The organism is Flavobacterium sp., assembly GCF_049318325.1.
Lineage (GTDB): Bacteria > Bacteroidota > Bacteroidia > Flavobacteriales > Flavobacteriaceae > Flavobacterium.
Genome location: NZ_JBMOGQ010000001.1, coordinates 57,672 through 115,342 on the forward strand (window position 1 = coordinate 57,672; position 57,671 = coordinate 115,342).

59 protein-coding genes (2 of these 59 cut by a window edge) are annotated in these 57,671 nt (G+C 32.7%); 15 read left to right on the forward strand and 44 right to left on the reverse strand.

All coding sequences use genetic code 11. The annotated features are described in order from the left end of the window. Positions 1–854, forward strand: the 3' portion of a protein-coding gene (trpS, locus tag ACOYLP_RS00265; RefSeq protein WP_422854159.1) for a tryptophan--tRNA ligase. The gene continues 124 nt to the left of window position 1, outside the view; only the last 854 of its 978 coding nucleotides appear in the window; the start codon falls outside the window, past its left edge; it ends in the stop codon at positions 852–854. Positions 855–856: 2 nt separating this feature from the next. Here trpS and dprA read toward each other — a convergent pair whose 3' ends face one another. Next, positions 857–1,999, reverse strand: coding sequence for a DNA-processing protein DprA (dprA, locus tag ACOYLP_RS00270; protein WP_422854160.1), 1,143 nt, complete (start codon positions 1,997–1,999; stop codon positions 857–859). 101 nt (positions 2,000–2,100) lie between these two features. Here dprA and ACOYLP_RS00275 point away from each other — a divergent pair, with 101 nt between their 5' ends. Next, a complete protein-coding gene (locus tag ACOYLP_RS00275) occupies positions 2,101–3,039 on the forward strand; it encodes an SPOR domain-containing protein (RefSeq protein WP_422854161.1) in 939 nt (312 codons plus the stop codon). Between the two features lie 57 nt (positions 3,040–3,096). Continuing rightward, complete coding sequence (locus ACOYLP_RS00280) at positions 3,097–3,606, forward strand: acyl-CoA thioesterase (RefSeq protein ID WP_422854162.1); 510 nt, start codon at positions 3,097–3,099, stop codon at positions 3,604–3,606. A 70-nt stretch (positions 3,607–3,676) separates the two neighbouring features. On the opposite strand, the gene ACOYLP_RS00285 is transcribed toward ACOYLP_RS00280, so the two are convergent. The 18 genes from ACOYLP_RS00285 to ACOYLP_RS00370 all read right to left on the reverse strand — a co-directional run bounded on the left by ACOYLP_RS00285 (position 3,677) and on the right by ACOYLP_RS00370 (position 21,662). Next, positions 3,677–4,939: a murein hydrolase activator EnvC family protein gene (locus ACOYLP_RS00285; protein ID WP_422854163.1), complete on the reverse strand. Its 1,263-nt coding sequence runs from the start codon at positions 4,937–4,939 to the stop codon at positions 3,677–3,679. Between the two features lie 18 nt (positions 4,940–4,957). Further along, complete coding sequence (locus tag ACOYLP_RS00290) at positions 4,958–5,743, reverse strand: DUF4292 domain-containing protein (RefSeq protein WP_422854164.1); 786 nt, start codon at positions 5,741–5,743, stop codon at positions 4,958–4,960. Then, the gene (locus tag ACOYLP_RS00295; protein ID WP_422854165.1) at positions 5,743–7,095 is read right to left on the reverse strand and encodes a tetratricopeptide repeat protein; all 1,353 of its coding nucleotides are present in this window, start codon (positions 7,093–7,095) and stop codon (positions 5,743–5,745) included. The genes ACOYLP_RS00290 and ACOYLP_RS00295 overlap by 1 nt, the downstream gene beginning before the upstream one ends. 4 nt (positions 7,096–7,099) lie before the next feature. Then, positions 7,100–8,110 carry a sugar phosphate nucleotidyltransferase gene (locus tag ACOYLP_RS00300; RefSeq protein WP_422854166.1) on the reverse strand — a complete coding sequence of 337 codons (1,011 nt, stop codon included), beginning with the start codon at positions 8,108–8,110 and terminating at the stop codon, positions 7,100–7,102. Positions 8,111–8,187: 77 nt separating this feature from the next. Next, entirely contained in the window at positions 8,188–8,622 is a 435-nt protein-coding gene (gene dut / locus ACOYLP_RS00305) for a dUTP diphosphatase (RefSeq protein ID WP_422854167.1), read from the reverse strand. Position 8,623: 1 nt separating this feature from the next. Next, on the reverse strand, positions 8,624–10,090 hold the full coding sequence (locus tag ACOYLP_RS00310) for a polysaccharide biosynthesis C-terminal domain-containing protein (RefSeq protein ID WP_422854168.1): 1,467 nt from the start codon (positions 10,088–10,090) through the stop codon (positions 8,624–8,626). Positions 10,091–10,190: 100 nt separating this feature from the next. Then, on the reverse strand, positions 10,191–11,051 hold the full coding sequence (gene atpG, locus ACOYLP_RS00315) for an ATP synthase F1 subunit gamma (protein WP_422854169.1): 861 nt from the start codon (positions 11,049–11,051) through the stop codon (positions 10,191–10,193). Between the two features lie 80 nt (positions 11,052–11,131). After that, positions 11,132–12,706: a F0F1 ATP synthase subunit alpha gene (atpA, locus tag ACOYLP_RS00320; RefSeq protein ID WP_422854170.1), complete on the reverse strand. Its 1,575-nt coding sequence runs from the start codon at positions 12,704–12,706 to the stop codon at positions 11,132–11,134. 23 nt (positions 12,707–12,729) lie between these two features. Next, on the reverse strand, positions 12,730–13,263 hold the full coding sequence (gene atpH / locus ACOYLP_RS00325; RefSeq protein WP_422854237.1) for an ATP synthase F1 subunit delta: 534 nt from the start codon (positions 13,261–13,263) through the stop codon (positions 12,730–12,732). Beyond that, positions 13,263–13,763, reverse strand: coding sequence for a F0F1 ATP synthase subunit B (locus tag ACOYLP_RS00330; RefSeq protein WP_422854171.1), 501 nt, complete (start codon positions 13,761–13,763; stop codon positions 13,263–13,265). Before ACOYLP_RS00330 ends, atpH begins: the two co-directional genes overlap by 1 nt. 78 nt (positions 13,764–13,841) lie before the next feature. Further along, a complete protein-coding gene (atpE, locus tag ACOYLP_RS00335) occupies positions 13,842–14,042 on the reverse strand; it encodes an ATP synthase F0 subunit C (protein WP_422854172.1) in 201 nt (66 codons plus the stop codon). A gap of 84 nt (positions 14,043–14,126) precedes the next feature. Continuing rightward, positions 14,127–15,281, reverse strand: coding sequence for a F0F1 ATP synthase subunit A (gene atpB, locus ACOYLP_RS00340; protein WP_422854173.1), 1,155 nt, complete (start codon positions 15,279–15,281; stop codon positions 14,127–14,129). Between the two features lie 115 nt (positions 15,282–15,396). Beyond that, the gene (locus ACOYLP_RS00345; RefSeq protein ID WP_422854174.1) at positions 15,397–15,786 is read right to left on the reverse strand and encodes a hypothetical protein; all 390 of its coding nucleotides are present in this window, start codon (positions 15,784–15,786) and stop codon (positions 15,397–15,399) included. After that, on the reverse strand, positions 15,783–16,019 hold the full coding sequence (locus tag ACOYLP_RS00350; RefSeq protein ID WP_422854175.1) for an AtpZ/AtpI family protein: 237 nt from the start codon (positions 16,017–16,019) through the stop codon (positions 15,783–15,785). The genes ACOYLP_RS00345 and ACOYLP_RS00350 overlap by 4 nt, the downstream gene beginning before the upstream one ends. Then, positions 15,988–16,392: a bactofilin family protein gene (locus ACOYLP_RS00355; RefSeq protein WP_422854176.1), complete on the reverse strand. Its 405-nt coding sequence runs from the start codon at positions 16,390–16,392 to the stop codon at positions 15,988–15,990. The genes ACOYLP_RS00350 and ACOYLP_RS00355 overlap by 32 nt, the downstream gene beginning before the upstream one ends. A gap of 5 nt (positions 16,393–16,397) precedes the next feature. Continuing rightward, on the reverse strand, positions 16,398–19,250 hold the full coding sequence (locus tag ACOYLP_RS00360) for a tetratricopeptide repeat protein (RefSeq protein WP_422854177.1): 2,853 nt from the start codon (positions 19,248–19,250) through the stop codon (positions 16,398–16,400). A 151-nt stretch (positions 19,251–19,401) separates the two neighbouring features. Next, the gene (locus ACOYLP_RS00365; protein ID WP_422854178.1) at positions 19,402–20,100 is read right to left on the reverse strand and encodes an ABC transporter ATP-binding protein; all 699 of its coding nucleotides are present in this window, start codon (positions 20,098–20,100) and stop codon (positions 19,402–19,404) included. 92 nt (positions 20,101–20,192) lie between these two features. Beyond that, positions 20,193–21,662 carry a DUF5687 family protein gene (locus ACOYLP_RS00370; RefSeq protein WP_422854179.1) on the reverse strand — a complete coding sequence of 490 codons (1,470 nt, stop codon included), beginning with the start codon at positions 21,660–21,662 and terminating at the stop codon, positions 20,193–20,195. Positions 21,663–21,775: 113 nt separating this feature from the next. On the opposite strand from ACOYLP_RS00370, the gene ACOYLP_RS00375 reads away from it, so the two are divergent. After that, positions 21,776–22,831, forward strand: a complete 1,056-nt coding sequence (locus tag ACOYLP_RS00375; protein ID WP_422854180.1) for a 2Fe-2S iron-sulfur cluster-binding protein — start codon at positions 21,776–21,778, stop codon at positions 22,829–22,831. Positions 22,832–22,851: 20 nt separating this feature from the next. Here the strand turns inward: ACOYLP_RS00375 and ACOYLP_RS00380 are convergent, their stop codons facing one another. Both ACOYLP_RS00380 and ACOYLP_RS00385 read right to left on the reverse strand, forming a co-directional pair. Then, the gene (locus ACOYLP_RS00380; RefSeq protein ID WP_422854181.1) at positions 22,852–23,907 is read right to left on the reverse strand and encodes a glycosyltransferase family 9 protein; all 1,056 of its coding nucleotides are present in this window, start codon (positions 23,905–23,907) and stop codon (positions 22,852–22,854) included. 65 nt (positions 23,908–23,972) lie between these two features. Further along, positions 23,973–24,578: a DUF4254 domain-containing protein gene (locus tag ACOYLP_RS00385; RefSeq protein ID WP_422854182.1), complete on the reverse strand. Its 606-nt coding sequence runs from the start codon at positions 24,576–24,578 to the stop codon at positions 23,973–23,975. A gap of 99 nt (positions 24,579–24,677) precedes the next feature. Between ACOYLP_RS00385 and upp the strand changes: the two genes are divergently transcribed. Further along, positions 24,678–25,331, forward strand: coding sequence for a uracil phosphoribosyltransferase (upp, locus tag ACOYLP_RS00390; RefSeq protein WP_422854183.1), 654 nt, complete (start codon positions 24,678–24,680; stop codon positions 25,329–25,331). Here the strand turns inward: upp and ACOYLP_RS00395 are convergent. Continuing rightward, the gene (locus tag ACOYLP_RS00395) at positions 25,326–26,255 is read right to left on the reverse strand and encodes a DUF6427 family protein (protein WP_422854184.1); all 930 of its coding nucleotides are present in this window, start codon (positions 26,253–26,255) and stop codon (positions 25,326–25,328) included. The genes upp and ACOYLP_RS00395 overlap by 6 nt on opposite strands. A gap of 45 nt (positions 26,256–26,300) precedes the next feature. Here ACOYLP_RS00395 and ACOYLP_RS00400 point away from each other — a divergent pair, with 45 nt between their 5' ends. Further along, complete coding sequence (locus ACOYLP_RS00400; protein WP_422854185.1) at positions 26,301–26,531, forward strand: DUF6341 family protein; 231 nt, start codon at positions 26,301–26,303, stop codon at positions 26,529–26,531. 34 nt (positions 26,532–26,565) lie between these two features. On the opposite strand, the gene purD is transcribed toward ACOYLP_RS00400, so the two are convergent. Then, positions 26,566–27,840 carry a phosphoribosylamine--glycine ligase gene (purD, locus tag ACOYLP_RS00405; RefSeq protein ID WP_422854186.1) on the reverse strand — a complete coding sequence of 425 codons (1,275 nt, stop codon included), beginning with the start codon at positions 27,838–27,840 and terminating at the stop codon, positions 26,566–26,568. A gap of 118 nt (positions 27,841–27,958) precedes the next feature. Here purD and ACOYLP_RS00410 point away from each other — a divergent pair, with 118 nt between their 5' ends. From ACOYLP_RS00410 to ACOYLP_RS00425, 4 genes are all read left to right on the forward strand, one after another. Next, positions 27,959–29,326 carry a T9SS type A sorting domain-containing protein gene (locus ACOYLP_RS00410; protein WP_422854187.1) on the forward strand — a complete coding sequence of 456 codons (1,368 nt, stop codon included), beginning with the start codon at positions 27,959–27,961 and terminating at the stop codon, positions 29,324–29,326. A gap of 60 nt (positions 29,327–29,386) precedes the next feature. Beyond that, positions 29,387–30,700: a phenylacetate--CoA ligase family protein gene (locus ACOYLP_RS00415; protein ID WP_422854188.1), complete on the forward strand. Its 1,314-nt coding sequence runs from the start codon at positions 29,387–29,389 to the stop codon at positions 30,698–30,700. A 4-nt stretch (positions 30,701–30,704) separates the two neighbouring features. Continuing rightward, positions 30,705–31,790, forward strand: a complete 1,086-nt coding sequence (gene wecB, locus ACOYLP_RS00420) for a non-hydrolyzing UDP-N-acetylglucosamine 2-epimerase (protein ID WP_422854189.1) — start codon at positions 30,705–30,707, stop codon at positions 31,788–31,790. A gap of 102 nt (positions 31,791–31,892) precedes the next feature. After that, entirely contained in the window at positions 31,893–33,077 is a 1,185-nt protein-coding gene (locus ACOYLP_RS00425) for a glycosyltransferase family 4 protein (protein WP_422854190.1), read from the forward strand. On the opposite strand, the gene ACOYLP_RS00430 is transcribed toward ACOYLP_RS00425, so the two are convergent. Genes ACOYLP_RS00430 through ACOYLP_RS00445 form a run of 4 tightly spaced genes read right to left on the reverse strand, consistent with a single transcriptional unit; the run spans position 33,074 to position 37,856 of the window. After that, positions 33,074–34,441 (reverse strand): undecaprenyl-phosphate glucose phosphotransferase, encoded by a 1,368-nt coding sequence (locus ACOYLP_RS00430; RefSeq protein WP_422854191.1) that lies wholly within the window; start codon positions 34,439–34,441, stop codon positions 33,074–33,076. The genes ACOYLP_RS00425 and ACOYLP_RS00430 overlap by 4 nt on opposite strands. 6 nt (positions 34,442–34,447) lie before the next feature. Further along, on the reverse strand, positions 34,448–35,431 hold the full coding sequence (locus ACOYLP_RS00435; protein ID WP_422854192.1) for a UDP-glucuronic acid decarboxylase family protein: 984 nt from the start codon (positions 35,429–35,431) through the stop codon (positions 34,448–34,450). Positions 35,432–35,437: 6 nt separating this feature from the next. Continuing rightward, positions 35,438–36,808 (reverse strand): O-antigen ligase family protein, encoded by a 1,371-nt coding sequence (locus tag ACOYLP_RS00440; protein WP_422854193.1) that lies wholly within the window; start codon positions 36,806–36,808, stop codon positions 35,438–35,440. Then, positions 36,750–37,856, reverse strand: a complete 1,107-nt coding sequence (locus tag ACOYLP_RS00445) for a DUF1972 domain-containing protein (RefSeq protein WP_422854194.1) — start codon at positions 37,854–37,856, stop codon at positions 36,750–36,752. The genes ACOYLP_RS00440 and ACOYLP_RS00445 overlap by 59 nt, the downstream gene beginning before the upstream one ends. Positions 37,857–38,037: 181 nt before the next feature. Between ACOYLP_RS00445 and ACOYLP_RS00450 the strand changes: the two genes are divergently transcribed. Then, the gene (locus ACOYLP_RS00450) at positions 38,038–38,814 is read left to right on the forward strand and encodes a 2OG-Fe(II) oxygenase (RefSeq protein ID WP_422854195.1); all 777 of its coding nucleotides are present in this window, start codon (positions 38,038–38,040) and stop codon (positions 38,812–38,814) included. Positions 38,815–38,821: 7 nt separating this feature from the next. On the opposite strand, the gene ACOYLP_RS00455 is transcribed toward ACOYLP_RS00450, so the two are convergent. Beyond that, positions 38,822–39,922 (reverse strand): glycosyltransferase family 4 protein, encoded by a 1,101-nt coding sequence (locus ACOYLP_RS00455; protein WP_422854196.1) that lies wholly within the window; start codon positions 39,920–39,922, stop codon positions 38,822–38,824. 75 nt (positions 39,923–39,997) lie between these two features. Here ACOYLP_RS00455 and wecB (ACOYLP_RS00460) point away from each other — a divergent pair, with 75 nt between their 5' ends. Beyond that, positions 39,998–41,113 (forward strand): non-hydrolyzing UDP-N-acetylglucosamine 2-epimerase, encoded by a 1,116-nt coding sequence (gene wecB, locus ACOYLP_RS00460; protein ID WP_422854197.1) that lies wholly within the window; start codon positions 39,998–40,000, stop codon positions 41,111–41,113. Here wecB (ACOYLP_RS00460) and ACOYLP_RS00465 read toward each other — a convergent pair. From ACOYLP_RS00465 to ACOYLP_RS00490, 6 genes are all read right to left on the reverse strand, one after another. Further along, positions 41,088–42,239, reverse strand: a complete 1,152-nt coding sequence (locus tag ACOYLP_RS00465; protein ID WP_422854198.1) for an O-antigen ligase family protein — start codon at positions 42,237–42,239, stop codon at positions 41,088–41,090. The genes wecB (ACOYLP_RS00460) and ACOYLP_RS00465 overlap by 26 nt on opposite strands. A gap of 146 nt (positions 42,240–42,385) precedes the next feature. Beyond that, positions 42,386–43,198, reverse strand: a complete 813-nt coding sequence (locus ACOYLP_RS00470) for a glycosyltransferase family 2 protein (RefSeq protein ID WP_422854199.1) — start codon at positions 43,196–43,198, stop codon at positions 42,386–42,388. Position 43,199: 1 nt separating this feature from the next. Next, on the reverse strand, positions 43,200–44,474 hold the full coding sequence (locus ACOYLP_RS00475; protein ID WP_422854200.1) for a flippase: 1,275 nt from the start codon (positions 44,472–44,474) through the stop codon (positions 43,200–43,202). Positions 44,475–44,503: 29 nt separating this feature from the next. Then, positions 44,504–45,163, reverse strand: a complete 660-nt coding sequence (locus tag ACOYLP_RS00480) for a class I SAM-dependent methyltransferase (protein WP_422854201.1) — start codon at positions 45,161–45,163, stop codon at positions 44,504–44,506. 72 nt (positions 45,164–45,235) lie between these two features. Continuing rightward, positions 45,236–45,772, reverse strand: coding sequence for a hypothetical protein (locus ACOYLP_RS00485; protein WP_422854202.1), 537 nt, complete (start codon positions 45,770–45,772; stop codon positions 45,236–45,238). A 64-nt stretch (positions 45,773–45,836) separates the two neighbouring features. Next, positions 45,837–45,926, reverse strand: a complete 90-nt coding sequence (locus tag ACOYLP_RS00490; protein WP_422854238.1) for a T9SS type A sorting domain-containing protein — start codon at positions 45,924–45,926, stop codon at positions 45,837–45,839. A gap of 37 nt (positions 45,927–45,963) precedes the next feature. Here ACOYLP_RS00490 and ACOYLP_RS00495 point away from each other — a divergent pair, with 37 nt between their 5' ends. Further along, a complete protein-coding gene (locus tag ACOYLP_RS00495; RefSeq protein ID WP_422854203.1) occupies positions 45,964–47,538 on the forward strand; it encodes a T9SS type A sorting domain-containing protein in 1,575 nt (524 codons plus the stop codon). Here ACOYLP_RS00495 and rfbD read toward each other — a convergent pair. Genes rfbD through ACOYLP_RS00545 form a run of 10 tightly spaced genes read right to left on the reverse strand, consistent with a single transcriptional unit; the run spans position 47,535 to position 57,077 of the window. Next, complete coding sequence (gene rfbD, locus ACOYLP_RS00500; protein ID WP_422854204.1) at positions 47,535–48,434, reverse strand: dTDP-4-dehydrorhamnose reductase; 900 nt, start codon at positions 48,432–48,434, stop codon at positions 47,535–47,537. The two genes, ACOYLP_RS00495 and rfbD, sit on opposite strands and share 4 nt — an antisense overlap. Next, positions 48,428–48,979 carry a dTDP-4-dehydrorhamnose 3,5-epimerase gene (gene rfbC / locus ACOYLP_RS00505; RefSeq protein ID WP_422854205.1) on the reverse strand — a complete coding sequence of 184 codons (552 nt, stop codon included), beginning with the start codon at positions 48,977–48,979 and terminating at the stop codon, positions 48,428–48,430. The genes rfbD and rfbC overlap by 7 nt, the downstream gene beginning before the upstream one ends. Continuing rightward, positions 48,980–49,837, reverse strand: coding sequence for a glucose-1-phosphate thymidylyltransferase RfbA (gene rfbA, locus ACOYLP_RS00510; RefSeq protein ID WP_422854206.1), 858 nt, complete (start codon positions 49,835–49,837; stop codon positions 48,980–48,982). It abuts the gene before it with no gap. A gap of 2 nt (positions 49,838–49,839) precedes the next feature. Beyond that, a complete protein-coding gene (locus tag ACOYLP_RS00515; RefSeq protein WP_422854207.1) occupies positions 49,840–50,817 on the reverse strand; it encodes a hypothetical protein in 978 nt (325 codons plus the stop codon). A 7-nt stretch (positions 50,818–50,824) separates the two neighbouring features. Then, the gene (locus ACOYLP_RS00520; RefSeq protein WP_422854208.1) at positions 50,825–52,519 is read right to left on the reverse strand and encodes a DUF6909 family protein; all 1,695 of its coding nucleotides are present in this window, start codon (positions 52,517–52,519) and stop codon (positions 50,825–50,827) included. A gap of 41 nt (positions 52,520–52,560) precedes the next feature. Then, positions 52,561–53,430 (reverse strand): carboxypeptidase-like regulatory domain-containing protein, encoded by an 870-nt coding sequence (locus ACOYLP_RS00525; protein ID WP_422854209.1) that lies wholly within the window; start codon positions 53,428–53,430, stop codon positions 52,561–52,563. A 4-nt stretch (positions 53,431–53,434) separates the two neighbouring features. Then, positions 53,435–54,310, reverse strand: a complete 876-nt coding sequence (locus tag ACOYLP_RS00530; protein ID WP_422854210.1) for a carboxypeptidase-like regulatory domain-containing protein — start codon at positions 54,308–54,310, stop codon at positions 53,435–53,437. A 7-nt stretch (positions 54,311–54,317) separates the two neighbouring features. Further along, positions 54,318–55,835 (reverse strand): GH3 auxin-responsive promoter family protein, encoded by a 1,518-nt coding sequence (locus tag ACOYLP_RS00535; RefSeq protein ID WP_422854211.1) that lies wholly within the window; start codon positions 55,833–55,835, stop codon positions 54,318–54,320. A gap of 1 nt (position 55,836) precedes the next feature. Next, the gene (locus ACOYLP_RS00540) at positions 55,837–56,205 is read right to left on the reverse strand and encodes an SdpI family protein (RefSeq protein WP_422854212.1); all 369 of its coding nucleotides are present in this window, start codon (positions 56,203–56,205) and stop codon (positions 55,837–55,839) included. A gap of 2 nt (positions 56,206–56,207) precedes the next feature. Then, a complete protein-coding gene (locus tag ACOYLP_RS00545) occupies positions 56,208–57,077 on the reverse strand; it encodes a M23 family metallopeptidase (RefSeq protein WP_422854213.1) in 870 nt (289 codons plus the stop codon). 165 nt (positions 57,078–57,242) lie between these two features. Between ACOYLP_RS00545 and tatA the strand changes: the two genes are divergently transcribed. Together tatA and ACOYLP_RS00555 are read left to right on the forward strand one after the other, a co-directional pair. Next, positions 57,243–57,425 carry a twin-arginine translocase TatA/TatE family subunit gene (tatA, locus tag ACOYLP_RS00550; RefSeq protein ID WP_422854214.1) on the forward strand — a complete coding sequence of 61 codons (183 nt, stop codon included), beginning with the start codon at positions 57,243–57,245 and terminating at the stop codon, positions 57,423–57,425. An 84-nt stretch (positions 57,426–57,509) separates the two neighbouring features. Continuing rightward, positions 57,510–57,671, forward strand: partial view of an alpha/beta hydrolase family protein gene (locus ACOYLP_RS00555; protein ID WP_422854215.1) — the 5' end (the start) only. The gene runs 1,218 nt beyond the window's last position; 162 of the gene's 1,380 nt are visible here — the first part of the coding sequence; the start codon lies at positions 57,510–57,512; the stop codon falls past the right edge of the window.

The window sequence follows — 57,671 nt, forward strand, 5'->3', positions numbered from 1 at the left end:
CAGATTTGCATTCGATTACCCAAATAAAAAACGGAGATGAGCTTCGTCAAAATACGTATAGTACCGCTTCAGTTTGGTTAGCTTGTGGATTGGATGTCAGTAAAGTGATTTTTTATCGTCAGAGCGATGTGGCTCAAACCGCTGAATTGTCATGGTATTTGAGTTGCTTTTTCCCTTTTCAACGTCTGACTTTAGCGCATTCATTCAAAGACAAAGCTGATAGACTTGAAGATGTAAACGCTGGTTTGTTTTCGTATCCAATGCTAATGGCGGCTGATATTTTATTGTATGACGCCAATTTTGTTCCCGTTGGGAAAGACCAATTACAACATATTGAAATTACGCGTGATGTTGCTTCTCGTTTTAATCATCAAATGGGAGAAACATTTGTAATTCCGGAAGCAAAAATAGAAAAAGAAACCATGTATGTTCCCGGAACTGATGGTCAAAAAATGAGTAAATCGCGTGGCAATATCATCAATATATTCTTGGATGATAAAGCGTTGCGCAAACAAATTATGAGCATTGAAACCGATAGCACACCATTAGAAGAACCAAAAAATCCTGATGCCTGTAAAATATTTGGACTTTATAAATTATTGGCAAATGGAGAACAAATTGCACAAATGAAAACCAAATATGCTAATGCTAACAGAGATTTTGGTTACGGTCATGCCAAACAGGAATTGTTTGAGTTAATTGTTGCAAACTTCAAAAACGAAAGAGAAAAATACAATTACTACATGAACAATTGGCCGGAAGTTGATGCTTTGCTAAAACAAGGTGCAGCAAAAGCGGGAATAATTGCAGATGCTGTTTTGAAAAAAGTCAGAGTGAAATTAGGGTTTGAATAAACTTAAATTGCTTCAAACAGTTTCCCTGGTAAAGGTCGAATAACGCCTTTCAATTCCATATTTAATAGTAAAGACGAAATTCGGAAAATCGGAAAATCACATTCGAGAGCAATACTATCTAACAATTGTTTTCCGTTTTGCTGAAGATAATCGTATAATTTTTGTTCGTCGTTATCTAAAGAAACAAACAGTTGTTTTTGAATTACCTTATTGTCATTAGCTCCGCACAGTTCGGCTTTACTTAGGGTCTTAGCTTGCGAATGAATCTCCCAATTCAGAATATAAACCAAATCGGCTGCAGAAGTCATCAAATTAGCACGTTGTGTTTTAATTAAATTATTACATCCTTGACTATATTTATCAGAAGTTCTACCGGGTACCGCAAAGACATCCCGATTGTAATCATTTGCCATAATTGCTGTTATTAGTGAACCTCCTTTTTCAGCACTTTCTATAACAACTGTAGCCTCGCTCATTCCCGCAACGATTCGATTGCGTCGTACAAAGTTCTCTTTATCCGGATTTGAATTGCTCCAAAACTCAGTTAAAAACCCGCCGTTTTCTTCCATTTTGGCAACATATTTCTTGTGTACTTTTGGATAAACTTGATTTAAACCATGCGCCAAAACCCCGATAGTTTGCAACTTATTTTCCATAGCTGCTTGGTGCGCTACAATATCAACTCCATAGGCAAATCCGCTAACGATTATTGGATTAAAAATGGCTAAATCTTCGATAAGTTTTTTACAAAAATCTACTCCATGTGAAGTAACTTCTCGAGTGCCAACGATGCTGATTATTTTTCTATTTTCGAAATTTAAATTCCCCGAGCCAAAAAGCAAAACCGGCCCGTCTATGCAATGTTTTAACTTGTTAGGATAATCGTCATTTTGGTAATACAAAATGGTTATTTTCTGTTTTTCAATAAATCGCAATTCCTGTTCGGCTTTTTCAAAAATGGTTTTATCCTTGAGGTTTTTAATTAAAACCCCGCCAATTCCGTCAATTGATTTTAATGATTGTGATTTGGAATTAAAAACATTTTCGGCTGAACCGCAATGATTTATAAGTTTTTTGGCAACAATATCTCCAACGCCTTCTACTTTCAATAGTGCCAAAATATTAAAAAGTTCTGTTGGATTCATGTGCTTATTTTACTACAAAAATAATTATTTTTTATTGGGATTGTTAATAAATTTTGTGAATAATTTTTTTATAGTTCTATTGTTTATCTAAATTTGTCCATATGAAGATTGAACAATACATTTCCCAATTATTATATCGTTATCAGTGTGTTACCGTACCAGGATTTGGTGCGTTTCTGACTGAATTTCAGACGGCACAATTGGACGAAAACTCCCATTCGTTTTATCCTCCAAAAAAGATGGTGTCTTTTAATCCGTTTATCAAAAATAATGATGGATTATTGGCAAACCATTTAGCACAAGCAGAAAAAATATCCTATGAAATTGCGGTAAATATTATTCAGAATGAAGTATCGCATTGGAAAACTAAAATCCACGAATTCGGCAGTTTCTCTGTAAAAAATGTTGGTGATTTTTCATTGAATTCGGAGAATAATATAGTCTTTGTACCTATTGATCAAATCAATTATCTTACAGCATCTTTCGGGCTGAGTTCCTTTGTTTCTCCAGCTGTAAAAAGAGAAGTTTATAAAGAAGAAGTTGAGCAACTCGAAGAAAAAGCGCCAGTTATTTTCACACCAGAGAAAAGAAGGAATTATAGTGTTTTAAAATATGCTGCTGTTTTCTTGTTATCAGCCGGAATTACAGGAACTGTTGGTTACAAATATTACGAAAACAAAATTGCGCAAGAAACACTTATTGTAGAAACCAATGTTCAGAAAAAGGTAAATCAAAAAATTCAGGAAGCAACTTTTTATATTTCAAATCCGTTGCCAGCTGTTACGTTAACGGTTCCTGAAGAAAAACTACCTTACTCTGTTGTTGCGGGTGCTTTTAGAATAGAAAGCAACGCTGAAGAACAATATCAAAGACTGCTTGAATTAGGCTTTAAAAAAGCTAAAAGATTAGCCCCTAACAAGCATGGATTATTTCCTGTAGTTTACGGAAGTTATTCTACCTACTCAGAAGCTCATAAAGCTATGAAGAATATTCAAAAGTTAGACAATAAAGCAGCTTGGCTTTTGGTTGATGAATTATAAAAAAATCTCAATTTCTCGATATTTTTTGTTTTCAGTAAGTACCTTTGCAAAAAAAGTATGAATCCAAAACATCCTTCTGAATCGTTAACCATTTTAACCGATGTGGTTTTACCAGGCGAAACCAATCCTTTAAATAATCTTTTTGGTGGCGAATTGTTAGCCCGGATGGATAGAGCTGCCAGTATTGCTGCCAGAAGACATTCGCGGAGAATTACCGTTACTGCTTCTGTTAATCATGTAGCTTTTAATCGTGCCATTCCTTTAGGTAGTGTAGTGACTATTGAAGCTAAAGTTTCCCGTGCTTTTACATCGTCAATGGAAATCTTTTTGGATGTTTGGATAGAGGATAGAGAATCTGGAATCAAAACCAAAGCGAATGAAGCTATTTATACTTTTGTAGCCGTAAATGAAACTGGAAATCCTGTAAGTGTTCCGCCTATAATCCCTGAAACAGAACTTGAGAAAGAACGTTATGATGCTGCTTTGCGCAGAAAGCAATTGAGTTTAGTCTTAGCCGGAAAAATGAATCCAAACGATGCGACCGAATTGAAAGCATTGTTTATGTAATAATAACCAACTATTTTCTGTACATTATCAATAAAAAAATAGCCTCAAGTGGCTATTTTTATGTTTAGTTTTACATATTATACAACCAACTGGCCGGATTATTATAAGTCGTATTTTGAAGAATTAAGAATTTCAAAATCGTTTTTCCTGTATCGCCATTGGTTCTGATTTTACCTATACTTTGCTTGGTAGAAACTTTGTCGCCAACGCTTACATTAACACTAATTAAGTTTTGGTATACCGTGAAATAATCTCCATGCTGAATAAAGACAGCAATATTCAAAGGCGATAATTTAATTACTTTGGTGACTTCTCCTCCAAAAACTGCTCTTGCTGAAGCTCCGTTTTCTGTAGTAATTTCAACGCCACTATTGTGAACTGTAAGTGTTCTATATACCGGATGTGGTTGGTCACCATAGGGTAAAGAAACAGCTCCTTTTTCAACAGGCCAAGGTAATTTGCCTTTATTAGCTCTGAAATTATTCGCAACCAATTGCCCTTCGGATGTCAATACAATTTTTGCTGAAGATTCAACGGCTTTTGTTGATTCAGTCGTGGTTGTTTTTGGATTGGCTTTTGCTTTAGCCGCAGCTGTTTTCTTATTGGCTGCAGCAATTGTTTCGCGAATTAATTTTTGAATTTGCGCATCAATTTTTTTGGTTTCCTGTTGTTTCTTTTTAATCTCAGCGATGATTTTGCCTTTTTGCTTTTGTATCTGACTTGCTATTTTTTCTTGCTCCTTTTTCTCTTTAACTAATTCTTTTTTTTCATTCTCGTTTTCAGCAATTAGTTTTTCCTTTTCCGTTTTTTGAACTACAATTTTATTGGTATATCCAACCAATTGCTTAGTTTTTCCTTCTATTTCCTGGCCTTGCATTTTTCTATAGCTTGCATATTGCTTCATATACTGTGCTCTTTTGTAGGCCTGCAAAAAGTTTTCAGAAGATAATAAAAACATAGCCCTACTTTGTTCAGACCGACTTTTATATGACTTTAAAATCATCGCGGTGTAATCTTTTCTCAGTTGTTCTAGTTCCTTATTAAGTTGGTTAATTTTAATTTGATTAATATATATATCATTACCCAATAACTTGGTTTGTTTTTCGGTTGTTTTTATCAATTTTTCTTTTAATCCTATTTTTTCTTTTTGAATCTGAAGTTGTGTAACCACAGATTTCTCTTTGCTTTTTACCGATTGTAATAATTGTTCTTTCTCCTGAATCTCTAATTGAATTTTAGCTTTACGCTCTTCGAGTTCTTCCTGCGTTGGCGGTTGGCTATACATTTGAATAGTGCAACAGAAGAATAATAAAGTGATAATTAATTTTTGCATCGTTTGAATTTTGCTAATCTATTTAATAAATATTCTATCATATCCATCAGGAACATTGTACGGAAAAGATAAATCTTCGTTGAATGTTTTAGAATTATAATCTATTATGATTGTTGTTTTTTCTTTCTTTTGAAATGCATTTATCGTTAAACTTGTCGGGAAAATACCAGAAACAAAATCTTGAAAATTGGGATAACTCACTTCAAAGCTTCTCTCTTTATCCGGTTGAATAATCTCTTGTTTTTTTAGCAAAAATTTTTCTGCTTCAAAGGAAAAAGATTTTTCGGTTTTGTCTTCTAGAGCATTCAATTTATATAATCTATCTGTTTCTGTAAATGAATAATTTCCACTTGTCAAATCGTCAATTGGTTGTCCAATCAGCATATTTTGTATTTTATTAAAATCTAAATCGGTTCCCAACCATTGACTCAACCCTTCATAATTCCCTTTAAAATAAGTCCCGTTTATTTTTTCATAATAGTTTACTTCATTAGGTGTTATTAATGCTTTTGCCATTGTTATGCCCAATACACGAATGCTAACTAAAATCTTCTCATCCTTCTTTATTTTGACTTCTGCCGAAACACTTTGTGAATCATCTTCGTGTTTGTATTTGGCACTTGCTCTGATATATAATGTTGAAAATTCATTTTTATTACTGTAATGATTTTGAATAATTTTTTCAGAAGTTAAAATATTCTCTTTATTTACAGCCGTTGTTGGTGTTTTTGTATCAACAAATACCGCTTTTGATTTGCATGAACTTAAAAAAATAACGGCGAGAATAAACAATCCTTTTTTCATTATTTTTTTTGTTTTTTTATAAGTTCGTCCGCTTTGGAAAAGTATTTGTCTTTCTTATGTATATCTCCCAAACCTGTATATGCTTCTCCCAATTGAATATTGAAATTAATTTCCAAAGCGTCATCGTCAATTACAAAATCTAAACCCGTTTCTAAAATTGTTGCTGCTTTTTTAAAACTTTTCAGCTGATTGTTTGCTAAACCTCCATAATAATAAAACTGTGGTTGTGTTGGGAAAAGCTCTTTCAAATCATCTGTTTTTTTAGCCAAATCGGCAAATTGCAGATTTTCAGTATACGCTTGTAGTAATAAAAGTTGCGTTTCAATATCTTCTTCAGCATTTTTTAAATGCATATTTAAATACTTAACCGCTTTTTCCCAATTGGATTTTGAAAAATAAAATTTTCCTATTTCTTTAGCTACTTTTACTTCTTTATCATTGTCAAAATAAGAAATGGCTTTGTCTAAATCAGTTTCATATTTTGGATTATTTTTAGTGAAAATTAGAAACTCATTGAGCATTCGGTGCTTAATTTTTGAGTCGATTTTTTTGCTTGGGAACACAATATTCATAGCTTTTGTCGCATTATCTCCATCATTATTATTTAAATAAAACTTAAATAAACTTACTTGCGCCCAATCGGAAGTTGGAATTTCCTTTTCTAGTTTTTGAGCAATTTCTAATGCTTTTTCTTCTTGATTACTTTGCGAATACATGTAAATCAAAGAAATATAATTGGATTCTTCTTTTGGAAATTTTTTAATCTGATCTAATAAATTGAACTTTTCAGCCGATTGGTATTTAGCATCTTTTAAAATATCCGCTTTGTATAATTCGCGTTTATCTGATTTCCCATACTTTGCATTTAATTCGTTTATGAGTTCTAACGCTTTGTCAAATTGCTGGGTGTTCATGTACAATGAAGTCAAATCTTCTTTGTAATCTTCTTTAAATTCTATCAGTTTTTCAACGATTATAATCGCTTGATTATAATCGCGCGTATCATAACAAACGTCATACATTCCAACCCAGGCCCAACGGTTTTTTGGATCCATTTTAGCTGCTTTCTCAAAATTATCATACGCCTCTTTATACTTTTTTTGAGCCAGATAATTTTTGCCTAATTCGAAATAAACTATAGGATTTTCAGGCTCAATTGCTTTCCCTTTTTCTAAAGCTTCAATCGCCTTATCGTAGTTTTCGATGCTTTTTTGTTTAATTGCTTCGTAGAAAAAATCTTCAAATCCATCATCTATCGTAACCACATCGTTTGGTTCATTTTGAGCCAATACAATATTGGGAACTAAAAAAGTCCCGAAAAGTAACAGACAATAAATTGTGATTTTTTTCATTTTTTTATTCTAAAACCGAGTAATCTCCGACACTAATACTTGTGAAATTCCCATCAAAACTAACATGATTCCCAATCATCGCATTATCTAAATGAGCATTTTTTATATGAGAATGATTTTGAACCAAACTGTTTTTTATCTCCGAATTTTGAACGTGACAACCATCTCCCAAAGAAACATTTGGCCCAACATTAGTGTTAATTAAAACTACATTTTTACCAATATAACATGGCGGAATGATGCTTGAATTTTCTAATTTCACATTGTAATCTACTAAATGTTCTCCGTCATTGTGCAAAAATCCGAGCATTCTTGAATTGGTCTCTACCGTAACGTCTTTGTTACCGCAATCCATCCATTCATCTACCTTGCCCGGGACAAATTTCATCCCTTTTGCCATCATTTGTTTAATTCCATCATTAATTTGGTATTCGCCACCGTGAATGATATTGTTATCCAAAACATACTGAAGCTCATCTCTTAAAACGGAAATATTCTTAAAATAGTATATCCCTATAACAGCTAAATCAGAAACAAATGCTGTCGGCTTTTCTACTAATTCTACAATTTCATTGTTTTCATTCAAATTGATTACCCCAAAAGCTTCCGGATGATCCACTTGTTTTACCCAAATAACGCTATCGGCAGTTTTGTCTAAATCAAAATCAGCGCGAATTAATGTATCGGCATACGCAATTACGGCTGGCCCACTCAAAGAATCTTTAGCACACATAATTGCATGACCCGTTCCAAGCGCTTCATTTTGATAGTAAATGGTTCCTTTCGCCCCTAATTTTTGAGCAATAGCAATCAAATCTTCTTCTACTTTTTTTCCAAAACTTTCATGAATGATAAAAGCCACTTCGTCAATTTGCTGATTCAAAACACTGGCAATATCTTCTACTAATCGGTGAACAATTGGTTTCCCGGCAATTGGAATTAATGGTTTTGGGATGGTTAATGTATGTGGTCTTAATCTGGAACCACGACCGGCCATTGGGACTATTATTTTCATTATTTATTGTATTAAGTATAAGACTAAAACACTACTATATTTTTATTTAACTGTTTACTGTGAATGAATAATGAGCGCTATTTCACTCCGGTACTCCCAAATCCGCCTTCTCCACGTGAAGTTTCAGAAAGTTCTTGAACTGAAATCCATTCGGCTCTTTCGTGTTTGGTGATGATTAATTGGGCTATTCTTTCGCCGTTTTCTACGACAAAATTTTCATTGGATAAATTTACTAAAATCACACCAATTTCACCTCGATAATCAGCATCTACTGTTCCGGGTGAATTAAGAACAGTTATTCCTTTTTTTGCCGCCAATCCGCTTCTTGGACGAACTTGCGCTTCATAGCCAATTGGCAATTCAATAAAAAGTCCAGTTTTTACAATAGTTCTTTCTAAAGGTTTTAACTCTATTGGTTCAGTCAAATTTGCTCTTAAATCCATTCCTGCTGAAGCGATGGTTTCATAATTTGGCAAATCGTGTTGTGATTTATTGATGATTCTTATGGTCATTTTATTTTGCTTTTCTTTTTGTGATTCGACGTAATGTTTCCTTTTCACTATAATAAATGAAGTATAAAAACAGGGTTAACAAACCTATTTTTAGAAGATAATTCTCTCTCAGATAAGGAATATAGAATGAGATTGCTGAGAACAAAATAGTCAATCCCAAATAGCTGAAAATTCTATTGAAATCATACGGAATCGGATAGTGATTTTGTCCCCATTTGTAAGAGATAATCATCATACTTCCATAAGCTGCAATAGTGGCAATTGCTGAGCCATAATAACTCATTGACGGAATTAAAAGCCAATTCAAAATCAGTGTTATGGCAGCGCCAATTAATGAAATATAAGCGCCAATTCTGGTCTTATCTATGAGTTTGTACCAAACTGATAGGTTCGAATAAATTCCAAGGAAGAAATTTGCTAAAACAATTAATGGCACCACTTTCATCGCATCCCAATAGTTATCATTAGGTACTAAAACTTGTTTTAATAAATCGGCAAACACTATTACAAATAGACAAATAAACGAACCAAAAATCACAAAATATTTGGTAATGGTGGCATAAGTTTGCTGTGCGTTTTCATTACTTGCATGACTAAAGAAAAACGGTTCGATTCCCAAAGTATAGGCTGTTCTGAAAAGCACCATAAACATTCCTATTTTATAACAGGCTGAATACGCTCCTATTTCAGACATGGGAACGTGCATCCAGTCTAAAAGAATTTTATCAAAATGTTCGTTGATGGCAAAAGCTATTCCTGCAAATAAGATTGGAAGTCCATAAGTCATCATTTTTTTCCAAAGTGCTTTATCAAAGTTCCACGCAATTTTGGTATAATTTGGAATCAATACTAGAAATGTAGTCAAGCTTGACACAATGAAAGAAATAAAAATATACCCAATCTGATAATTTCTGAAATAAATCATACTAAAAATGCCATCGGGATTGTTGGCTACCAATTCGGGTAAAATTGCCAGAAAAAATAAAGTCAATAGTAAACTTATAGAAACATTTCCAATTTTTATTGCAGCATACATTATGGGTTTTCGCTCTGCGCGGAGTTTTGAAAAAGGGATTATTGCCAGAGCATCAAGTGTTAAAATCCAGATGGTATAGGTGATATATTCAACCTTAATATCGGACCAACTGGCTAAGGTATTTCGGAACAGTAATCCTAACACCAAGAATCCTAAGGACGACCAAAAAAGTGAAATTGTCGAGGTGGAAATTACATTCTTCTTATTGTCTTCCGAATTGTAAAACCTGAAAAAAGCTGTTTCCATTCCGTAGGACAAGACCACATTAAAAAAAACCAAGTAGGCAAAAATCACAGAAACTTCTCCCATTTTGCTTTTATCCGGCAAATAAAGCACATAAATCGGATTCAGCACAAAACTGATTAACCTCGGAATAACGGTTGCTAATCCGTAAATTAGGGTTTGTTTAAAGAGATTTTTATAAAGGCTCAATGAGAGTTTGTTTAAGGTATTGAACAAAAATAACTATTAAATTCATTCCAAAAAAAAAGAGCGAACAAATGTTCACTCTTTCTTATCATTTTATTTTTTATTATCCTTTCAATGCTTCGGCTCCACCAACAATCTCTAAGATTTCGTTTGTAATAGCCGCTTGACGCGCTTTGTTATAGGTTAATTTCAATTGGTTTCTCAATTCGGTTGCGTTGTCAGTTGCTTTGTGCATTGCCGTCATACGCGCTCCGTGTTCTGAAGCAAATGAATCTCTGATTGCTTTGTATAATTGAGTTTTCAAAGATTTTGGAATCAATGTTAATACAATTTCTTCTTTTGAAGGTTCAAAAATATAATCTCCTGTTGAAGCTGGAACATCTGATTTAATTGGTGCTAACGGCAAAAATTGTTCGATTTGAACGATTTGTGTTGCGGCATTTTTAAATTGGTTATATACCAATTCAATTTTGTCATACTCACCTGTAACAAATTTTTCAGTTAATGCTTCAGCTATTTCAGCAACTCTTTCAAAAGTGAGTTCGTCAAATATTTCGCTTTTGTTATCAATAACGGTATTTGTTTTTCTTAAGATGTCATTTCCTTTTTTACCAATCGCATAAATATCAACCTGCTTTCCAACATAACTATCCGCAACTTCTTTGGCTTGCTTAATAACGTTGGTGTTAAATGCGCCTGCCAAACCTCTATTAGAGGTTATAACAACAATTAAAACTTTGTTTATTTCGCGTTGCGATGTAAACTCTCCGCCTGCATCTCCCTCTAAAGTAGCGCTTACATTTTGCAAAAGTTCGGTTAATTTTTCGGCATAAGGTCGCATCGCTGTAATAGCATCTTGAGCTTTTTTCAGCTTTGCAGCAGAAACCATTTTCATCGCCGATGTAATTTGCATCGTAGATGAAACTGAACTAATCCGATTACGTATTTCCTTTAAGTTAGCCATAGTAAATTTGAAAATTTAGCTAATTTGAAAATTTGAAAATTAGTAACATCTTCAAATTCTCAAATCTTCAAATTGGTTAATTAGTATTTCGCTGAAAGTTCTTTAGCTACTATTTCTAAAACGTCGGTAATAGTATCATCTAATTTACCGGCTTTTAAAGCATCTAAAATATCTCTATGCTTGTTATTTAAGTAATCAATGTAACTTCTTTCGAATTCTTTCACTTTGTTAACAGGAACATTTCGCAACAAGTTTTTTGAACCTGCATAGATAATAGCAACCTGATCTTCTACAGTATACGGATCGTTAACTGCTTGTTTCAGAATTTCAACGTTTCTTTTTCCTTTTTCGATTACGTTTAAAGTAACCGCATCCAAATCAGAACCAAATTTTGCAAACGCTTCCAATTCACGGAATTGTGCTTGGTCTAATTTTAATGTTCCAGCTACTTTTTTCATTGATTTAATTTGAGCGTTACCTCCAACACGAGATACCGAAATACCTACGTTAATTGCCGGACGAACTCCAGAGTTGAACAAATCTCCATCCAAGAAAATTTGTCCATCAGTAATCGAAATTACGTTAGTTGGAATATATGCAGATACGTCGCCTGCTTGCGTTTCAATAATTGGCAAAGCAGTTAATGAACCTCCACCTTTTACGATACCTTTTAAAGTATCTGGCAAATCGTTCATGTTTTTTGCGATATCGTCGTCGGCGATTACTTTACAAGCTCTTTCTAACAAACGAGAGTGTAAGTAGAAAACGTCTCCAGGATATGCCTCACGACCCGGTGGTCTTCTTAATAAAAGAGATACCTCACGATAAGCTACCGCTTGTTTTGATAAATCATCATAGATAATCAAAGCAGGACGACCTGAATCTCTGAAATATTCTCCGATCGCAGCTCCGGCCATTGGCGCATAAACTTGCATTGGCGCTGGATCAGAAGCATTAGCAGCTACAATAGTTGTATAAGCCATAGCGCCTTTTTCTTCTAATGTTTTAGCAATATTAGCTACTGTTGAAGCTTTTTGTCCTATCGCCACATAGATACAAAATACTGGTTTTCCAGCATCGTAAAATTCTTTTTGGTTCAAAATGGTATCGATACAAACTGTAGTTTTACCTGTTTGACGGTCACCGATAACAAGCTCACGTTGACCTCTTCCAACCGGAATCATCGCATCGATAGATTTGATACCTGTTTGTAAAGGTTCTGTTACTGGTTGACGGAAAATAACTCCAGGAGCTTTTCTTTCCAATGGCATTTCGTATAATTCGCCACTAATTGGGCCTTTACCGTCGATTGGCTCACCAAGTGTATTAACTACACGTCCTACGATTTGTTCACCAACTTTTAGAGATGCTATACGTTGTGTTCTTTTTACTATAGATCCTTCTCTAATTCCAGTAGATGGTCCTAAAAGTACAACTCCCACATTGTCTTCTTCTAAGTTCAAAACAATAGCTTCCAATCCGTTTTCGAATTGTACTAACTCACCGTATTGCGCGTTTGATAGCCCGTAAACACGCGCGATACCATCACCTACTTGAAGAACAGTTCCTACTTCTTCTAATGTTGCACCTGATTCAAAACCAGATAATTGTTTCTTTAATATTGCTGTAATTTCAGCTGGATTAATTTCTGCCATTTTGATATATCTTTAATGGTAATCTAATTACTAAACTCTCTTTTTAATTCTTGTAATCTGTTTGATACAGAAGCATTATATTGTTTGTCGCCTATTCTCAATATAAATCCACCAATGATTGATGGGTCAATTGTGTTTTTGATAGTTATTTTTTTAGTTGACATGGATGTTGCTTTTGCCAATATTTTAGCTTCTAAATCAGCCGTAATAGGAAAAGCCGTCGTCACATTTGCAACTTCAACACCATTCATATCATCAAATTGTACGTTGAATTGGGCGGCAATAGCCTCTAGTATTTCAAATCTTTTATTTTCCTGTAGCAATCTGAAAAGCGATTTGGTATCTTCTTCAACAGATCCAAATACTTCTGACAACACGTTCATCTTAACTTCTGAAGTAATGATTGGGCTTGCCAAAAAATCTTTTAAATCAGCACTAGAATTAACCGCAGTAATGATGGATTTCATATCATCATTAACTTGGTTTGCTTTTCCTGTTGAAACCGCAGTTTCTAATATTGCTTTAGCGTATCTAATCGCAGCTCTTGACATAACGATTAATTTAATTTAACATCACCCAACATTTTCTCAACCAATTTGGTTTGAGATTCTTTGTTAGACAATTCTTCTTTTAATAATTTTTCGGCTATTTCTAAAGATAATGTTGAAACTTGTATTTTCAATTCATTCATTGCCGCATTTTTTTCGCTTTCAATAGCTGCCTTAGCTTGTTCTATCATTTTTTGACCAGCTACTTGAGCTTCAGCTTTCGCATCACTAATCATTTTTTCTTTGATTTCTCGTGCTTCTTTCATCATAGCTTCTCTATCCGATCTAGCTTCAGCTAATAATTTCTCATTATCTGATCTTAAGTTTTGCATGTCTCTTTTTGCAATTTCGGCTGAAAGCAATGCATTTTTGATTCCTTCTTCTCTTTCGTTAATGATATCCAAAATTGGTTTCCATGCGAATTTTTTCAATAATAAAATCAATCCTACGAAAATGACGAATTGCCAAAAGAACAATCCTAACGAAAAATCACTAATTAACTTATCCATAGTACAATATAATTATAGTCTTTTATTTTAATTTTTTAAACATAAGCCACAACCAACCGTTGTGGCTTATTGTTTTTTTTAGTTTTCAGAAACTGCAAATAATGCAGCAAATCCGATACCTTCAATAAGAGCTGCTGCGATCAACATCGCTGTCTGGATTTTTCCAGAAGCATCTGGTTGACGAGAGATAGCATCCATTGCTGAACCACCAATTCTTCCGATACCAATACCTGCTCCGATTACTACTAATCCTGCTCCGATAATTCTAGGAATTGTCATAAAAATATGTATTAAAAATTAAACATTCAATTTATTTTGCCAACGCACTGTTTGGCACTTCGCTTAAAATGTCCAATGAACATTTTAATGATGCGCTTCTTCATGATGATGCTCTTCTACAGCAGAACCAAAATAAAGCGCTGACAACATTGTAAATATATAAGCTTGCAATAATGCAACTAATATTTCAATCATAGAAATTGCGAAAGAAAGTACAAATGATAAGCTACTTCCTAACCAGCTTTTAAAAATAAACATCAATCCAATCAAACTCATTAATACGATGTGACCTGCAACTATATTTGCATAAAGACGAATCATCAAAGCGAATGGCTTAATGAAAACACCTAACAATTCTATAGGAGCTAAAACTATTTTCATTAACACAGGAACTCCTGGCATCCAGAAAATGTGACCCCAATAGTCTTTTTTTGCTGTAAATGTGGTAATTAAAAAAGTAAGCAAAGCCAAACAAGCTGTTACTGCAATATTGCCGGTAACATTGATTCCGAATGGTGTTAAACCGAAAATATTTAAAAACCAAACAAAAAAGAAAATGGTTAATAAATAGCTCATGTATTTTTTATAATGCCTTTCTCCAATATTAGGTATTGCAATTTCGTCTCTAACGTATATAACGATTGGCTCAAATATACGTCCAACACCTGATGCTATATTTCCGTTTTTAGCATATGATTTTGCCAAGCTTCTGAATAATAAAAACATCAATAAAGCTACTACAAATATCATAAATACATTTTTCGTAATAGAAAAATCGAGTGGTTTTGTATTGGTTGGTTCGTGCTTTTCGTTTAAAGTCAAAGAAGCTTCTTTACTATCAACTTTATAAATTTTACTATGATGTAATTGATAGAAATTACCATTTACTTCAGCCGTTTCTTCTCCATGATGAAATTTAGATGAAGAGAAAACTTGTACACCGTTATCATAAATAATAACAGGAAGAGGAAACCCTACATGCACTTGTTCTCCAGCCTCATTCTTGTAACCAAAAATATTGAAATCGTATGAGTCTTTTAAGTGATGGTCTATAAACTCCTTGATCTCTGTTTTGATATCTTTAGGTTCTGCTTCTTTTTCATGATGTGCAGTTCCAGCTACATGTGCTTGTGTCGAAGCAACAACTGAATCATTAACAGGATTAGCATAATTTATCAAAGACATACACACCATTAAAGCGCATATAAAAAATTGCAGTGGTTTTCTTGAAATCACCATATCTAATAATTAACTTATATAAACGTTTTCAAATTTGGCGCAAAAGTACAATTAAAATTAGTATTAAAAAGCAATGCTATTAATATTTTTAATGAATTATCGATTATAAAACATATTACTGCTTATTATTTAATATTCTGATAGTTAAAATTGTTTCTGTTGCTAAAAAATAAATAAAAATTATAAAAAAATTTATTTTTTCTAATTGTGTTTGATGTAAAGAAGCTTTTAAAATAGGGTGAATTAAAAGATAAGCAACTACTAATTTTATTGACGTGAGCAATAGAAATGTATACCCAACATTATCAATATTTCGCTCTTTTACTTTAATCAATACGCCTACAATTAGTAAAGAAAAAATAGAAAATAGACCATATAGCAACGGAATAGAATAAATAAAATTATCTTCAATCGTTTTAACAACTAATAAGAAGAAAATTAATTTGTGAATAATTAATCCAATTACTGCTATGAGTATAATTTTAAATAATGGTTTTGTCTTCATTTGTTTTCGTCCATTTTATTTATTTCTTTTAATTGACGAATTATATTGTAAAAAGCAACTCCAACACCAACGATTGTTGTGATTTTAATAAAAATGTTATGATTATTAAGAAATTTTTGGTCGAGCCATTGCCCTAATTGAGAAAATAAAAAAACAATAAGTCCCATTTGAATTGGAATATTGATAAGCGACAGCCATTTGTTACGCTGTTTTTTCTTCTGAGGATTTTCCATCACTTATCATGTTTTTTACATGTGGTTTCATTATACATGATGCGCTAAATTCTGCGCCAGGTTCAACTGATAATTTACCGCATACTACTTCACCTATAATATGTGCTTTTGATTTTATATTAAGGATTTCCTGAACTTGTATTTTTCCTTCAAATTTACCCTCGATATCGGCATTTTTGCAAATGATATCCCCTTTTACACTTCCTGCAGGGCCAATTACAATTTTGCCTTTGGATTGAAAATTACCAACTAAGTGACCATCCAAACGAAAATCAGCGGGCGAAATAATATCGCCTTGAATGGTTGTCCCTTCAACAATTCGGTTGGTTTTACCTAAAAGATCGGTGTATGATTTTGGACTTTTCTCAAACATGATTTCTATCCTTTTTTACCTAATTTTTGTCCTCCTGGTGATGGCGGCGGACCGAATTCTTGGTCGTCCCCATTTAGATCACCTTGTTTTTGTTGGACTCCTTTTTGATCTTTCCCTTTTATATTCTGATTTTGGTTGTCTTCTGAAGGCTGATCTTGTTGTTTATTATTAACAGCTGATTTTGGTTGTTCTGCAATTGGCGCTTGTTCTATTGTTCCATCCCAATTTGGCTGCGATGCAGTTTCAGGGAGATTTCCGGCTAAAAATTCATCTAAATTCTTTTTTATTTGAACTATGGTGTAATTTTCTGCCGAAATAATAATTGGCTTTTGTATTACTTTATAATCTTTATAGTCTTTTAAAATAGACGTAATGCCTATGGCTAAATCCTCTGAATTTATACCATGTAACACAACAAAATTATCAGTCATTGTGTAAATATCTAAAGAAACTGCAAGCTTATTTAAACTTCTGTCTGCTATAAATTTTTTGATTTTTTCTCGAAGAACTTTTGTTCCTGCATTTTCAAAATCTTTGGTTTGGTATAGAATTTTCCAGTTTTTTGAAGGTGCTTTAGACAATTCCAGTGCATTTAATTTTGGCAAATCGACAGTCAATAATTTTTCTGCTTTTTTACCTTCTTCACTATTTGGATAATTTAACGCTACATAATTTAAGGCTGTACTAAACTCCTCTAGTCCGCCAAGTTTACCCGCGATATTGGCTTTTAACAATTCGAATTTAGGAACTATTTCATCTCCTGTAAATCGGTTAATAGCATTTTCAGTTGCAGTTAAAACCGTTTTTATTTCCCCGTTTTGATATTGTTTATAAATATTTGCATAAGCAACATTAGGAGAATCGCTTGACTCTTCCATTTTGCTTGACGAATTCTGTAATATCTGAGCATAACGAGAATTTGGATATTGTGCAACGATACTTTCTTTCATTGCATCTGCTTTTTGTTTGTCTAAAATTTCATAAATCTTATACAAATGATACATTGATGGTAAGACTAATCTTTCCTCGGGGTTGTCCTTTAATAACTTCTCAAATCTGTTTATTGCTAATTGATACTCTTTGAATTTCTCTTTGTAAATAATACCTAGTTGGTAGTTAGCAAAGTTTCTTTCTTTGCTTAAACTGTCTATCGTTGTTTGTGATTCTGGAATTTGTTTAATATAGAAAGCTGTCGTGTACTTACCTTCTGCATCAGCTGTTTCTTTAGCATCATTCTCAGTTTCGGTATCTTCAGCGTTTAAATCTTCTGTTTTTCCGTTTTCTTTTGTAGAAATTGACGAAACCCGCCAATTGTCTTGCAAGACTCTTTTACCCCATTTTTTAGCAAACTCTACTTTACCATAAGCAACTGTGGATGCGGTATAAAAATAAAAATCATTTTGACTTGATGACGCTATGTTGCTATTTACTTTTGGCGCTAAAGCCTTTTCTTTTTTATTATTAGCAGCATCTTCCGAATCGATTTTGCCATCTTCTCTATCTTGATTTTCTTTAATTCGAGCTTCCTTTTCGGCTGCCTTTATTTGTGCTTCCTCTACTTTTTTTAATTTTGCAATATGTTTTTCAAAATAGGTTGTTCTTTCTGAACCCGACATTTTATAGAGAGCAATAATACTGTCATTTGCTTGTGAAATCGCTTCATATTTGATAACGTCTTCAAGATTTTCTCTTTTCTTTTTTATTAAATTAAATTCTCTTGTTCTTGGTTTCAATTGAACCAACGTACTATCATAGTAATTACCGGCTTTCGCAAATTTAGATTCAATAAAGTATAAGTCGGCTAAATTTCTATAATTGGAAGCTATAAGATAAGTGTCTTGTGATTTCTTTTTTAATGAAAGATTATATTCTTTTATGGCTAGTTTTTTATTATTCTTTTTTTCATAAAACAACCCCAATTGATGATGCAAAACATCTAAAAACGGTCTATTTTCTCTGTCTTTTAGTAAATCATTATATTTTTTTAGGAAAGCAACGGTGTCACCTTTTTTATAATCAAACTGTGCTGATTGTCTTGCGTGGGCATGAATTACATAGGATTTAGCAGCTTTTCTGCGCATATCAATTACGGTTTGATAACTGGCATAAGCGCTGTCTTTATATCCTAGTTCTTCATAGATTTGACCTAAAATATAGTTGTATCTAGAGATTTCTTCTTTAGATTTAGTAAATTCTTTAGCAATTTTAAGTTTGGCTACAGCACTGTCTTTTTCTTGTAAATTTAAAAAAGCCTGAGCTAAAGTTGCATTGGCATCAGCAAAGATCTGATCTTTAAATTTGATTTCCTTTAGCAATTTTCGAAGGTTATTTACGGCCAAAGCATCATTATCCAGACGCATATTGGTTTTTTCTCTCCAAATTTTTACTTCATATATTTTATCGCTATTTGGAGATTTGTTGAGCACATAGTTGAATGCGTCTAAAGCAGGGACAAAACGCTGGTCATAATATCTTGCTTGTCCAAGCATCATGTAAGCTTCATCCATTTGTGGGTTTTTCTCTGAACCGTTAATGTTCATTGAATGTTTCTGAATTGCTTTTGTAGCTTTGGTTTCAGCTTTCTCAAAATTGGCATTCTTAGTAGTTCCCGGCATAAGATTATCTTCCGAAACTTGCATTCTTTCTACAGGAAGGATTTCCCAGAAATTATCTTTATTTTGAAGTTTTACTTCCTCAATACCTTTATTTAAAGCTATTCCCCCATTGTATAAAATGTTGTCTTTAGTGCTTAAGGCATGTGAATTTCTAGAAAGCCAAGTATTTCTCTTGGTAGAACAAGCGATTAAAAAAAGCAATAATCCAAAAAAGAGGAAATATTTTATTGTATTGGTTTTCAAAGCAAAACGTTTAGTGTTATAACGCGAAAAAGTCATAAATAGTATAACTAACTGGTAAAAATACGTTTCTTTTTGATATGGCAAAAAAATAAGCCGGAAGATTTTGCCATTATTGGTAAAACCTCACGACTATTATATATAAAGTTGTTTCTTAAACGGCAAAAAACACTTCTAATTCTTTTAAAGTTTCCGGGGAAGTTTGAATGTCTTTTACTACTTCTCCCAAATGTAAAGCTACAATTCTGTTACAAACCTCAACCGTATGAACCAAATCATGTGAAGAAATCAAAACTGTAACGTTTGGATTTTCGGCTAATTCTTTGATTATGATTTTTAATCGGTTAACCGTGGTTGGATCTAAATTGGCGAAGGGTTCGTCTAAAATAATCACTTCGGGATTTCCAATTAAAGTAGCGATAATCCCTACTTTTTTCATATTCCCTTTGGATAAATCTCTTAAATATTTTTTGCTGTTTAGAATTTCACCATTAAAGAAATCTTCGTGTTTTTTTAATAAAACATCAACATCGGCTTTGTTTTGTCCGCGTAAATCGCCAATGAAATAAAAATATTCTTCAGCGGTTAAATAGCCAATCAAAAAACTTTCATCTATAAATGCGGAAGTGAAAGGTTTCCATGCTTCGCTTTTGTCTACCTGCACATCATTATTTATGATATGTCCGGAACTGGGCTGAATTAAATCCAAAAGCAAACTGAAAAAAGTGGTTTTCCCGGCACCATTATTTCCAACTAATCCAAAGCTTTGTCCTTTTGGAATTTCAAGACTTGGCATGTTTAAAACCATGGTTCCTAAATTGTATCTTTTGGTTAAATTAGTTACTTGTATCATTTTGAAAGTTTATGAAATTTATGAGTTTATTTTAAACTACTGTTTTTATTTAATTTGAATTCTAACTGAACACTGCTAACTGTTACAGAACACTAATTTTTTTGTTTGTAAGCAGCTATGGTTGCATATTTTTCTGTTTTGTAAATCTTCTCTATCATGGCAAAAACTTTATTTCTAAAAGCAAACCCAAGCACTCCGGCTAAGGCAACAAAAAGAAATCCGATATTGGCAGAAAAAAGATAATAACCAAGTGCGTACAAAATCATTGGCACTGCTAATTTTGGTATTGAAATCAGCATGGTTTTTATGTTAAAAGCCTGCTTATCTCCAAAAGCTTTATTTGCCATAGTTAAATCGATAGGAGTTTTAACAAAAGCGCCACCAAGCATTACCAAATGAGAATTTACACCAATATTATAAATAGCGCCAACTACGATTAGCATGTAAATGTGCCATCCAAAATACAAATAGAAAGAGGCAATAATTGTTGAGATTAATGTTCCGATAACCATCAACCACCATTTTGAACTGATGTACTCGCGGTACTGAATATTTTGACTCATCATCAGTTGATAATAGGCGCTATCCCAACTTGGTACAAATTGTCCAAACGTGAATAAAAATCCACCCGAAACAAAAATACCTGCAAAAACCTGCATTGCTGGATTTTGATAGGCTTCAATCGAATCGGTGAAAAATAATAATCCATAAAAAATAAAAAGAAAACTCATGATTACTGTGGTTCGGGATCGTTTGTTTCTTTTTAAAAGTTTGATATCGTTTTTGAGAAAAGTTCCAAGTGTCCCAAATTGATTTAACCAGGTAAAGTTTTCGGTTTTTGCTTCGTCGCTTTTTTTAGCCAAACCAGTATCCAGATTTAAGTTCTTTTTAAAATAGTCAAACGAAAAGTAATAAGTTACAATTACTAAAAGTATCGGAATTAAAAACAAATAATACGTGTTGTACATTCCCTGAAAAAAAGGTTGGGTATAATTGGTTACATCAAAAATTTTATAATATTGAGCCAAGCCCAAACTCACTACTACGGCCAATACAGAATAAAAAACGCTATCCTTGTTATTGAGTAAAACGTTGATAAAATTATTAGCATAAATCAATGTAATTATTCCCAAATGCCACAAAATTACTTGAAATCCGTATCCATTTATTAATAGAACAACCGTAAACGGAATAAAGAAAAAAGCATGCAACATATTAAAAAAGGATATGCTCGTTTTTCCTAGAGAAAAATGGACAATAGTGTCTCTTTTTATGGGTAAATTTAGTAATGGTTTGATATTGGTAACCGGCATTTTTTGGAAAAAATACCGAATCACTAAATCCGCAACCAAATAATAAATCAAAAATTTATTAACTGTTGCCAAAGGTTCTAAATGAAATTCTTCTTTTAACAAAAAGAAAACTGCAACACCGGCAGCAACAAAAATGACCATAAAATAAATGGCCATAAAGCCCATAACAATTTTCAATGCTAAATTAGTGGCAAACGAAGCCGAACGAAAAAAAGATTTCCATTCTAAATTGATGAAATGTTTAAACATGATTACTATTGTTTTAGGTTGTGAAATTAGTTCTTAAATGTAAAAATTTGTTACACAGTATCAAAGTTACTTTACTAATCAGTGCTATTTATTACCTTTGTCAAAAAAAATTCATGTCTTCCTTTTATAAATTACAAATCAAAGAAGTTAAACACGAAACTGCCAATGCCATTTCTGTTGCTTTTGCTATTCCGACCGAATTAAAATCCGCCTATCAATTTACGGCCGGTCAATATGTAAACTTAAAGTTAACTCTAGATGGTCAAGAAATTCGTCGGGCCTATTCCGTTTGCTCATCGCCTACTAGTGGTGAATTACGCATTGCTATCAAATCGGTAAAAAATGGTCATTTTTCAAAATTTGCAAACGAAAATTTAACGGTTGGAGATATTTTAGAAGTTGGTCAGCCAGAAGGAAAATTTACTTTTGAACCATCATTTTCAAATCAAAAAAACTATGCAGGTTTTGTAGCGGGAAGCGGAATTACACCCGTTATGTCAATTCTAAAATCGGTCTTAGAAAGCGAACCAAAAAGTACTTTTGTTTTGGTTTACGGAAATAAATCGCCTGAAGAAACTATCTTTCACAACGAGTTACACGAATTGCAATTGAAATATGTTGGGCGCTTTTTTGTACATTATGTTTTCAGTCAAGCTAAAGCTGACGGCGAACTTTTTGGACGTATTGATAAATCGGCCGTTAATTTTGTTTTAAACAATAAACACAAAGAAAAGGCTTTTGACAAATTCTATTTATGTGGCCCGGAAGCTATGATTAATCTGGTTTCGGATGTTTTGCTAGCACATAATGTTGCCGAAAAAAATATCAAATTCGAATTGTTTTCTACCTCTAAAGCTGACAAAAATACTAGTGCTGAATCGCACACCGGTCATACAAAAATAACCGTAATGGTTGACGAAGAAGAAACCACTTTCGAAATGTCACAAAAGCAAACGGTTCTCGAAGCAGCTTTGAAACAAGGAATAGATGCTCCATACTCATGTCAAGGTGGAATTTGTAGTTCCTGCTTAGCGCGAATTACGAATGGAACTGCCGAAATGAGAAAAAATTCAATTTTAACCGATGGCGAAATTGCCGAAGGATTGATTTTAACCTGTCAAGCACATCCAACATCTGCAGAAATTTATGTGGATTATGATGATGTGTAATTAGTTTGCAGTCGCAATTTTCAGTTTTCAGATGCTGCTAATTGTGACTGAATACTGAACACTACTTTTTCTGGAGCAATAGTTCGCATCGCATCTTCATAACCAGCAATTTTTTTGTTTCCGTAAACGGAAGTTGGCAATAACGGAAACTTTTCTCTATCAGAAACCAAGCAGTTTTCAAGCGGTTGATTGAATGGTGTAAATCCTGCAAACGGATGTGTAGCGCCCCAAAGCGTAATTACTTTTATTCCCAACATCGCAGCCATATGTGAATTCCCAGAATCCATAGAAAGCATTACATCAAGATTGGAAATCAAATCTAATTCTTGTTGAAGATTTAATTTTCCAGCAACATTGATGACGTTTTGGTTGCAATTCGCAAACGTATTCAGAATTTCAATTTCCTTGTTTCCGCCACCAAAAAGAAAGATATTATTAGTTGGTTCAGATGCTAATTCTTCTATAACTTGATGCATTAAATCTTTCGGATAGACTTTGGAATCGTATTGTGCAAATGGTGCAATACCAATCCATTTTTGAGTTGTTTTTTCTCCTGTGATTTTTAAAATATCTTCAGCTAAATTTACTTTTTGTGGAAACTTTGGATTCGATAAATCAACCTTAAAACCTAATTGATTAAAAGTATCAACATGCCTCTCGACCATGGTTTTTATTGGGCAGAAGATTTTATTTTGAGCTCGGGTTAAAGTTCTTTTTTCTGCTCTTCCTTTATCCGTATGTGCTACTTTTTTAACGCTTAACGCGAATAGTATCCGAAGAATTTGTGATCGCAAAACATTATGCAAATCAGCGACAGCATCAATATTCAATTGCTTTAAATCGGAATACAATTTCAATATACCTATAAAACCTTTGTGTCTTCCTTTGACATCAACAGCAAAAAAAATCACATTCGGAATTCCGTTAAAAAAAGGTTTGAAAAATGGTCGGGATACGACTGTGATTTTTACGTTTGAATTTTGCTCAACAAAAGCTCTAATAACAGGAACTGTCATCGCAACATCGCCCATGGCAGATAATCGGATTATGGCTATATGTTGGATTGGATTTGACATATCATAAATTTGTCATTTCGACTGCAAGTGATGAAATTCCTCCTTTGTGGGAATTACAATAAGGATTATTTTTTATTTTGGTACAAAACCGGATTCAAATCGTCATCGTTATACATTTTCATTTGCTTATACACTTTCATGAATTTGTCGCCGTTTTCAATGTCAGTCAATAAATCGTTTATAGAAATGAACATGTCGGTTTTTTGGTCTAACAGAATGTTCAATTTCTCTTGACATTTAGCTCTGTGCTCAGCAGTTGCTTCGTTACGATTGGCCTCTTCATTCATGTGATAAATTTTCAAAGCCAAAATGGATAAACGATCGATTGCCCATGCCGGACTTTCGGTATTGATTTTTGCATCTGGCTTTACTTTAACATCTTTATGCTTTTGCAGAAAATAACTGTCAATATATTCCACCATATCCGTACGAACCTGATTGGAGGCATCTATTTTTCTCTTCAAAACCAAAGCTGCAACAGGATCAATATTTGGGTCACGAATAATGTCTTCGTAATGCCATTGTACGGTATCAACCCAGTTTTTGGCGTACAATAAATATTCAATAGTTCCTTTGGTGTATGGGTTCAAAGTTGGTTGATACACATCGTCTATAATGTGATAATCTTTAATACTTTGTTCGAAAACAGGAAATGCAAATTGTGAGAACATAAGGTTAATTTTTATTTTATTTTATCCAATTCGACAAAAAGGTCTCGAGTGCAAAGATAGTTTTTATACTTTTACGTAAACATACAAATTCCCACAATCATGCATCTTCACAATATTTCTGAAAACAATAGTATTCTCAATCATTTTTTGGCACAAATTCGCGATGTAAACATTCAAAAAGACAGTATGCGTTTTCGGAAAAACATAGAGCGCATTGGTGAAATAATGGCGTATGAACTGAGTAAAACTTTAGAATATAAAGCTATTGATGTTCAAACTCCTCTAGGCATCAAACATACAACCACAATTGCCGATCATGTGGTATTGTGTTCTATTCTTCGTGCCGGATTGGCCTTGCATACCGGGTTTATGAATATTTTTGACAATGCCGAAAATGGCTTTGTATCAGCCTATCGCCATCATTATGACAACGATGATAAATTTGATATTTTAGTTGAATACCAAGCAGCTCCTTCTTTTGAAAATAAAAACCTGATTTTAATTGATCCCATGTTAGCCACAGGACAATCTATAGTGGCGGTTTTACATAAATTACATTTGGAACAAAAACCGAAAGAAATTCATATTGCAGTGGTAATTGCTGCTCCGGAAGGCATTGCTTATCTTCAAAAAAATCTTCCTGATAATTTTCATCTTTGGATTGCCGCTATTGATGAAAAACTTAACGAAAAAAACTATATTATACCAGGACTTGGTGATGCCGGTGATTTGGCTTATGGAAGCAAATTATAGTTGGGAAAAAAAACTAAAAAAACATCCTGTAATTAGTAACAACAAAGCTATTTCCTGATAAATTTTACTTTGAGAATATTCTATGTTTATGGTGCACACAACGGATAGTGGCATAAATGTAAAAACCAACATCTCATTGTTTTTATCCGGCGAAATCAAAAAAACGGTTATTCCTATTAGTAACCCAAAAATCATTTTCTTATAAGATGCCTGTAAAATCAATGGTTTGTTGGTCAAAGAAAAAACAAGTGATAGTAGAAAATACATAACAATTACAACAAAAAATGATAGTGCTATATTTTGATAATTATTGGTAAAATAATCTAATTGAAAATTGGTTTGTGTTTGATTTATTAAATAAGTTATCCATGATTTATCAAATGCTAAAGCAGAAAATAAAAATATAATTACTGTTGCAAAAAAAGCCACAAATGGTAAAAGCCAGTTTCTGAAATCTCTTGAAACGTGGAAAAATATCGAAATATAGACCAGAAGAATAAATAGAATACTCCAAAAATGAAACAAGCTGGCAATAAAAATCCATATCGAAGCATCGAAAATCTTTTCTTTCGGAGCTTTTAAAGTTTGTAAAGAAATCAATCTTCTTATAGCCAATAGTAGAAAGAAATTGGATAACAATAAATTTAAATTAATAAAGATGGATGGAAAAACAAGCAGAAACAATAAGAAAAATAAAATAGTGTAACTACTATTTTTGGTAAGGTTGTTCTTTTTTACTGTAAAATTAACCAAGAAAAAAGACGTTAATAATAACAAAACAAGTAATGCTGTTTTTGAAAATCCGTTAGAAAAAATAGTTGTAAACAAATCGCGTGACTGATACATAAAAAAGAAAATCAGTAACAGAACCACCACCAAAGCAATATTAAGTGGAGTAGATTTTTTAAAAACGCTTGTTATCATAAGGATATTTTATACATTTGTGCTGTAAATATAACATTTTATAAAATGAGAGCATTTTTTGAAGGCATTCAATCTTTATTTGTAGATTTCTTATTCAAACCTCTTGATTTATTAAGGACTTTGGAGTTAAGTAGTTGGTGGTTAGCGAATATCGTTAGCTGGTCTTTGATTATTGTCTGCAGTTATTACATTGTTTACTGGTGTAAAGAATTGGCAAAACATAGAGCTAACAACGAAGAAAACCAAGATACAACGGCACATTCTTTTTTAAAGTAAAAGCTCTTTAATCCCCAAAGGTAGAAATTAGGGATTATTTTAAATCTTTGCCGATATCTTTTCTAAAATACATCTTATCAAAATGTAGCTTGTCTATATTTTGGTAAGATTTTTTTATGGCCTCCTGAAAATCATTCCCAAAAGAAGTGATGGCCAAAACCCTTCCGCCATTAGTTACCAATTTACCATTTTCAATTTTTGTCCCGGCATGATAAACAAGCGAATCTTCCATTTTATCTAATCCGAAAATTTCTTTACCTTTTTCATACTCTTCAGGATAACCGCCGGAAACAATCATTACAGTTGTGGCACTTCTTTGATCAATAGCTAACGAAACATCATTTAAATTTCCATTCGCTACGGCTTGAAATAATTCCACCAAATCAGATTTTATTCTCGGAATTACCACTTCCGTTTCAGGATCACCCATTCTAACGTTATACTCGATAACTATTGGTTCGTTTTTGACGATAATTAATCCAATAAAAATAAACCCTTTGTATTCAATTCCATCTTTTTGTAAACCTTCAACGGTTGGTTTTACAATTCGAGTTTCTATTTTATCTAACAAAACGGAGTCTACGAATGGCACCGGAGAGATTGCTCCCATTCCGCCGGTATTTAATCCTGTATCGCCTTCTCCAATTCGTTTATAGTCTTTTGCTGTTGGTAAAATTTTATATTGCTGCCCGTCTGTTAATACAAAACAACTCAATTCAATTCCATCAAGAAACTCTTCAATAACAACTTTGGCGCTTGCATTACCAAATTTGGCATGAACCAACATATTTCGTAATTCTGTTTTTGCTTCTTCTAAATCTTGAATAATTAAGACTCCCTTCCCTGCGGCTAATCCATCTGCTTTTAAAACATAAGGAGGTTGCAGTGTTTCTAAAAATAGGCATCCTTTTTCGACCGTTGCTGCCGTAAAACTATCATAAGCTGCGGTTGGAATTTTATGTTTAACGAGAAATTCTTTAGCAAATTCTTTACTCCCTTCCAATTGAGCTCCTACTTTTGATGGACCAATAACCGGAATATGACTTAACTCTGAATCATTTTTGAAAAAATCATAAATACCTGATACTAATGGGTCTTCAGGACCAACAACAAGCATTTCAACTTTTTCTTGAATTGCAAACGATTTCAATTCGATAAAGTCTGTTGGATTGATTGGAATGTTAGTTGCTATTGCGGCAGTTCCGGCATTTCCAGGAGCAACAAAAAGTGTTGAACATTTAGAACTTTGAAGCATTTTACTTGCTAATGCATGTTCCCTTCCGCCTGAACCAAGTAGTAAGATAACCATCTTTTTATTTGTTTTTGATTGCAAAAATAATCTTTTGCACTTTATAGTTGTATTAAAAATTGTAGTAGATTAAATAAAAATGCTATTTTTGCTTCACTTAATTAAAAACTAAAAACTTATGAAAAAAATATTACTTACTTTTTCTTTAATTGGCTTAACTTCAATAATAAACGCGCAGTGGATTTCTCAAGGTACAGGCTTTGCCGATGCTAGCAGGGGTTTAAGCGAAGTTCACATTGTTGACGCTAATACTGTATGGGCTATGGCTTATGATGGATCTGGTCTTGGTGCAAATGTTCAAGAATTTACATTAACAACAAATGGTGGTACTTCTTGGACTTCTGGAACTATTAATGTGGGTAATAGTGTTTGGGAATTAAATAATATATGTCCTGTAAGCGCAACTACTGCTTGGGTTTCGGCTATTAACAATATTAGTGGGGATGCTAATAATGGTGTTGGTTATATTTACAAAACTTCTGATAGTGGAGCTACTTGGACACAACAATGTGCTAGCTGTTTTCAAACAGCAGGTTCTTCTTTTTTAAATGGAGTTTATTTTTTTAATGCAAATGTTGGTATTGCTTATGGTGACCCAATTGGTTCGGGATTGGGTGAATTTGAAATTTACAGAACTACAGATGGTGGTGCTAACTGGACTATGCTTTCTGCTGCCGCCTTACCAAACCCATTAAGCGGAGAATATGGCTGGAATACCGTTCCGACTGGTGTTGGAAATACGTTGTGGTTCACAACAAATAAAGGCCGTTTGTATAGAACTACAGATGCGGGAGTGACTTGGACTGTAGCTCAAGCGCCGTTAACAGATTTTGGCGCAGCTTTACCTGGAAATAGTGGAAGAGTAATTTTTAGTGATACAAACAATGGTTATTTATTAAAAACCTCTGGAACTGTGGCTACTCCTGTTTATACTTACTACACTACTACAAATGGCGGGTCTACATGGAGTGCTGGTGCAACTTTTACTGGTACGAGACAAATACTTAATTACATTCCTGGAACTACCAATATTGTTGCTACTTCTCAAGCAGCTCCCGTAGGAACATCTATTAGTTATAATAATGGCGCAACGTGGACAGATCTTGAAGTGGGTGGAATAGAGCAAAGAGGTGCCTCAGCTTTTTTAAATGCAAGTACAGGATGGTGTGCTGGATTTAGCGATGGTGATCCTTTAGGTAGTGCAGGTATTTTTAAATTATCAGGTCCATTAGGTTTAGATAATGCTGCAACTCTAACTAAGTTCAAGGTTTATCCAAACCCTGCATCTTCTTTAGTAACAATCTCGACTCCAGATGTAGAAACAGTAGTTTTATCAGTTACTGATTTAACTGGTAAAATAGTTATGACTAAATCATTAAATGGGATTGAAAATACTGTTGATGTTTCTAACCTTTCTAGTGGTGCTTATTTCTTTGAATTAAGTTCTAACAATATAAAAGAAGTGGTTAAAATTCTTAAAAATTAATTCCAAATAAAATAGTATTTTTAAGGGCTGACATATTCGTTGGCCCTTTTTTATTGACTTATGTTCAACTTTTTCAATTTATCGCTCAAACTAAATGGTTTCCCAATAAAGGAATCGACTACCGAATTGGAAAAGATTCTGTCTGTTTCAGAAATTGATTATGGGAATTATATAAATCAAAAGAAAAAAGAAATTGTTGAGTACCATTTAAAACACAACAAATCATATCAAGCCTTTGTCGGAAAAACTTCTTTTGCAAATTGGAGTGAACTTCCGGTAATGACTAAAAAAGAATTTCAAAAGCCACTCAAAGATAGACTTTCAGAAGGATATTCTCCATCGAATGTTTATGTAAATAAAACATCTGGTTCAAGTGGAGATCCTTTTATTTTTGCCAAAGATAAATTTTGTCATGCGCTAACATGGGCAAATAACATTCGTTGTTTTGGCTGGTTTGGAATTAATTTTAATACGTCTTTGCAGGCCCGATTTTACGGAATCCCATTCGATTTTATTGGTAAAAAAAAAGAGCGTATTAAAGACCTTTTGGGTAATCGTTATCGTTTTACCATTTTTAATTTGTCCGATGACGTTTTAGAAAAAGTCTTAATTAAATTTAAAAATAAAAAATTCGATTATATTAATGGTTACACTAGTTCGGTAGTATTATTTGCTAAATTTTTACAAAAGAAAAGTATTGTTTTAACGACCGTTTGCCCAACGCTAAAATGCTGCATTGTAACCTCTGAAATGCTTTTTGATGATGATAAAATGCTGCTTGAAAAACAATTTGGCGTTCCTGTTATCAATGAATATGGCGCTTCTGAACTTGATTTAATTGCATTTCAAAATCAGGAAGGTGATTGGCAATTGAATTCTGAAACCTTATTTGTAGAAATTTTAGACGAAGAAAACAACGTTTTGCCAAATGGTAAAGAAGGCAGAATTGTGATAACATCATTATATAACAAAGCGCATCCATTTATCAGATATGATATTGGCGATGTTGGAATTTTAGACGAAAAAAGTACTTCTAAAAAACGTATTCTTAAGAAACTTATTGGTCGAACCAACGATATTGCTATTTTACCAAGCGGAAAAAAATCGCCAGGATTGACCTTTTATTATGTTACCAAAAGCATTATTGAAGACGATGGAAATGTAAAAGAATTTGTGATAAAACAAACCAAAATCGATACTTTTAACATCGAATATGTAAGCGAATTTGAATTAACCAAACTTCAAATTCAACAAATTGAAAAAGCCATTACAACTTATTTAGAAAATGGCCTGACTTTTTCATTTATCAGAAATGAAAAACTAGAACGTAGTAAAAGCGGAAAACTGAAACAGTTTGTTTCCTTAATAAAATAAAAAATTGAAAATTACCTTAGTCGCAGGCGCAAGACCAAATTTTATTAAAATCGCACCCATTATTAAAGCGATTGAAAAAAAACAAAACGAAGGAGAAAAGCTTTCCTATCGTCTAGTTCATACGGGACAGCACTACGATAAAAATCTCAGCGATACCTTTTTTGAGGAATTAAATATACCACATCCAAATGCAAATCTGGAAGTCAAAAGCGGTTCACAATCTGTTCAAACTGCTGCCATAATGATTGCATTTGAACAAGAACTGATACAAAACCCTTGCGATTTGGTTTTAGTTGTTGGCGATGTCAATTCGACTATGGCGTGTGCTATTGTTGCCAAAAAATTAAACATAAAGGTTGCTCATGTTGAAGCCGGAATCCGTTCAGGTGATATGACCATGCCCGAAGAAATTAACAGAATTGTCACTGATAGCATTACCGATTATTTCTTTACAACCTCAACTTGGGCTGGAGATAATCTCTTAAAATATGGAACCGATTCTTCTACAATCCATTTTGTGGGCAATGTGATGATTGATACTTTATATCAAAATTTGGATAGAATATCAGCTCCAAATTTTTGGGATGAGTATGATTTAGAAGTCGGAAAATATATAATCCTAACATTGCACCGTCCTGCTAATGTTGATGAAGAGCAGTCTTTGGTAAAACTTCTTAGCGGCATAGACAAAATGGATGGTGACAAAAAAGTGATTTTCCCTATACATCCTAGAACCAAGGCGATTTTGGGAGAAACCAATTTAAAACTGAAGAACATCATTTTTGTTGAGCCACAAGGCTATCTAAACTTTATGTATTTAATCAAAAACAGTTTTGCGGTAATAACTGATTCTGGCGGAATTTCAGAAGAAACTACCGTGCTGGGAATTCCTTGTTTCACTATGAGAAATAATACCGAAAGACCCGAAACACAAACTATTGGAACCAATACTATAGTTGGGACTTCGATTGAAAATTTAGAAAAAATATTTGGAGAATTTTTGGAAAATGGCCCAAGAAAAGCAAGTATTCCAAAACTTTGGGATGGAAAAGCTTCAGAAAGAATAATCGATATTTTACTAAAGATTTAACCACAAAGCTTACAAAGAATGCTCAAAGAACTCTATTTAGTTTTTATAAAAATTGATTGCTTTGTGAGCTTAGTGCTGACTTAGCGTCTTAGTGGTAAAAAAATGGAAGAAATACTTATCATATCCAATTATTATCCGCCTGAAAAAGGCGCAGCTGCCAATAGAATTGAGCAGTTGGCTTTAAAATTAAATCAAAATAAATATAACGTTTCCGTAATCTGTCCATTAGGAAATTACCCAAAAGGGGAGCTATTTGATGAATATAAAAGCAAATTTTCGGTAACGGAAAATCGCGATGGCATTACTGTGAAACGTCTTTGGATTTATCCAAGTGTTAGCAAAAATTTACTGATTCGAATTATTTCGGTTTTATCATTTTCAGCAATGCTGTTTTTCTATTTATTATTTAAAAAAATACCAAAAAAAGTCATTGTACAATCGCCGCCTCTATTACTATCGTTTATTTCGGTTTTTGTGCTTTCTTTAAAAAACAAAAAAATAATTTTAAATATTTCTGATTTATGGCCTATGGCAGCGATTGAATTGAGTGCCTTAAAAAAAGATTCATTTTCACATAAATTCTCATTGTTTTTTGAACGCTACATTTATAAAAAAGCGACCTTAATTTTAGGACAATCCAACGAAATTATCTCACACGTTAATACTTTATTCCCGGATAAAAAATGCTTCTTATATCGCAATTTTCCGGATCATAATGTTTCTGAAATAGAATTAATAACAGAAGAAAATCAACCTGTAAAAATTTTCTATGCAGGACTTCTCGGAATTGCTCAAGGCGTATATGAACTATGTCAAAAAATCGATTTAAAAGGACTTAATGTTGAATTGCACATCTTTGGTGATGGAGTCGAAAAAACGCTGCTTGAAGGTTTAATATCTTCTAAAAAAGAACAACGGCTATTCTTCCACGGAATGTTGGACAGATCGGAATTGCATCAACGGCTAAAATCGTTTGATGTTGCTATTGTTCCGCTAAAAACAAGGATTTACGGTTCTGTTCCTTCCAAGATTTTTGAATATGGCTCACTTGGATTTCCGATAATGTATTTTGGTGGCGGCGAAGGCGAAAGTATTGTTATTGAGAATAATTTGGGCTGGGTTGCAACTGTTGGTGATTATAACGATTTGAATGAAAAAATCAAAATTATTTCCTCCGTAAAAAAGACTGAATTGGATTTAATGAAAAGACAAATTTTTGAGAAAAGCCAAAGGGTATTTGATTTAGATAATCAAGTGAAAAATCTGATTGAAAAAGAGGTTTTCTAATAGGCTTTATCTTCTCCTTTAAAGATATTAAATACAGTTTGAAAAATGATTTTTATGTCCATGATTAACGACCAATTTTCGATATAAAAGACATCCAGTTTTATTCGGTTTACCATATCTTCTTCGGTTTCAATTTCTCCTCTAAATCCTTTAACTTGTGCCAAACCTGTAATGCCAGGTTTAACGTAATGGCGAACCATGTATTTCTTTATTTTACTAGCATATGCTTTGTTTTGTGACCATAAGTGTGGTCTTGGACCAACAACCGACATTTCTCCCAATAGTACATTAAAAAACTGAGGCAACTCATCCATACTTGTTTTTCGCATAAATTTCCCCATTTTAGTAACTCTTGGATCGTTTTTGGAAGCTTCTTTTTCAGTATATCCATTTACTTGCATAGAACGAAATTTATAACAGAAAAACTCTTTTTCATCCATTCCAGGTCTTCCCTGCTTGAAAAATACCGGACCTTTTGATTCTAATTTTATTAAAATAGCCAAAATAGGAATCAACCACAACAACAAAAAAATTATAACAATTAATGAAAAAACAATATCAAAAACTCTTTTGATTTTTTTTATAAACGGATTATGCAATTGCGTTTTTTGAAGAGATAAAACCGGAAATAATTCGTAATAATCTACTTTTAAATTTTTAGAAAAAATTTCTTTAGTATCAGGAATGAATTTAATTGTCTTTTTATTATCATCGGCAAATTCGACTAACTCTTTTAGTTTTTCATTTGAAATTTCGTTTAAAGAACAATAAATTTCATCTATTTTATTTTCTATGGTAAAGCTTTTAATGTCGTCTATTTTCCCAACAATATTTGGATTCTGTTTTTTGTCTGAGAAATATCCCAAAAACCTATAGCCATAGTCTATCCTTGTTTCGAAAACTTCCTTTAACCGAATTGCTTCTGGTGTATATCCAATGATAATTGCATTTCTGTAATTACTTCCTGTAACAATCCTATATCTTTTTAAATAAATAAATAAAAAAGTTTTAAAAGCAACAACACTAATGAAAGTAACAGACATAAAAAGCGCTACAGCCGAACCACTAAAAATTGACGTTTTTGCAAAAGGAAAAAAAGCAATGACAATTAGTAAAAACACACTGAATTGCTTAATCAGTTTAGTGAGAATATCAACAGGAGTTGTAAACCTAAAAATTTCATAATATCGAACTATAACCGCAATTGAAATCCAAGTGATCGTTTGGTAGCTCAAATAATATAGCATATTAAGTCTTAAATCCCTAAAGAAATAAAGACTAAATATTGTTATAACAATTAAATCGAATATTACACTAAACGGTCTAATGTATTTTGAATACCTTCCTGTATGCTGTGTAGCCATAAGATACTAGTGGATATAACTTTTAAAATTCTTATGATCTTCTTTTAAAAGTTCTTCAGATGAAAGTGATTTGAAATATTCGTAGGTTAATTTCATTCCTTCTTCTCGTGAAACTTTGGCTTCCCAACCTAATATTTCTTTTGCTCGAGTTGTATCAGGTTGGCGTTGCATTGGATCATTAATTGGCAAAGGATAGTAAACAACTTTTTGAGTAGTGCCAGTCAATTTAATTATTTCATCTGCAAAATCTTTAATCGTAATCTCGTTTGGATTACCAACGTTTACAGGCTGAGAATAATCTGAATGAAGTAACCTGTATATACCTTCTACTTGATCGGTGACATAGCAAAAGGAACGGGTTTGACTTCCGTCTCCAAAGATGGTCAAATCTTCACCACGTAATGCTTGTCCAATGAAGGCCGGAATAACTCGACCATCATTCAATCGCATTCTTGGTCCATAAGTATTAAATATTCTAACTATTCTTGTTTCTACACCGTGAAACGTGTGGTAAGCCATTGTGATTGATTCCTGAAAACGTTTGGCTTCATCATAAACACCTCTTGGTCCGATTGTGTTAACGTTACCATAGTAATCTTCTGTTTGCGGATGCACTAATGGATCGCCATAAATTTCAGAAGTTGAGGCTATAAGAATTCTGGCTTTTTTTACTCGGGCTAACCCTAAAAGGTTATGTGTTCCAAGTGAACCAACCTTTAAGGTTTGAATTGGAATTTTTAAATAATCTATGGGACTTGCCGGAGATGCAAAATGAAGAATATAATCTAAATGTCCAGGTAAGTGAACAAATTTGGTAACATCGTGATGATAAAATTCAAAATTTTGAAGTTTAAATAAATGCTCGATATTCTTTAAATCGCCTGTTATCAAATTATCCATTCCGATAACAGAATAGCCTTCTGCTATAAAACGATCACAAAGATGTGAGCCCAAGAAACCCGCTGCACCTGTAATTAATATTCTTTTCATATTTTCTTATTCTGCTTTGGAGCTATTTTGAATATCCTGAACCTTCGGAACAGAATTAAAAAGGCAATACATCATGGTAAAAAACACAACTCCTCTTTGTCTCCATAGAAATGATTCTGTCAAAAATAAACTTATCATTAGAATTGCGAAAGCAAAATGTATAAAATCTTTAGTTTTAAATGCATTTTTTACGTTAACAAATAGCATTATTACTATCAATAAAAAACCAAAAAAACCTAATTCAGCGAAATTTTGAACATATTGGTTGTGAAAATTCTTCGATTGATAACCACTATCTGGGTCGTTTTCAACCCCCATATAAAGATTGTACTGAATCGCTTTTTCTTTTATTTTCGAATAAGAAGCATTCAATCCGAACCCTGTTAAGAATGCATTATTTTCATTCATCAACTCAGTAAAAATTCTAAATTGATAAACCCTAAAGGCTGTTCCATTGAAGTAATCATTAGGTGTAAACGTTGGGTTTGACCATGCTTCTTTCAAACTCACATAATACACTCTAGGTGGAATTCCTTCAACTACGGATGTGCTTAAGCTTTTGTCTGTGTTTGTTTGGAATTCTTCTTTAAATCGGTTTTTTATTCTTCCGATTGAAAAGAGTATTACAATTAGTAATCCAAAAACAATTAGGTTTCTTAACCTTAATTTGTTTGCTGTTTTCGAAAAAAAGAATATGTTTATAAGTGATAGTACTATAACAACGAGTATGATATTTTTGGAAGAGAGCAGTAATATAAATCCGAAAAGTAAAATAGAAAATATGGTATCAGCTTTAGATTTTATTTCTTTAGTAAAAAAATAAAAGAAAGCAATGGCCACAAAAACCGATATATGAATAGCATTCAGCAGTTTTGGAACAAGTCCGTAATCTTTATCATTTTCTCCATGATAAAAGAACATTCTTGCATCTCCAAATATAAAATAGCGAATTATGGCTCTGAACAAATAATACAAAACAAATGCAACGATGACATAGCTGTAATATTCTATGATCTTTCTTTTTTGGGCTGATGTATTTGTTTTAAAAATTATAAAACCCAATGGAATTAATAGTAATGGGACTTCTTTTGATAAAGCGGAAAGTGTTTCTTTCGAATCTATAGACCAAAAAAAAGAAATAACCATTAAAGCATAAAGCAAGACCGGAAAAATCAACTCTTTTTGTAGTTTGATATTTTCCTTTTTTAAAGTAATAAAAGAAACCAACAAAAATATTCCTAAAGAAATATTGTTAATTGCAAATGACAAAGGGATGGTAGAAAGTACTAAAAGTATTGGAATAAAAGAGTTGTTACTTTTATTTTCTTTTAACAGATTTTGAATAACATTCTTCGAAAAGTTGTAAATATTCTCCATTTATTTTTTCCCAATTAAATTCGTTCACAATCGAATCAAAATTGTTTTGAACCAATCGCAAGTTATCATTTTTTTTGATTGTATTTAGAATATTTTTTACCTCATACGAATTGGAGAAATAATAGCTGTTCTCCTTTAAAATTCCTTTATTAAAATCATTGTTATGTGCAATTACTAATGCTTTAGAGGCCATTGCTTCTAACAAAGATGGGTTAGTTCCGCCAACAGAGTGTCCGTGAAAATAGATATTAGAAAAATAACGAAGGTTATTCAAGTTTTCCAAGTTATAAATTCCGCCTACGAATCGAATATTCGAATGATCTTTGAATTTGTTTTTTAAATATTCACCGTATTTAGTCATGTGTTTTCCAACGACTAATATTGGCATTTTATCTTCATTCATCGCTACGCCTTCCAGAACCATATCTAAATTGTTTTCAGGTTCAAAACGCGCCATTATCATGTTGAAATTTTCTTTTTCTACGTCGTATTGCTTTAAAACATCTTCGTTTGGAGTAGAAAAAGGATTGGCACCATAAGCGATATATGTAGACTCTTTTTTATATTTCCATTGAAGAAACTTTTGGATTCCTAATGAATCTGAAACCAAAAAGTCACTATTATTTGCTGCTAACCTTTCAGCAAACTTTAGAAATTGTTGTACCGGTTTAGAGTATTTTGTTCTTTTCCACTCTAATCCATCCATATTGGTAATGATGATTGATTTTTTAGGTAATAAAAAATGCCAAACCGAATTGCTTGTATATCCCAATTGCAAAATGATATCAAAGTCTCTGTTGCGCGAATCCATGATACAATTGTAATCATAAATGAATTGCCCGAAGGTTCCCAATTTATATTCCGGGTCGTATTGATGAATAATGTTTACTCCGTGAAAGTCTTTTTCCTGAAATGGATGGTCATGTGAATTATAGCAATACACCTCGTGCCCATTTTGGGCAAGATAAACTGAAAAAAATTCAGCAAACTGCTCAAAACCTCCGTAATAATTGGGTACGCCACGGGTTCCTAGTATGGCTATTTTCATGAAGACAACTCTTTTGAAGTCACAAAAATAGGAAAATACAATACTAATTAAATAGCTTTAATTGCAAAATATTTTTATTGTTCTTTTTTATTACATGTACTATGAGCATTTATGATTTTAATCATGTTTTTTATAAACTTTTAATTTCTATTTTTGTAGACCTAAAATAAATGTTCTTGCTATGATAAATTTTGATATTCTTGAAAAAAATTTAGATTCGTTACGTACTCAATATTTAACCGCTCAACCATTTCCACATCTTATTATTGATGATTTTTGTGATGAAGAAAAATTAAACAAGGCATATAATTCTGTTCCAGAATTAAATAACAAAAGTCGTGACTATGCATTTGCAAATAACAAATTTGAAAAGTCGAATTATAAAGAAATTTGCCCTGAGTTTTTAGAGTTGTATAATGATTTGTCTTCGGAGAGGTTTAATAAAATCTTAACCCATATTACTGCTAAAAAAACTTTTGTTGATCCAAAAAATTTTGGGGGTGGCTTGCACCAAGGAAAGAAAAACAGCTTTTTAGATATGCACTTGGATTTTAATTATCATCCAATGAACAAAAACTGGTATCGAGAATTAAATTTATTGTTATACTTAAACAAAGATTGGAAACCAGAATATAAAGGGGAATTAAAAATCAAAGACTTAAGAACTAATGAAGAAGCTGAATTAGCTGTGCCTTTTAATCGCTTGATTATTCAACAATGTGGACCCTACACTCTTCACGGGTATGACATGACCAACTTCCCTGATGGAAGATTTAGAACTTCGATAGCAACTTACGCCTATCAAGTTCATGAACGTTTAATTGAAACTCCAAGAACTACGGATTGGTTTCCTAAGGAAGATGCTTCTTTTTTGAAAAAGCAATTTGCTAAAAATTACAATTTTTTAGTTAAAACAAAAAACAAATTCTTTGGAAGCGCTACAGCTAAAAATCAATAAGAAAATTTTAAAGTAGATTATAACCCTTTATTGTTTCTTCTGCTGTTTTTTCCCAGGTATAGTTTTCTAATATTTTCTGTTTTAGTTCGGGATTTACTGGTGAATTATAAGCCAAATCTATCGCGTTTTTGATTGAGGCCACATCATCTGGTTTGCAGTAAAAGGCATAATCCTCAAAGTAGTCTTCTGTATCACCTTTTTTGGTAACTACAATATTGCAGCCCATAGCCGCAGCTTCGAGAGATGATAATCCTGGCGTTTCCATCCAGCTAACAAGCGCATGAACTTTGGCAACTTTGTAAAGGTTTTTCAATTCTTCATGTGGAATAGCTCCAAGAAAATACACGTTGTCACCTGCTTCTTTGTATACTTGTTCAACATATTTTGTTTGATTAGCAGATGCTTTACCTATCAAAACCAATTTATAATCTGTATTTTTAACGGCACGCACTAAGTTCAATGTTGATTTTCTGCCTTCAATACGTGCAGCACAAACAATACAATCTTTGAATTGTTGAAATGGATTTTCTTCTTCTGTTTGATTGTCATCAAAAAAAACCGCTTTATCAACAGCATTAGGTACACTAACAAACTTATAGTCCTTAAGTTTATATTCCCTAGCTACGCGATTCATTTCTGAACCAGAATTTGGCAAGAAAACATCTGTATTGTCAACTATTTCCTTGGTAAGTCTGTAATTTCCTTTCAGCAGCATTTTATAAACCCCTTTGTGCATTCGCTTTTCTTTATAATGTTTTATAAAGATTTTAATATAATTTATTTGATTTGGTGTTATGATATTGGCCACAATTTGAAAAAGTCCACCTCTAGCTTTCCTTTCAAATTCACTGTACAATCCATAAATAGTTGAAAGCGCAATTTTTTTGTTTTGCTTCTTAGCATTTAGCATTTGTAAATAAATGTCTTCCGGATCCATCAGATTGAATAAATGCACCAAATCATATATATCTAAATTGGGTTCAAACTCAAGTGAAATATCAACTTGAATTCCTCTTTTTTCAAGAAACTCTTTAGTTTTCAAAATTTGTATTAAATCACCTCCGGGAGCATCGAAAAGATTTGTCCTTGTCTGAAATAAAACTCTCATATACTATTTTTGATAGTTGCAAATATAGTTTTTATTAGTAGTTTTACATCCCTTCTAAAACACAAAAAATAGTAAATGAAAAAAGTACTATTCCTTTTTGGAACTCGCCCCGAAGCAATCAAAATGGCTCCATTAATCTCAAGTTTATCAGCCGATAATAATTTTGAGGTAAAAGTTGGAGTAACTGCACAACATAGGGAAATGCTTGATCAGGTTTTGTCATTTTTTGACATCAAAGTAGATTATGATTTAAACATCATGAAACCAAATCAGACTCTTCATCAGTTGACATCTGATTTAGTTTCAAGGATTACCGATGAAATTCTATTAAAGGGAAAAGTTGATTTCGTTTTTGTTCAAGGTGATACTACTACTGTTTTAGCTTCAGCCATAGCGGCTTTTTACCAAAAAATTAAGGTGGTTCATATCGAAGCAGGTTTGAGAAGTGGAGATTTGTTATCTCCTTTTCCGGAAGAAATGAACAGGGTTTTAACTTCTAAAATAGCCGTTTATCATTTTTGCCCAACAGAAAACTCTAAAGAAAATCTTCTAAAAGAAAACATAACCGAGAATGTTTATGTAGTTGGAAATACAGTTATAGATGCGCTTTTTGAAGGATTAAAAAAAATAAAAAATTCAGATGAAAAAGTATTACTTTCAAAATATTCACAGATTGATTTTTCCAAAAAAATAATTTTAGTTACTTGCCATCGCAGAGAAAATTTTGGTACACCATTTGAGGAAATTTGTGATGCTTTATTAGAAATTGCAAAATCTCAAGAAGGTTTAGTTGAAATTGTATATCCTGTTCATTTAAATCCTAATGTTAAAGAGATTGCTCATCAAAAATTAATTGCAAATAATATCAAATTAATTTCCCCTTTAGATTATCCAGAACTTATTTGGATGATGGATAAAAGCAATATTATTCTAACAGATTCCGGTGGTATTCAGGAGGAAGCACCAAGCCTCGGAAAACCAGTTTTAGTTATGAGAACGGTTACCGAACGTACTGAAGGTATTGATGCCAAGACTGCTATATTAGTAGGTTCTGATAAAGCTAAAATTGTGAGTGAAACATTAAAATTAATTCAAAATCAAGATTACTATTTATCTGTAGCCACAGCTTCAAATCCTTATGGTGACGGAACCACTAGTGAAAAAATCAAGCAGATTTTACTGAAGGCATAATTTTATGCTTAGTATTAAAATAGAACATTGCACCTAAAATGAAAATAATAATGTCCCTCGCATTATAAATCCCCGTAATAGTTAGCGTTGTAAAAAGGTAGATAAGTCCAATAGCTGAAATAATTGTGTTTATAAAATTTTTTTCTCTATAGATTATTCTATACCAACTAATAAGCAGCAAAATGTATATTATTAGTCCTATTGAGCCAACTTTATAAATTACATATACATAGCCATTATGAAGCTCAGATATGTATTTCATACCCTTATCTTTATAATTATCGGTCAAAGGGGCGAAAAATTTTAGGTTCACTAAAGAACCATAACCACAACCTATCAAATAGCTACTCGGATTATCAATCATAAGCGAAAATGCTCTTTTGGCTTCATAACCCCGCCAATGATCCCATAAATCTGCGTGGTTTTCTCTATCAATTTTAGTTACAAATACTTCGGCTGGTGCCATTTTTACTTTGTATAAAAAAGATTCCAAACCTGGTTTAGAACGATCTACTTTTACAGAATAAAGATACACATACAGCCCTAAAACAGCCATTAAGACAATTCCAATAATGCGAAGGCCTCTTTTGGTTATAAAGGTATAGCCATAAAGTGAAAGCAACAAAATAACAAAGACTCCAATCATAGTTCTTGACAAATAGAGAATATTGGATACAATTAAAACAAAACCAATGATCTTATGATTTAATGCCGATTGGATTAGCTTTTCTTTATTGAATTTTTTATAAAAAATTAGAAAGATTAAGGCAAACAGTTCCAAAAAATTATCTCTGCCATATTCCCTGATTGAAGATACAGAACCCGATAGTAAGTCGCCTAAAGTGAAAACAATTATAAAGTGGATAATGGCTGAAATAAAGCCGCAGACAATGATTATTTTTACAAACTTTTTAAAATCATTTATTTTTTCAAAGAAGAAATAGCCAATTAAACATCCCAAAATAGGTTTAATGATATGGAAAATATCTTTTAATACATCGACTAAACCATATCTATGAATTATGGTTCCGGCAAATCCAATCAAAAAAATATAAAGCAAAGGTGTAATTTGTTGGAATAATGATTTAGAGAAACGTATCTTTTCAAGCATTAAAAAAAAAGACAAGACCACAATTTGCAAAAATGTATTTAACCGAAAAGAAGACACATATAACTGCGAAAAAATTACCACTACAAACAAAATTGTGTAAAATTTTTCTTTTTTTATCTTCATTTGATATCTTACTTAATTTGTTTTCAAAAGTAAGTGAATTACTTTTCTCCTAGACTGCTTTTAAGCTTTTTAACAAACTTATTTATTTTTAATGCCAATGTAATTACAAGTTTATTAATGCCACTATAATGCTTGGAAATGTAAATTTCATATCCTTTTATCAGCATAGGGTTTTTTGTCTTTGTAAACCCTACAAAATGAATGTAGCTATAATTCGGAAGGAAAACTCTTTTGTATCTAATATCGGAAATTTTTTTACAGAAATCTACGTCTTCAACATACATGAAATAATCTTCATCAAACCCGCCAATTCTATGATAAACACTATTGGACAACATTAAAAAAGAACCTCCAAGCCAATCTACTTCGTAATAACTTTTAGAAAAGCTGCCTTTTTTAAACTCATCGCTTATTTCCAAGAGTTTTTTCATTTGAAACAAATTAGAGACCGATGGAAAATTGCCTGCTGCAGGAATATAATTCCTGTCTCCGTTTACCATATTAATTCCCACGACTCCAATCTTTTCATCCGATTTAAGATAATCTAAAACCGGCAATAATGGGTCTAAAACAATCGTGTCATTATTTATTAATAAAAGGTATTTGCCTTTTGCCTGTTTTACTGCTTTATTATTCCCTTTACCGAAACCATCGTTAGTTTTTGATTCTATCAGTTTAACCAACGGAAAGTTTGTCTTAATATAGTCGAGGCTGTTATCGTTAGAATTGTTATCAAGAATAATTATTTCAAATGGGATACCGGCTAAATTTTGGTATAACGAATCGAGGCATTTCTTAAAATACTTTACACCGTTATAATTTACAATTATTACTGACAGTTCAATTTCCATCTTAAAATAATGTATAAAATCCTAATCGCTTTTTGATGTATAATATACAGAACAGATTGATTAAGATGTTAGTTATCAAACTAGAGGTTGCGGCACCTTCAATTCCATAAAGCGGAATTAAAAAATAACTTAGCAAGACATTGACAAAAAAACAAAATATTGTTATGTTACGAAGTATATTCTGATTGTTTGTCATGTTTAAAATCTGATCTACATTTCCTGCCATAGCACTAAATAAAACACCTAAAGAAACAATAATTAACGTGTTGCTCCCCGCTACCACTTCACTACCAAAAAAAGACAATATGAACTTGCTTAAAAAAATCAGTAATAAGACAATCGGAACAGAGAGAATAGCGATTAAGCGTGTGGAATTATGTGTCAGTTTTCGCAACTCTGTCAGCTCTCCCTTTCCGTAAAGTTCGGCCATTTTAGGTGTAATAACAGTGCTTACGGATACAATGACTAAAAAGCCCACGCTACCTACTTTATAGGCAATATTGTAAATGCCCACTTGTTCAGCATCAGTCATAATGCCCAACATTATGGTGTTAGTCCAATTCATTAAATATAAAAAGAGTCCGCTAAACAGTAATGGTGTTGCTGTTTTTATCAAATCAAAAGTTCTTAAGTGAATTTCAACTTTTTGAGGTTTTGAATTAAAAACGGTAATAATTTCCATAAAAACGGTAGCTATTATAGCAAATGCAAATGCCATAAAAGAATAATGCCCGCTTTTCTGAAAAGAAAAAAACAAATATAGTAATGCAATTAAAAACACATTGGGCACTACAAACATAAACAGGTTGTACTTCATGAATTTTTTAGTAGCAATTAAAAAATACAAGAAAATTTCGTGCAGTATAAAAAGTGGTAATGATATGGTGATAATCAAAAAATAATTCTTTAATTCTATATTGGAAAAAACCGTTTTGGCGAGAAAATCACCGCCTAAATAAAAGATTAATACTGGAATAGTAGAGAAAAGCAATGCCCCTTTTATGCCTTTAAGCAATAGTTTTTTGGCCTGTAAATAATTATAGTCATGATTCCCTATAATTTTTATCAAGGTGTTTGGAATTCCTAGTGTGAAAATTATTGCTGCCGCCTGTGATAAGGTAAAAACCAATGAGTAATTTCCCATTGTCGTAACCCCATAAAGACGTGAGATTAAAATAGTGGACAGAAAAGAAGTAATTAATCCAAAAATCCTAAAAATAAAATTTACTCCTGATGATGAAATTATTTTTTTAAAACTGTTGTTTAATAGGATCATTTTGTGGTCTACTATGAATAATTGCTTTTTTATTTTCTAACCACGAAAAAATATTGGTAGCTAAAAAATTCTTCAAATATTCCAAAAGTAATCAAATTTATTGCCTTTGTAATCGATTTTCCTTTAAAGTTTTTAATTGAACTTTCTTGTTTTAACACTTTATAACCCGAAGATTCTAGAAGTTCCTGAATGTTCTTTCTGCAATAAAAACGCGTGTGAGTATAATCAAAAATACCGCTTTCCTCATATCTGAAATCTCCTTTTAAGAATATTTGTTTAAATGCTGAATAATGACGGATGTTGGGCATACTGACTATCATATTCCCATCGTTTTTTAGACATTTTTTAAGTTTGCTTAAAGCTCCTTTTGGCTCGAACAAATGCTCCAAAACATCGGGGAGCAATATAATATCAAAGTAATTATCATATTCCAACAGCTCCAATTCTTCGATATTCCCAAAAATAAATTTGTCTGTTGGTTTATAATTTTGCTTGTTCTTAGTGTCTTCAAAAAGGTCTATTCCAACTGTTTCAGCAGCAATACCATTTTCTTTTAAATAATATAATGTCTCACCATAAGCAGCACCAACTTCTAATACCCGTAACCCTTTTTGGTTTGGGCTAATTAAATTTATAATGTCTTTTCTGATATTAGAGTAATAATCTGAGGCTTTTTCGTCGTAATTCATTATATCTAATTTTAAACAAAAAAAGTTACCTCAAAAATTAAGATAACTTCTTTAAATTAAATTACTATACTATTATTTTATCAATTTATTTAATTCTACACCCAATGGTTCAAGGGGATAAAAAATAGGGTCGTGAGGATCTTTATCTTGTGGGACAAAAGTAGCTTTTGCCATATCAACTTTTAATTGATCATTTGGTGCAAAATATTGAAGAAACAGATTTCCTTTTGCCTCAAACTTTTTATCATAATACTTGATTAAAAAATCATTAATTTTCATTTCTTTTTGAAGTTTATTCTCACCAACATCAAATCGTAAAAATGTGAAGGCAACTTCGTCTGGGAAATTAAAAACTATTTTTTGACTGGTTGGTTTACCTTGAATATTTACCCTAACACATTTCTCTTCGCTAAAATTCAAAGTGTTGTCTTCGGTATAAAATATTTGGAACGAATCATCAACCGGCACAACCATGTCTACAGTTATACTAACTTTACTTTCTACGACTACCTTTTCAGCTTCAGGCTGATTTTCTTTTGACTTTTCATCTTTACATGCAGAAAAAAATAATGTGAAAAACACAACTCCTGCTAAAAATTTTATTTTCATGTTTTAAGTACTTTTTTTGCAAATTTATTGTTTTTATTTATTAAACCTAATTTTAAAAGCAATTCTATTTCTTTATGACTTTTAAAATACTTTTATTTCTTTGAGTTTTTATTTTCATAAAATAAATGCCTTTTTCTAGTTGACTGAAATTTATGTTCGATTGGTTTGACTATCTTTATTAAAAATTTTTTATGAAAAATTTTGTACATATCCTATTTTGGTTTTCTTTCATAAACTGCTCATTCGCTCAGGGGCCTTCTGATTTATGGACACATACCTATGGTGGTTCTAGGTCAGAAAGAGCAAATTCTTTAATAACAACCACCGATGGTGGCTGCATTTTTGTTGGAAGTGCCAGTTCATCTAATGGTGATGTAATTGGTTTACATAGTCCATTTGGATGGAATTATTCTGATTTTTGGATTGTCAAATTAAGTTCAAATGGCGTTATGCAATGGCAAAAATGTTATGGTGGTACTAAAAGTGACAATGCTTTTAAAATTATTCAGGTATCGGATGGAGGATATGTAATTGTTGGTTCCAGTGTTTCAAATGATGGTGATGTAACCCTGCATTATGGTTCCGATTCATTTAATGATTTATGGATAATTAAACTTGATAATTTTGGCAACTTATTGTGGCAAAAAACATATGGTGGTTATAGCGAGGATTATGCTTGTTCTGTATCTGAAACAACAGATGGAGGCCTTGTTGTTGCAGCCATTTTAAATGCTGACTACAATGGAACAGTTCCTGTTACCTATAGCGACTCTATGGATTACTGGGTTTTAAAATTAAATTCAGTAGGCGAAAAGCTATGGGAAAATCATTATGGCGGTGAAAATGCTGATAGGGCTTGGTCTATAAAAAGCACTCCCGATGGAGGTTGTATTGTTGTTGGACAAAGCGCGTCTCATTATGGAGATGTTATAAATAGCATTGGTCCTTTTAATGCGGCCATTTCTGATTATTGGATTGCAAAATTAAGCTCTACAGGAGTTATTGAATGGCAGAAATCTTATGGTGGATTACAAGGTGATTGGGCAACCAGTGTAAGTTTAACAAATGACGGAGGCTATATAATTGCAGGTAATACAAACTCCAACAATACAGGCACTGTTACCAATTTTTACGGAGGTGTTGATGGATATATAATAAAATTAAATTCAGTTGGAAGTTTAGAATGGGAAAAGTGTATTGGAGGAAGTGCTAATGATTATTTTAATTCAATAATTCAAACTATTGATGGTGGTTATTTGGTTTGTGGTGAAACCAACTCAAATGATGGTGATTTAGCCGGATTAATGGCTGGAGATAAAGCATGGATTGTGAAACTTAGTAGCACAGGAACAATTTCTTGGCAAAGGCATTACCAAGAACAACCCATTTATAATGCATTTAATGATATTGTACAAAATACTGATGGAACTTGCATTGCTGTTGGCTATCTAAATCTTTATGCTGACTATGATAATTACAATATCTTTGCGGTTAAACTTGGTGTCAACTCATTATCAAATACTGAATTCAATACTTTTGATATTGTTTTTTATCCAAATGCTGTTGATGATATTTTACACATTCAATCTTCTAACCATGAAGTGTTTAAGGTCATTAACATCTATGACGTTCTCGGTAAAAAAGTAAATTCTTTTAATTTAGAAAACAATAGTGTGAATTTAGAATCATTGCAAAATGGGCTTTATTTTGTTGAAATTAAAAACAGTCTGAATCAAATTTTTAGAAAAAAGATTACTAAGAATTAATTAAAAACCTTCTTTAAACTGTCTTCCCATTTTTTAATTTCTATTCCAAAAGTACTCTTGATTTTACTTTTATCTAAAACACTATATTTTGGTCTTTTTGCCGGCGTTGGAAAGCTTGATGTTGGAATTGGTTTTAGATCTATATTCTTATTGTTGATTTCAAATATTTTTTTGGCAAAATCATACCAGCTGCATCGGCCTTCGTTGCTGAAGTTGTAAACTCCAAAGTTGTCGGTTGTCGATTGTGGGTTGTCGGTTAAAATAATTTGAATCAAAGCATTCGCTAAATCAACTGCATTTGTTGGTGTCCCGATTTGATCATTTACTACAGAAATGGAATCTCTTTCGGAAGCCAAACGCAACATGGTTTTCATAAAATTGTTGCCAAATTGCGAGTAAACCCAAGAAGTTCTGATAATATAATAGTTTTCAAAAGTAGCTTGAATAGCTTTCTCACCATCTAATTTGGTTTGTCCGTAAACGCCTGTTGGATTTGGAATATCTTCTTCAGTATATCCTTTAGCATTTTTCAAACTGAACGCGTCATCCTGAGCGAAGTCGGAAGGAGAAGTGCCATCAAAAACAAAATCAGTAGAAATATGAAGTAAAATCGTGTTGTTTGTTTTGCAAACGGTAGCTAAATTTTGGGCACCAACAACATTAATTAAGTGTGCTTTTTCAGGTTCGCTTTCTGCCTTGTCAACAGCCGTGTAAGCTGCGGCATTAATGCAATAGTTAGGTTTTATTTTTGAGAAAACTGTCTGGCAACTTTCAATATTCGAAATATCTAAATCACTAGACGAACAAAAAACAAAATGAAATTCAGAATAATTTGGTGCAATAAATTGCAAACTTTGTCCTAATTGTCCATTGGCTCCTGTGACTAAAACTACCATGCTTTTTTGGCGTTTTCTAAATTGGGTTGCGCTTTATCTTTTTCAGAAATAATTAAGTTTTCCAGAGGAAATTGCCAATCTATATTAATACTTGTATCGTTGTATATTATTCCACCTTCTGATTCTTTATTATAAAAATTATCACATTTATAAAAAAAAGTAGCTGTGCCACTCAAGACTAAAAATCCGTGAGCAAAACCTCTTGGAACAAAAAATTGTCTCTGATTTTCACCTGATAAAAGGACGGATTCGTATTGCCCAAATGTTGGTGAATTGGGTCTAATGTCAACAGCAACATCTAATACTTCTCCCTGCAAAACCCTTACTAATTTGGCCTGAGCATGTTCTCCGGTTTGATAGTGTAAACCCCGTAATACTCCTTTGGATGAATACGATTGATTGTCCTGAACAAAATGAACTTGATGATTAACGCCTTTTTGAAACGTATTTTCGTTGAAACTTTCCATAAAATAACCACGTTCATCGATGATTATTTTTGGTTCAATAATGAAACATCCTTCCAGTTTTGTTGCAATAAAATTCATTTAAATTAAGCTTAGTAAATGATTACCATAACCGCTTTTCAACAATGGTTCTGCAATATGTTTTAATTGCGTTGAATCTATAAATCCCATTTTAAAAGCAGCTTCTTCAATTGAACCAATTTTTAAACCTTGTCTCTCTTCGATTACTTGTACAAACTGGCTGGCTTGCATCAAGGAATTAAAAGTTCCTGTGTCAAACCAAGCTGTTCCTCTATCAAGAATACTTACTTTGAGTTTTCCTCTGTTTAAATATTCCTTGTTTACGTCTGTAATTTCAATTTCGCCGCGGTGGCTTGGTTTAATATTAGCGGCAATTTCAACCACATCATTGTCATAAAAATATATACCAGGAACAGCATAATTAGATTTTGGTTTTTCAGGTTTTTCTTCGATGGATAATACTTTTCCATTTTCATCAAAATCTACAACACCATATCGTTCTGGATCATGAACATGGTAGGCATAAATAATTCCTCCATCGGGTTTATTATTCCTCTGTAATAATTCTGCTAATCCTGTTCCGTAAAAAATATTATCACCTAGTACTAAGGCTACTTTATCATTTCCAATAAATTCTTGACCTATGATAAAAGCTTCTGCTAATCCATTTGGATGCTCTTGAACAGCATATTCAAATCGACAACCCAGTCTTGAACCATCACCTAGCAATTGTCTAAACAATGGCAAATCGTGTGGTGTGGAAATAATCAAAATTTCTCTTATTCCTGACCACATCAAAGTTGATAATGGATAATAAATCATGGGTTTGTCATAAATTGGCATAAGCTGTTTACTAACGGCTAATGTCAATGGATGCAATCTTGTGCCTGATCCACCGGCTAAAATAATTCCTTTCATTTTTATTTTACTTTAGATTTTGCTAATTGTTTTTTGTAAAAAGATATAAATGATTTTATAAAAATAAACAACATTAACAATATGGTCGGAAGTATATATTTCATTTTCCCGTTGGCACCTTTTGTGTTTTTAACATTGGTTACAATACTTATATCTTTCAAAATTTTATCAAAGTTTATTAATTCTAATCGGTGAATTCCTTGTTCGGTAACTAAGGCATCTTTTGTTTTAATGATGTCATTCAGTTGCATATTATCGTTGTAATAAACTAGGCTATTGCTTTTTGAACTACCATTATTATTTATTATTTTTTTTAAAACTCCATTTATCTGAGTAATAATAGAGTCGTTTTCTGCCATTTTTATTTTGATATTGTTCAAATATCCTTTCTGATTCAATTTGAAATATTCAGAGTCATTTATATAATTTAAAAGCGGATTAACAATATCGTCAGCCGGGAGTGCTTTTATGGTAGTTAATTTTAATAAATGAAAAGGATAATTTTTACTCGTCATGTTGTCCTTAACAATTTTATTTATTTCACCATCTTCAGCCATTAACTTTATTAATTCGAAGTTAGTCGCTTTGTTATCTATAAATTTATAAACATCAACTATCGGTTCAAGTTCAATATCTACAAGTTTTTGAGTGTTTTTAAGTCCAATACTCTTTAAGAATAAAGTGTCTCTGTCTTTTATTTTAGATTTAAGAAGATCTACCTTTGAATATAAATAATCGTTTGAACCAAAATTTGGGCTTAAAATGATTTCATTATCATATACTTTTGTGGTTTTGTCAAGATAAAAACCTATTCCAACTCCAATTCCAAATAATATTCCAACCCAAATAATATTTCTTTTAAAAAATAAAATTCCCCTAAAAATTGAAATAGAAATATTTTCGAAAAAGTTGCCAATTTTCTTCGAAATCTGTGACAAATCAATTTCTTGATCATCATTATTTTGAGATGTTGCGCTCATAAAAAATTTATTTTATGTTAAAAATTTGTTCTAATATTTTAATAGTAATCAAATACGTAGGTTTCACGCCTGTTGTTCCTAAACCTCCTGAAGCTAATGTGCTTCCAGTCTCTAATGGATTATCAGAAGCATAATATGCATACCTTACTTTCACATCTTGTGGAATACTTTTTCTAATTTTTGATGCTGATTGAATGGCTTTCTGATAATAAGCGCCTTCCATTTCTAGCCCAATAACTTCCCACGTTGACTCGTGGAAAAACTTCAATAAATCCTTATTTTGAAGCGACGTTCCCAAAACGGTAACCATCGGTCCTGAAAAAACAGCTATTCCGTTCCCTTCAAACATTTCGGCAGTCAATTCATTTTCAAAAGGATAATTATCTGCTGTTCCTTCATTGATATGGGCTGAAGGAATCATAATGTCACCTTTTCCGCCTTCAAGAATTCCGGCTTTTCCCATTATCGAAACGGATTCAACATTCATGAAAGTTATGTTTTTGCCTTCTTTGTATGGTTTTAATAATTCATCAATAGTTTCAAATGCCTGTTCGCCGAAAGCATAATCCATTACAATTAATACCGGACTTTCATTACCAACTTTTGCTTTTGGAAAACTGGTTTTTGCCCAATCTATTTTGGCTGTATCGAATATCTGAACATCTATGTTGGTTCCGGAAGCATCATCCGGAAGTGATATCATTCCTTGCTTTAAAGCAACATCTTCTACTTTATTGCGAAGATCATTTGCGCCAAGTTTACTCAATTCTTCATAAACAAAGAAATCTGATTTGTCCTTGAATTTGGTTTTTAAAACATTCGTTGCGAAAATTGAATTCATCACACTGTGCATATTGGCACTAATCACATGAATAGGTCTTTCGAGAAGATTATTGGCTTTCAAAATTTCTTTAATGTTGTTTGCCCATATTTCTCCATGGATATGATGTCCTAATCTTTCTCTTAAAATTGGACTAAAAGTGATCGTTCTTTTGTTGTTTTCGACAACTTCTTCAATGGCTAATTTTCCTAGCCAATAAATAACATGCAAAAAGCGATCTGGTTTTTCTTTCGTAGCAAAATCATCATAAATGGCTAATACTTCCGAAAAGCTTCTGCCCAAAACATTCGCTGCGTGAGAAATTGCAATTTCTTTTTCTACTAAAGTAAGCTTCTTGTTTTGTAAAACTGTTTCGCCTAGTTTTTCCCAATCTCGCGTTACCTCAAACTCAACCTCATCTAATAAAACTCTGTTTTTTATCTTATGAGATTCTATAAATATAAAAGTTAAATGCGTCAAAATATCATAGATGTCTGAACGTCCACGTGTAATTTCAACATTCATTTGTTCGTTGTCAATTCGATAGCAATTTCTTCTCCTTTTTGGCGGAACAATTGCCTTAAAATGCGATTTTGAATACCCTTCGTCTGAAGTTAAATTGATAAAACGGCACTCTTCAATGCCTACAGGAAGCCTTTCTATTACATAAAGTAAACCGCTTAGTTCTACTTTTTCTTCTGCAATACTTCCGTAAATTTCTGGTCGTAGAGAAAGCAAAGCTTCTCTTAAAGTTTCACCCGAAACACCCATTGGTTTATAAAAACCTCTGTTAAATAAATGTCTCATGGTAATGTACAATCGTTCAATAGCTGCCGACGATTCTTGCGCCCTTGAGCGCGAAATGTTTTTAATTTCCTTCATTAAATTGTTTTTCTAACCTGCAAATATAGGTTTTTTGTCGTTTAGTTGCTTAGAATGAGGTTTATTGCTGGCATCATAACCGTATTATACCAAGGTTTGTCATTTTTGTCTGTCGTGAATATTTTACCTCTTCTCCATTTACCTTCAGAATAATTAAAAGAGTTCTCATCTTTTGAATAATTCACAATCAGTGACGGAGCATAACACTCCATTTTAACCATTTTTTTAGTTTGATAAGTTTTGTATTCAAAGGCGTATTTATTCTCCTCAATAATCATCCATTCCAAGCCAATTACTATTCCGTTTTTTGGAAATCTTAGATTATATTTAGAAATATCGATTTCATTTTTACGCATTCCTCTCTTAACAGTTACAATCAAATCTTCATCTAATATATCGTTTGTTGGAATGGAATTACGCAATTCGAATATCCTGATTTTTAACTTTGCGTCTTTCTTTTCACTGTCTGAAAAAAAGACTATTTTCTTTAAATAAGGTGTTGCTTTATAAATCGAATCATATTCAAATAATTTACCGTAAATCCATGGTTTATCAACTGAATGCTGCTTATGATGAATTTTTTCTGCACCGCCAATTTCAATCTCCTTATCCTGTTTTCTTTTTGTGACAGCCACCTCATCCAAATTATAAATGGCTTCTTTTAAAATTACTTTTTCATTATCCTGTATTGAAGTTTTTTTGATCTCAAAACCTACGGAAGAAAAGACAAGTATTTTTTCGGAATTGGTATTGATTTTAAAAATGCCTTTTTCATCAGAAGTCGTTCCTATATTTTCATTCTGAACCCAAATGTTTACATACGGAATTGGTTCGTCTTTCTCATTTACAATAGTTCCGCTAATTTGAGCTGAAAGAGAAAAAGTGTAAAATAAAAATAGAAGTGTTCTCATTTATTTAGTTGGTTAGAATTAAGTTAATGGCAGGTTCATACACGCTCATTTTATCTGAGGGATTGGCAATATCCTGTTTGGTTTGTTTGCTCCATTTTCCACCTGAAAAGGTGTAGATAAAATCCCTTTCAACATAATTGTAAAGTACATAAGGAAAATACATTTTCTGAATTGCAGTTGCTTTGGTATTCGAATCGACAACTTCCTTTTCCAATTTGTTTTTTTCGATTATCAACTTTTCAAAACCTACGAAGATTCCGTTCTTTGGCATTCTTAAATTGAAATCCACAACATTGAAATAGCCCTTCTTGACTCCTTTCTTTACCGAAACCAAATAGTCTTTCTTCAGTAATTCTTCGCCAGGTGAACCATCAGAATTAACTCCGTAAAAATGGATTTTAAAACTACTACTTTCCAATTGACTATCGGTGATTATTGCGACTTGCTTTATGTATTTGGTCTTTTTGTATTTTGGGTCGTATGGGAAAAATTTAGCATCAATCCGTGGCCCATTTTCGAATGCCTGGTAACTTTCAATTTTTACTTTTCCAATTTCGATTTGCCTGGTTTCAAATCGTTTTTCGATGACAACTTCGCTCAATTCAAATGTGTTTATTTTCAGGATTACCTTATCGGATTCTGATGCTATTACTGTTCTCTTTTCATAACCCAAAGCTGAAAAGATGAGTTTTTTATTAGGTTCACAATTAATCGTGAATTCGCCATTTTCTTCTGAAGTTGTGCTGTTGTTTCCATTTTCGACCCAGATGTTTACATATGAAATAGGTTTGCTAAATTCATCAACTACAATTCCTTTGACCTGTGCCATAACAGTAACAGAAATAAAAAGCAATAATACTAACAGTTTATTATCTTTCATCTATTTTCTATTCTGTCTTTAACAAATCTGCTATTTTTCTGTCGTTACTCAATCTCGGGATTTTGTTTTGTCCACCTAATTTTCCTATCGATTTCATATACTCCTGAAAGCCGTTTTTTGAAACTTTAGAAATAACCAATGTTCTTAAAACTTTCCCAACAATTAAATCATCGTAATAGCTGTTTTGTTTACGCATTTCGTAATCGATTTTCAAAGCAAATTCCTTGAGATTTTCAGGTTCGTTTTCAAACTCGATAAACCATTCGTGATAAGGCAATCCTGAATTTGGTGCAATCTGTGGCGCCACGGTAAATTCGTTTACACGAATGTTGGAATTTTCCATAGCTTCTTTCAAAGCGCATTCAACTTCTTTTCCAATAACATGCTCGCCAAAAGCAGAAATATAATGTTTGATTCGGCCTGAAACAATCACACGATAGGGTTTCAAGCTAGTGAACTGAACGGTGTCGCCAATATTGTAAGCCCAAAGACCGGCATTAGTTGAAATAATTAAAACATAATTGACATGTAATTCAACTTCGCCAATGGTATATCTTCTTGGATTTTTTGTAAAAGACTCTTCCGATTTTACAAATTCATAGAAAATTCCCGAGTTCAAAAGCAGCAACATTCCTTTGGCTGCCTGCGAATCCTGATAAGCAAAAAAACCTTCTGATGCTGGAAACAATTCAATTGAGTCAACTTTTCTTCCTATTAGATTTTCAAATTTAGCTCGGTAAGGTTCATAATTGACTCCGCCATAAATAAACAAATTAAAGTTTTTAAAAATTTCTCCAACTGGTTTGGCTTCTCCCAGTTCGCCTGCGGCTCCGGTGTTCCCTTTTTGTTTCAATTTCTCAAAGTACATCTGAACCCAAGACGGAATTCCCGAAATAACGGTCATGTTTTCGTTGAACGTTTCTTCAACTATTGCATCCACTTTAGTTTCCCAATCTTCGATGCAATTGGTTTCCCAGCTTGGCATTCGGTTTTTCTGCAAATATTTTGGAACAAAATGCGCAACAATCCCGGAGAGTCTTCCAAGTTTAATTCCGTTTTTTTCTTCTAAAATTGGACTTCCCTGAAGGAAAATCATTTTACCGTCAACAAAAGCTGTTTTTCCGGTTTCATGAATGTAATTTAAAATAGCATTTCTAGCCGCTTCAATATGAAATGGCATTGATTCTTTGGTTATCGGAATATATTTAGCGCCTGATGTCGTGCCAGAAGTTTTGGCAAAATAAATGGGTTTGCCTTTCCATAGAATATCTTCTTCACCTTTTACAACTCGGTCAATATATGGTCGCAATTCTTCATAATCACGAATGGGAACTTGCTTGGCAAAGTCTTCATAGGATTTGATTTTAGAAAAATTATGGTCTTTCCCAAACTGAGTAAAATCTGCGGAAGCGATAAGATTTTGAAAGACTTTCTGTTGTGTCTCAATAGGATTTTGAACCCATTTTTGAGTTTTTATGTGGATTATTTTTGCAAATATTTTGGCCGCGATCGATTTAACAGACATGCTATTCTTTGTTTGGAAAATTCTTTTTTATGGCTTTTTCAGTAACAAAAACCATATAAGCACAGCCTAAAATCATAACGCCTATTCCTATAATACATGACTGTAATTGGTTGATACCAATTAATGGGTTGAGAAAGGAAACCCCTAAAAGCACAACTCCTAATTGGAATGATTTGACTGATGAAAATTTCTGTGCAAAGTCCCAACGCTCTTGGCTTTTCATTACTGATGGCATTCGGTAACCATAGATATCATTGATTTTTTTTGGCGGGTATTTCATCATTATTAACCCTGTGAACATAAAAATAATCCCTGTTAGTAAAGCAACAATGCCAATCCTATCTGCCAAATAATTTAAAAATTCTGTCATAGTTATTCAAATTCAATAAAAATACTAGGGTCGATTGGATAACCATCTTTCCATAATTCAAAATGCAAATGTACTCCGGTAGATTCTTGACCGGTTGAACCTGCCAAAGCAATAACTTCTCCAGTTCTGACTATATCGCCTTGAGAAACAGTTACTGAAGCCGCGTGTTTATAAATTGATATAAATCCGCTGTTGTGTCTTATGATTACAACATTTCCTGTATTAGGTGTCCAATCGGCGAAGATGACTCTTCCGCTTAAAATGGATTTTATCGGAGTGTTTTTCGCCAAAGCGATATCTACCGCATAATGCTTGTCTTTTGGATTAAATTTATCGGTTATAATTCCTTTTACCGGTGGAAATAAAACAGTGTTTACTTTTGGTTTTGCCTTTTCAAACAGATTGTATTTATCTTCTCTGTCAACTGCTTCTCTAAACTTTAAATCGGATTTTGTGGGTTTTAACTCTTCTTCTGAAATAGGCTCCGAAACCGATGCTAAAATAGAATCTTTATTGAATTTTGCATATTCTAAATCGCCCGTTAAAACTTTTTTAATCGATTCGATATAGGCTTCGTTTTTTTTCAACGCCTGGTTTAGCGAATCCGATTTCAGCGCCAACTCAGTTGCGTCTTTCTTTAATTTTGTTGAAGCATATCCTGGAATATACTCGCGAAGCGGTGTAAAAGCAATGATATAAGTGGTAACGAAAATAATTAAAAATGCCCCAATTGTAGCTACCACAAAAACATTCATCAAGGTCAACCGAAGTGAAAAAATTTCTTCAAAAGTGTCTTCATTCAAAATAACCAAACGGTTTTTTGTGAATAGTTTTTTCTTGATTATTTTTCGTTTGAGCCGTTTTTCGGACATGGTTGTTTGAATGATTTACAAATATAGAAAATAAGTTGGCTTTGCGTTTTTACTGTAAACGATGTTTAACGTATATTTATTATAATGAAATTCAAAAGAATGTTATTTTCTTTTTACATTTGTCAAAGTTTTATTAAAATCTGCGGAAGCATAAATTTATACATCATGGGAAGAATTGGCGCAACTGAAATTATCATTATATTGGTAATCGTTTTATTATTATTTGGAGGTAAAAAAATTCCTGAATTAATGAAGGGATTGGGCTCGGGAATTAATGAATTCAAGAAAGCATCAAAAGGAGAAGAGCAACCAGCAAATTCCAAAAAAGAAGTAGAAGATAAAAAATAATTTTCTTTACCAAAATACAAAACCCAAATGCCAGTTATGGTGTTTGGGTTTTTTTATAAACTCTTTTATATTGCTTTAAATATCATGAAAAGAACTTTCCTTACCATTGCCTTTTTTATCTGTTTTTCAAACTTATTTAGCCAAGAAATTATTGGTTCTTGGGCCGGAGAGTTATCAGTTTCAGGAACGAAGCTTCCTCTGGTCTTTACTATCAAACAAAATGGTGCTGATTTGATTACTACTATG

What these genes read in the sequence shown, in the direction of transcription:
- ACOYLP_RS00415 (WP_422854188.1), top strand. Translation starts at nt 29,387, where the DNA reads ATGTTCAACTTTTTCAATTTATCGCTCAAACTAAATGGTTTCCCAATA.
- ACOYLP_RS00400 (WP_422854185.1), top strand. Translation starts at nt 26,301, where the DNA reads ATGAGAGCATTTTTTGAAGGCATTCAATCTTTATTTGTAGATTTCTTA.
- ACOYLP_RS00480 (WP_422854201.1), bottom strand. Translation starts at nt 45,163, where the DNA reads ATGAATTACGACGAAAAAGCCTCAGATTATTACTCTAATATCAGAAAA.
- ACOYLP_RS00380 (WP_422854181.1), bottom strand. Translation starts at nt 23,907, where the DNA reads ATGTCAAATCCAATCCAACATATAGCCATAATCCGATTATCTGCCATG.
- dut (WP_422854167.1), bottom strand. Translation starts at nt 8,622, where the DNA reads ATGACCATAAGAATCATCAATAAATCACAACACGATTTGCCAAATTAT.
- ACOYLP_RS00530 (WP_422854210.1), bottom strand. Translation starts at nt 54,310, where the DNA reads ATGAAAGATAATAAACTGTTAGTATTATTGCTTTTTATTTCTGTTACT.
- ACOYLP_RS00545 (WP_422854213.1), bottom strand. Translation starts at nt 57,077, where the DNA reads ATGTCCGAAAAACGGCTCAAACGAAAAATAATCAAGAAAAAACTATTC.
- ACOYLP_RS00525 (WP_422854209.1), bottom strand. Translation starts at nt 53,430, where the DNA reads ATGAGAACACTTCTATTTTTATTTTACACTTTTTCTCTTTCAGCTCAA.
- rfbC (WP_422854205.1), bottom strand. Translation starts at nt 48,979, where the DNA reads ATGAATTTTATTGCAACAAAACTGGAAGGATGTTTCATTATTGAACCA.
- ACOYLP_RS00495 (WP_422854203.1), top strand. Translation starts at nt 45,964, where the DNA reads ATGAAAAATTTTGTACATATCCTATTTTGGTTTTCTTTCATAAACTGC.
- ACOYLP_RS00330 (WP_422854171.1), bottom strand. Translation starts at nt 13,763, where the DNA reads ATGGATAAGTTAATTAGTGATTTTTCGTTAGGATTGTTCTTTTGGCAA.
- ACOYLP_RS00275 (WP_422854161.1), top strand. Translation starts at nt 2,101, where the DNA reads ATGAAGATTGAACAATACATTTCCCAATTATTATATCGTTATCAGTGT.
- wecB (WP_422854197.1), top strand. Translation starts at nt 39,998, where the DNA reads ATGAAAAAAGTACTATTCCTTTTTGGAACTCGCCCCGAAGCAATCAAA.
- ACOYLP_RS00285 (WP_422854163.1), bottom strand. Translation starts at nt 4,939, where the DNA reads ATGCAAAAATTAATTATCACTTTATTATTCTTCTGTTGCACTATTCAA.
- ACOYLP_RS00350 (WP_422854175.1), bottom strand. Translation starts at nt 16,019, where the DNA reads ATGGAAAATCCTCAGAAGAAAAAACAGCGTAACAAATGGCTGTCGCTT.
- ACOYLP_RS00395 (WP_422854184.1), bottom strand. Translation starts at nt 26,255, where the DNA reads ATGATAACAAGCGTTTTTAAAAAATCTACTCCACTTAATATTGCTTTG.
- ACOYLP_RS00290 (WP_422854164.1), bottom strand. Translation starts at nt 5,743, where the DNA reads ATGAAAAAAGGATTGTTTATTCTCGCCGTTATTTTTTTAAGTTCATGC.
- atpE (WP_422854172.1), bottom strand. Translation starts at nt 14,042, where the DNA reads ATGACAATTCCTAGAATTATCGGAGCAGGATTAGTAGTAATCGGAGCA.
- ACOYLP_RS00445 (WP_422854194.1), bottom strand. Translation starts at nt 37,856, where the DNA reads ATGAAAATAGCCATACTAGGAACCCGTGGCGTACCCAATTATTACGGA.
- ACOYLP_RS00375 (WP_422854180.1), top strand. Translation starts at nt 21,776, where the DNA reads ATGTCTTCCTTTTATAAATTACAAATCAAAGAAGTTAAACACGAAACT.
- atpG (WP_422854169.1), bottom strand. Translation starts at nt 11,051, where the DNA reads ATGGCTAACTTAAAGGAAATACGTAATCGGATTAGTTCAGTTTCATCT.
- ACOYLP_RS00425 (WP_422854190.1), top strand. Translation starts at nt 31,893, where the DNA reads ATGGAAGAAATACTTATCATATCCAATTATTATCCGCCTGAAAAAGGC.
- ACOYLP_RS00370 (WP_422854179.1), bottom strand. Translation starts at nt 21,662, where the DNA reads ATGTTTAAACATTTCATCAATTTAGAATGGAAATCTTTTTTTCGTTCG.
- ACOYLP_RS00430 (WP_422854191.1), bottom strand. Translation starts at nt 34,441, where the DNA reads ATGGCTACACAGCATACAGGAAGGTATTCAAAATACATTAGACCGTTT.
- ACOYLP_RS00475 (WP_422854200.1), bottom strand. Translation starts at nt 44,474, where the DNA reads ATGATCCTATTAAACAACAGTTTTAAAAAAATAATTTCATCATCAGGA.
- ACOYLP_RS00385 (WP_422854182.1), bottom strand. Translation starts at nt 24,578, where the DNA reads ATGTTCTCACAATTTGCATTTCCTGTTTTCGAACAAAGTATTAAAGAT.
- ACOYLP_RS00470 (WP_422854199.1), bottom strand. Translation starts at nt 43,198, where the DNA reads ATGGAAATTGAACTGTCAGTAATAATTGTAAATTATAACGGTGTAAAG.
- ACOYLP_RS00365 (WP_422854178.1), bottom strand. Translation starts at nt 20,100, where the DNA reads ATGATACAAGTAACTAATTTAACCAAAAGATACAATTTAGGAACCATG.
- ACOYLP_RS00355 (WP_422854176.1), bottom strand. Translation starts at nt 16,392, where the DNA reads ATGTTTGAGAAAAGTCCAAAATCATACACCGATCTTTTAGGTAAAACC.
- purD (WP_422854186.1), bottom strand. Translation starts at nt 27,840, where the DNA reads ATGGTTATCTTACTACTTGGTTCAGGCGGAAGGGAACATGCATTAGCA.
- ACOYLP_RS00410 (WP_422854187.1), top strand. Translation starts at nt 27,959, where the DNA reads ATGAAAAAAATATTACTTACTTTTTCTTTAATTGGCTTAACTTCAATA.
- tatA (WP_422854214.1), top strand. Translation starts at nt 57,243, where the DNA reads ATGGGAAGAATTGGCGCAACTGAAATTATCATTATATTGGTAATCGTT.
- upp (WP_422854183.1), top strand. Translation starts at nt 24,678, where the DNA reads ATGCATCTTCACAATATTTCTGAAAACAATAGTATTCTCAATCATTTT.
- ACOYLP_RS00435 (WP_422854192.1), bottom strand. Translation starts at nt 35,431, where the DNA reads ATGAAAAGAATATTAATTACAGGTGCAGCGGGTTTCTTGGGCTCACAT.
- ACOYLP_RS00535 (WP_422854211.1), bottom strand. Translation starts at nt 55,835, where the DNA reads ATGTCTGTTAAATCGATCGCGGCCAAAATATTTGCAAAAATAATCCAC.
- ACOYLP_RS00280 (WP_422854162.1), top strand. Translation starts at nt 3,097, where the DNA reads ATGAATCCAAAACATCCTTCTGAATCGTTAACCATTTTAACCGATGTG.
- ACOYLP_RS00520 (WP_422854208.1), bottom strand. Translation starts at nt 52,519, where the DNA reads ATGAAGGAAATTAAAAACATTTCGCGCTCAAGGGCGCAAGAATCGTCG.
- ACOYLP_RS00485 (WP_422854202.1), bottom strand. Translation starts at nt 45,772, where the DNA reads ATGAAAATAAAATTTTTAGCAGGAGTTGTGTTTTTCACATTATTTTTT.
- atpB (WP_422854173.1), bottom strand. Translation starts at nt 15,281, where the DNA reads ATGGTGATTTCAAGAAAACCACTGCAATTTTTTATATGCGCTTTAATG.
- ACOYLP_RS00295 (WP_422854165.1), bottom strand. Translation starts at nt 7,095, where the DNA reads ATGAAAAAAATCACAATTTATTGTCTGTTACTTTTCGGGACTTTTTTA.
- dprA (WP_422854160.1), bottom strand. Translation starts at nt 1,999, where the DNA reads ATGAATCCAACAGAACTTTTTAATATTTTGGCACTATTGAAAGTAGAA.
- rfbD (WP_422854204.1), bottom strand. Translation starts at nt 48,434, where the DNA reads ATGGTAGTTTTAGTCACAGGAGCCAATGGACAATTAGGACAAAGTTTG.
- ACOYLP_RS00300 (WP_422854166.1), bottom strand. Translation starts at nt 8,110, where the DNA reads ATGAAAATAATAGTCCCAATGGCCGGTCGTGGTTCCAGATTAAGACCA.
- atpA (WP_422854170.1), bottom strand. Translation starts at nt 12,706, where the DNA reads ATGGCAGAAATTAATCCAGCTGAAATTACAGCAATATTAAAGAAACAA.
- ACOYLP_RS00345 (WP_422854174.1), bottom strand. Translation starts at nt 15,786, where the DNA reads ATGAAGACAAAACCATTATTTAAAATTATACTCATAGCAGTAATTGGA.
- ACOYLP_RS00450 (WP_422854195.1), top strand. Translation starts at nt 38,038, where the DNA reads ATGATAAATTTTGATATTCTTGAAAAAAATTTAGATTCGTTACGTACT.
- ACOYLP_RS00540 (WP_422854212.1), bottom strand. Translation starts at nt 56,205, where the DNA reads ATGACAGAATTTTTAAATTATTTGGCAGATAGGATTGGCATTGTTGCT.
- rfbA (WP_422854206.1), bottom strand. Translation starts at nt 49,837, where the DNA reads ATGAAAGGAATTATTTTAGCCGGTGGATCAGGCACAAGATTGCATCCA.
- ACOYLP_RS00515 (WP_422854207.1), bottom strand. Translation starts at nt 50,817, where the DNA reads ATGAGCGCAACATCTCAAAATAATGATGATCAAGAAATTGATTTGTCA.
- ACOYLP_RS00455 (WP_422854196.1), bottom strand. Translation starts at nt 39,922, where the DNA reads ATGAGAGTTTTATTTCAGACAAGGACAAATCTTTTCGATGCTCCCGGA.
- ACOYLP_RS00440 (WP_422854193.1), bottom strand. Translation starts at nt 36,808, where the DNA reads ATGGAGAATATTTACAACTTTTCGAAGAATGTTATTCAAAATCTGTTA.